Source organism: Thermoplasmatales archaeon, assembly GCA_014361195.1.
GTDB lineage: Archaea > Thermoplasmatota > E2 > UBA202 > JdFR-43 > JACIWB01.
In genome coordinates this window covers 1-57,671 of sequence record JACIWA010000005.1, presented here as the reverse complement: position 1 = coordinate 57,671, position 57,671 = coordinate 1, and the positions used below count along the sequence as shown (strand labels likewise).

The window sequence follows — 57,671 nt, the reverse complement described above, 5'->3', positions numbered from 1 at the left end:
CGTAGAAAATTTAACAAAAAAATTTGGCGAACTTGTGGCGGTAAATAATGTTTCATTTAAAGTAAAAAGTGGAGAAATCTTCTCCTTTCTCGGCCCAAACGGCGCAGGAAAAACAACCACAATTCACATTCTTGTCACCCTTTTAAAGCCAACCTCTGGCTCCGCTTTTGTGGCGGGGCATGATGTTCTGAAGGAGGCGAAAGAGGTGAGGAAGAAGATAGGGATAGTTTTTCAGGAGCCAAGTTTGGATGTAAATTTAACCGCATATGAAAATCTTTACATTCATGGAGGGATATATGGCTATTCAAGTAGTGAGTTGAAAAATAAAATAGATGAGTTGCTTAGATTTGTTGAGCTGGAAAATTTTAGGAATAAGGTTGTTAAGACATTTAGTGGAGGGATGGCAAGAAGGCTTGAGGTAGCAAAATCTCTTATTCATGAGCCAGAAATACTTTTCTTAGACGAGCCAACAATTGGGCTTGATCCTCAAACAAGGGTTAGGGTATGGGAATATATAGAGAGGTTGAGAGAGGAAAAAGATATAACTATATTTCTAACGACGCATTATATGGATGAGGCGGAGCAATTGTCAGATAGAATAGCAATAATAGACAATGGAAAATTAATTGCTTATGACACCCCTGAAAATCTTAAGAGCATGTTAGGAGAAGATATTATTTACATAAAAGCGGAAAATCCAGAATGTTTTGATGAAGATTTTACAAAAAATTGTAAAATTTTAGAAGATGGAAGAATTGAGATTAATGTTGATAATGCTAGCACCGCAATTCCAAAAATTTTTGAAATAGCCCAGAAAAAGGGTATAAAAATAAATGATATAACATATCACAAACCAACCCTTAATGATGTTTTTATTCATCTCACAGGAAAAGATTTGAGAGATAAAGAAAATTCTGAGCCAAAAATGAGGAGGAGATTTGCATGAGGGCTTTCCTAACCATGGTTTATAGACAAATAAAAAGGTTTTGGCGGGGAAAATCAAGAGTTGCGAGTGCAATAATAAACCCCATAATATGGCTTGTTTTCTTTGGGTTAGGATGGAGCAAAGTTTTTGATTCACCAATGGCAAAGCAGATTTTTGGAGGAATTGATTATATTTCCTTTCTTGCCCCAGGCCTTATGACAATGGGCCTATTCACTGCTTCATTTATCAGTGGTGTTACTGTTATATGGGATAAGCAATTTGGATTTCTTAAGGAAACGATGGTTGCTCCCGCATCAAGAAAAAGTATAATTGCGGGAAGAATATTTGGAGATGCAATAATTTCTTCAATTCAGGGATTTATAATACTCCTTTTTACATTTCCACTGGCAAAAGCATTAAAAATTAATGGCTTCATTCCCGCTTTGCTTGTCGGCTTTATTCTTTCAATCGCAATTTCATCAATGGGAGTCAGTTTGTCTCTTAAAATGGCCAGCATGGAAGGATTTCAGATGATAATGATGGTAATAATGATGCCCTTGATTTTTTTGAGCGGAGCAATATATCCAATAAATACAATGCCAAAGTGGATGCAATATATCGCTTATGTAAATCCATTGACTTATGCGGTTGATGCGTCTCGTGGCCTTTTGCTCGGGATTTCAAAATTCTCATTACTCACTGATTTCTCAGTTCTTTCAATAATAGCGATAATTTTCCTATCTTCAGCTATGCTTCTTTTTGAAAGGGCAACAATTGAATAGCGCTGGGAGCAGGATTCGAACCTGCGATGGCTTTCGCCAAGCGGCTCTCGAGGCCGCCGCCTTTCCGCTAGGCTATCCCAGCATAATTTTAATATTTGTGATTTTTATTAACCTTACTATGGAAATAGAGGTTGAAACGAGAGAAGGTACAAGGAAGGTTGAGATAAGCAAAAATGCTACGGGTGAGGAATTGCTAAATTTGCTGGGCATGGCAGTAGATTCATCTCTCATAATAGCGGATGGGAAACCAATGCCCTATAACGAAAAGTTGAGAGGGAAAAAGATAAAAATAATAAATGTTGCTACTGGCGGATAGCTCCCGTGGTGTAGCGGCCAATCATATCGGCCTCTCGAGCCGAAGACCCGGGTTCAAATCCCGGCGGGAGCATTTCGCAAATATTATTAATCTTTAATCAATTAATGATATGCAAGCAGAAAATTATTAGTTTTATTGATTTTCCCTCTCTTTATTCCATCAAATTATGGAATTTCAGATGAAATGCCTGAATGGGCGGATGGCTATTTTTCTGGAAAAGTCACGATAATGAATGATACAATTGGAGAAGTTAATGGCTATGTGCGCCTTGGCAGGAATGATTTTTCTGGAAATATCTCAGGAATATTTAAAGGAAACAAGGAGATTAAATTTGAAGGATTTTTTTATAGAAGCATTGTTTTTTGTAAGCCATTTTTTGGAATTTTGAAGAGAGATGAGAAAAGTTTTCGCGCCATTTTTCTTACATTTAAAGGAATTGCAATTGTAGAAGGAAGTTATCATGCATCCTTTTTGCCAAAGCCGAGGGGGAATTATAGTATAGGAGTTAGAGAAATTCATCTTGTAGATTATGAAAGAGAGGAGAAGCTCACTGAAGAAAATGATAGCAGGGAAATGATGCTTTATCTGTGGTATCCTACTGAAGCAACTGAAGGAAAAATATATGAATATATGGGCGCTGAAACATTTAGATGGCTTTTAAAGCAATCAAATCTTTTCTGGATCCCAAAAAATGGTTATGAATATGTAAAAACCCATTCTTTTGTTGGCGCAGAAATTGCAAATGGAGTTTTCCCTCTTGTAATATTTTCTCATGGATATAGAGGATATCCATCAATGTATACATCAATGATTGAAGAAGTTGTAAGTCATGGCTTTGTAGTTGCAGGCATATGCCATTCATATGTAGCGGGTATAACCGTTTTTCCAGATGGGCGGGTAATAGAGGTGGAGGATTTATCCCAATATAATCAGAGTTATATAAGTTGGTATATTGAAACCGCTTTCGATGAAGTAATTGGGGATATAAATTTTGTAATAAATTATCTTCTTCAAAAATTCCCAGAAAAAATAGATAAGGAAAAAAATAGGGATATACGGCCACTCATTTGGAGGAGGAGCAGCATTAAGCATGTGCAAAGATGGGTGCATAAAGGCGGGGCTTGCGCTTGATGGCTATTTTAGAGGTGCAATTAAGGCGGAGAAGCCATTTTTTATGTTTTTTGTTGAGGGGAGATATGAGAAAGATGAGAGCTTGCAAGGGTTATGGGAAAATTCAAGTGTGGCATATATGGCTATTGTAAATGGCTCAGCTCATTATGATTATACTGATTTGCCTATTTTGCCTCCTCATTTTGCTCCAAATATTCCAAAAAATTTGATACCTGGATTTGGAAAAATAAGCGGAAAAAGATTGGTCGATATTGTCAATAAATTTACAGTCGCATTTTTCAATGTATATCTGAAAGGGGAGAATATTGAGGAATTGCTTTCGCTAGGAGATGATTTTGAAGAGGTTTTATTTTACTACAAATTTTAATCTTGGAAATATGTTAAGCTTAAAGTTCCCCAGTCATCAAAATCATTCATTCCATGGCTTCCATCTGAATAATCAACGAGAATGTAGGTATAGCGATAATTCATGCAACTCTTATAGGGAGTATATTTCCAATAAGCCCACTTCCATGGATACATAGTATCTGGATTATCTACCCCCGGATTCCATATGGCTAGTGAATGACCTGTTTCATGCATAAAAACACTTGCATACACTATATTCCTATCTATAAAAAATAGTTGCCTGCATTTTTCATCTATATATTTTGTTGAAATCTGCCACATATCTCTCTTTACCGCATAACCATTGAATCCCGCATCATAAACAATCACTGCATAATGAAATATACCTTTCCTCCAATAACTTTGATTATCGTGCAAGAAATATTTGTTGTAATAGTTGTCTAAATCTTTTCCTGTTACATATAGCTTAAAAGGCAATTTTTCTCCTCCTCCCATACAACCATCATCTAAATGATAAACTATATTGTGCTTATCATAAGCGGTTTTAAGCAATTCTTTTGCCCCATCTGGTAAAAGGCTTTCCTTTATTCCGTTTCCTCCTTCCATTTGGTCAATTTCAATAAATAAGTCCTTTCTGAAAGGATCAGAGCCCCATTGGTTAGTTAAATATTCTTCATAATTGCTCAGACCATCCTCATCTGGATCAAGATTTTTGTGGTCCTCCCAAACAAGAGGGCTATATTCCCATCTATCTTGCATGCTTCCATTCCACCAATTATAGCGGAAATAGTGCCCCCATTTATATTCCCATTCTATAGGTACGCTATCATTATCCATGTCCTCGCCTCTATTATCTTTAGTTGGATCTGTATGAAATACATTTACCTCCACCCAGTAAGGAATTCCATCCCCATCACAGTCATTTTGATATATTGAAAAACCAATTTCACAATCTCTATTATTTTGATAAATGCTATTGTCATCGCACCCATTCAGGCGCCCGTAGCCACTTAAATCTTTCCTCCAGTAACTTGGGGGAGAATTAAAGTCATCGCCGAACCAGTGGCCAGATTTTATGCTGTATGTTAGATTTACATCCATGCTGTAGGGATAATCATCTATGTTATCGCTTATATCGCAGAGTTTATCGACTACATCTTTATCCCATAGCTGGATCACTATATTAACAAATTCTACATCATCTGGAACATTTGCGGTTGCGGACCATTTTTCATATACATATTTCTGATTTCTCCAAACGGAGCTTGTAAATTCTTCACCATTTATAAAAACCTTCACATAGAAATCTGGATCGCTTAACTCATCTATTTTATCTATTGTTCTCCAAAGATATTTTGTTTCAAGAGAGCGGATATAATTTATTTCAACAGTTACTTCTATATCAACAAGCGGGTCAAAATCCTCAGAAATTTTGGATGTTTTTTCTTTTAATATCGATGTTGCTATTGGAAGTAAAAATATTGCAACTGAAATCAAAACAATTGTTTTTTTCATGCTTTGGAAAATGGAATATATATAAATATTTTATTGAGCAGAGGTTATTATTTAAAAGTTTAAGAAGGATTTGAATTTACAATTTAGTTTTACTTCCTGCAGTTCTATTGTTCAAACCAATAAATGAATAAATTTAAAAGCTTGTAAATAATTTACTTCAATGAGCTTAAAAAAATATGCATATTTGTTTATAGTGTTACTTATATGCATTATTCTCCATAGAGGAGGGGCAACTGATAACACTCCACCAGTAACAATAAAAAGTTATTATGGCCCTTTATACATAAAAGACGGGATGGAATGGATAAGTAATTCAACTATCATATGGCTAAATTCAACAGATGTTGGTACAGGAGTTAGATATCTTTATTACGAAATATGGAGGGATATAGACAATGATGGAGCAGTGGATATAATAATAGAAAACAGAACGATTAACGATAACTCACCTCAAGACATGAACAATGAATCTAAAAAAATATCTGTAAGAATAACAATAAATAGGGAATGTCTGCATAAGTTAGAATTCTATGCTGTTGACTGGGCGGGAAATGTTGAGAAACATGGCCATTACCTGTATAAGGAGTGGAATTATAGCTTTATGCCGAATGTTGTTCATGCTCCAAATGGTTGTGTGTTTGGCTCATCTCCTGCGATTGCAAATTTATCTGGAGATAGAAAACTTGAAATAGCGTGCGGGAGCGATGAAATAACAAATTTTTATCCAGAAATAAATGCTACTGCGAGAGGGATATGGAGATGCTTTAATTATAATGGAAGCATATTATGGGCTCTTGATACAAAAACTGATGAATCAAGAAGCTCGCCAGCAATTTTTGATGTTAATGGTGATGGAAAATTAGATGTTGCGGGTGGCACAACAAGCGGGTGGCTTCTTGAAGTGATTAATTATAATGGAACATTTAAGTGGACATTCCCTCATGTAACAACAAATGCAACAGGTGGTAATTATGTATGGCATTCTTCCCCAGCAATAGGTGAATTAAATGAAAGTGTTGGTGGCTTAGAAATTGTTATAGGGAATAACCCTTTTAAAAATTTATGGTGCTTTGATGGGGATAATAGTGATGGAATGAATGAGGGATTTACATTGCCTCTCAATGGAGATGGCACTTCTCCTTACTTCCCTGGATATCCAAATCATATAGGTTATGAAGGAACTGATTGGGATGTTTTATGGGTTTTCAATACATCTGGAAATGTTATTTCAACTCCCGCAATTGGTGACATTGATAATGATGGAAGAAATGAAGTAGTTTTTGGCTCCGCTGATGGAAAAGTATATGTATTAAATGGATCAAATGGCCTTCAGGAATGGAATTTTACAACAGGGGGAGCGATTTATTCATCACCTGCAATTGCGGATATTGATGGAGATGGCTATAAAGAAATTTTAATTGGTTCAACAGATGGAAAATTTTATTGCTTGCAGTGGAATGGAGCTGTTGGTTTGCAAGAATGGAATTTCACAACAGGAGGCCCAATTTATTCATCTGCAGCGATTGGTGACATAAATGCGGATGGCTTTTATGAAATAGTTTTTGGTTCTAATGATAGCAAACTTTACTGCCTCAGAAGAAATGGTTCAATGCTCTGGAATTTCACAACAGGAGGCCCAATTTATTCATCACCCGCACTTGCATCACAGACAAGTAGTGCTTTTGCGAGAGAGTGGCCGATGTTTAGGGGAAATGAAAGAAGAACTGGATTATATGAAGGGGTTGGAGGTAAGCTCTCCATATTTGTTGGCTCCGAAGATAGATATCTTTACGAGATTGATTGCAATGGTAAGCTTATCGATAAATTTTTAACAAATGGCAGGGTGAGGACATCGCCAGCGGTCGGAGATGTAGATGGAGATAGTTTGCTTAATATCCTTTTCTATGACTGGGGGAGAGAAAATGGAAGCAATGACACTTTTTGGTGCTTGGAAAGAGGGCTTAGGAATGTTAATTTTTTAAGAGTTGATATTTTTCCACCTCTTACAAATAAAACTGTTGTGAGTGATGATGTTTATAATGTAACATCAGAAACTCCTATTTGGCTGAATGCAACTGATACAGGCAATTGCTCATCAGGTGTTAAATATCTCTATTATGAAATATGGCATGATAGCAACCGGGATGGAATAGTGGATACAATGGTAAAAAATGCGACAATTTATGATAACACTACTTATGATAAAAATCCGGAATTTGGGAAAATATCTGTTCTTATTAATCTTACAAATGCTGGAATAAATGAAATAAGATGGTTCTCTGTAGATAATGTTGAGAATAAGGAGGAAAAGCATACTCAGAAACACTTGGTTATTGAGAAAAAGCCATTGCTAATAATAACAAAGCAAGATAGCAATGATCCAGTTACTCCAGGAAGCTATTTAAATTATACAATAAATGTAACAAATAATGGAAGTGAAAATGCAACAAATGTAACTGTTACTGAATTATATGATAGCAATATCATTTTCATTTCATCAAATCCTTCTCCAAGCTCAGGAAACAATACATGGAATTTAGGAACATTAAATGTAAGTGAGACAAAAACAATAAACATAAGAGTTCAAGTTAAAAGTCCTCTACCAAATGGAACAATTTTGCATAATTATGTAAATGTAACATGTTTGCAAGGAATATTTAATCAAACTTGGGAAAATACAACAGTTATATCAGCTCCATTGCTAATAATAACAAAGCAAGATAGCAATGATCCAGTTACTCCAGGAAGCTATTTAAATTATACAATAAATGTAACAAATAATGGAAGTGAAAATGCAACAAATGTAACTGTTACTGAATTATATGATAGCAATATCATTTTCATTTCATCAAATCCTTCTCCAAGCTCAGGAAACAATACATGGAATTTAGGAACATTAAATGTAAGTGAGACAAAAACAATAAACATAAGAGTTCAAGTTAAAAGTCCTCTACCAAATGGAACAATTTTGCATAATTATGTAAATGTAACATGTTTGCAAGGAATATTTAATCAAACTTGGGAAAATACAACTGTTGCATCTCCTTCACTTCTTGTAACAAAAGAAAGCACACCAGAATTTGCTGAGGCTGGGACAAATATTTCTTATAGAATAAAAATAAAGAATAATGGTTTGGCGAGTGCAACAAATGTGGTTGTAAAGGAAGTATATGATAGTAGGGTAACAGTAGTATACACTTTCCCAATGCCTTCTTCAGGCGTTGATACATGGGTAATACCCACTCTTGTGCCATCTGCATCCTATGAAATTTTGGTGAAGGTAAAAGTTGGGAGCAATGTAAGTGATGGCTCTATTATTAGAAATTATGTAAATGCGACATGCAATGAAGGGGCATATGGGGAAGCTTATGTATATACACCTGTGATATCTGAGCCACCTTACACTTATAAGAGATTTAATGGAGAAGTTGTTAATATTTCAAGTTTTGGTGGCTACGTTGTGCATTATATTCTCAGAAATACAACAATAGATTTGGTGGCAATTGATAATGGCTCAGGAGTTAATAAAACATTTTACAGAATATTTAAATTTGAAAATGGTTGGAAATTGCTATTTGACTGGAGAGAATATTCTGGCACGCTTCCATATCGTCCAATAAATCTTGCGGATCTTGGAATTTTATACAATTATTCTCCGTGTGGGAAATATGAAATTGAATTTTATAGCATTGATAATGCTGGAAATGTTGAGCAAATGAAATGGAATGATGTTTTTGTTGATTGCTTTATTCCTTCTTCCATTATTGAGCCAATTCCATATTTAACATATTCTACAAGAATAGAAATAAAAGTTAATGCAACTGATGTGGGTGTTGGGGTTAAAAAAGTAGCCCTTTATTATAGATATAGCAAAGATAATTTTACTTGGACAAACTGGACATTATATGGAGAGAAATATAGCAACTTTACATGGATTTTCTTTGGAGAGAGTGGATATTATCAATTCTACACAGTGGCATATGATTTACTTGGAAATCATGAGCCATTGCCAAATGCAAGCACCGTCCCGAAGGCATATTGCAAGGTTTATGCTCCATGGGATGTGAACTCAGATGGAAGAGTAAATGCAGAAGATATTTTCTTTGTAATCATGCATTGGATGCAAACTCCGAACCATCCAGATTGGGATGAAAGAGCGGATGTAAATAAAGATGGAATAGTTGATGTAAATGATATCATAGAAATAATAAAGCATTGGACCGGTTAAGATGAAGTTTTTACGCTTCCTTTCCTTTTGCTTATTTTAATTCCTTTGGAATGCACCGCCATTAACAAAATAAGAATAGATTCACCAAAGATAATCCAGACTGGCTAAGAATTTTAGGACTATTCACTTATTCTCTGATATTTATAACTCTTTTTCATTTTGAAAAAAATAAATGTCCCTGTTGAGATGTGAGGCTGTTGGAAATGCGAGCAAAAATATTACTATTCGTTGGAAAAAATTACAGAAATGCTTTTTATGGTTGAGAAAATGAAAATAATTAATTCCTTTGGTTTCTTCAATTTTTTACTCAGCAAATATTTTCCATATTATTGAGAAATAATCTGGAAGGAGAGATGAAGGCAGGGCTACGAAAGCGGGCATAACTCTCGAGCTTGCTCATAATTAAGAAAATTTTCCTCGGATTAAACTTATATACAATTAGTTCATTTATGTGTAGAAAGAGGGAAAAAATGGGTGGAGTAATCGCAATAGCGATTATGGCGCTTATAATTATCATAAAAAATTCTTTAAAAAGTATAAAAGATAATGTAATGGCGATTTCCATGTTTATCAGCGGAGGGAAATCAAAGAAATTATTTTTTGTGAAAAGAGAGAAAAAACAACCGAAGAATTTTTTGATAAAATTTTAGCGATGAATAGTGGGGTAGTAAAATGGAAATAAAAAAATTTATTCCATTAATTGTATCATCCATCCTTCTTTCTAATTTAATCTTAGCCCAACAAGGCACACCTTACACAATCTGGACTCATGTTGATTTAAACAACCTGCCGGTAAGTGGAGCAACTGTTATTGTAACTGTGCTTAGAACAAATGAAAGTGGAATAGCAGAGGAATATCCAGATGGATGGTATGGAATCAATTTAGGAAATTTTAAAGAATGGGAGGTTGGAGATGAGGTTCTCATAGAAGTTTTTTATGAGGAATATTATAAAAGCGCTATAATAGTTTTAACTAATGAAGAATTTTCTTTTGTAAATATTTCATTGAGAAGAAACAATCCACCTGTTGCAAATGATGATTATTACACAACAAATGAAGATACAAAATTAACTGTAAATGCACCTGGAGTATTGGGAAATGACAGCGATGCAGATGGAGATACTTTAACCGCTGTTTTAGTAAATGGCCCAACTCATGGTAGCTTAACATTGAATTCAAATGGCTCATTTACTTATACACCTCATGCAAATTATAGTGGCCAGGATAGTTTTACATATAAAGCATATGATGGACAAGATTATAGCAACATTTCAACAGTTTATATCACTATAACACCAGTAAATGATCCTCCGGTTGCAAATAATGATTATTGCACAACAGATGAAGATACACCTGTTATAATAAACATATTGGAAAATGACTATGATATAGATGGAACAATAGATGCAAGCAGTGTAACAATAACCCAAAATGCATCTCATGGAAATGTAACAGTAAATGCAAATGGAACAGTAACCTACACACCTAATGCAAATTATCATGGCTCAGATTCATTCAAATATAAAGTAAAGGATAATAGCAACGCTTGGAGCAATGAAGCAACAGTTTTCATAAATATAACACCGGTAAATGATGTGCCAAATAAGCCTTTGCTAGTGACTCCAGCAAATAACTCTCTAAATTTAAGCACAAATGCAAATCTTACTGTTCATGTTGTTGATATAGATGGAAATTTGATGAATGTTAGTTTCTATGGCCGTAAATTAGGAAATGTAACATGGCAATTAATAGGAACAAAAACAAATGTTGCAAATAATACAGATACTTCAATAACATGGTATAATTTGGCTTATAACACAACATATGAATGGTATGCAATTGCAAATGATAGCATAGCAGAAACTTCATCTGACACATGGATATTTACAACTATTGTATATACTCCACCTTCTCCTCCTTCTCCACCTCCATCTCCTCCTTTTCCACCTCCTCCAGAAAATAAACCACCAAAATGCTCACTTCAAGTAAATATCAGCGAGGGATATGCTCCTCTTGTGGTTAATTTCATAATTAATGCAAGTGATGAAGATGGCTACATAGCTTACTGGGAGCTTGATATAGATAATGATGGAATTACAGAATATAATGGCTCTGGCTCCCCTCCTTCAACAAAGCAGCATTCTTATAATAATACTGGAAATTATACTGCAAAATTGACTGTTACTGATGATAAAGGAGCAAAAAGTAACTCCACAATAGCAATAATTGTTAAATCAAATGTTTATTTTGAATTTTCTCCAGCGAGGCCTGCGCCTGGCGTGAATGTATATTTTTCAGCGATTGGAGAGGGAGTTAATTATAGCTGGAATTTTGGGGACGGGAGCATTGGGTATGGAAGAAATGTGACGCATGCTTTTGATAGAGAAGGGAAATATAGGGTTAAGCTGAGTGTTTTTGATGGAGCTTATTATCATGAAGTAGATAAATTGATTTATGTTATTATTCCAGATTTTTCTGTTGAAGCAAGCTACTTGCCAGATAAGCCAAAGAAAGGGGATGAAATAACTTTAATTTTGAAGATAAAAAATGATGGAGGATATTGTGAAAATGTTAAATGCTCTGTTTTTTTAGATGGTAGAGAGAATTATTCTATTTTCAATATTTATGAAGAATATGAAAAAGAGATTCATTTCAAAGGAGTAAGCAAAATAAAAATTATTGTTGACCCGTATAATGAAATAGAGGAAAGAAATGAAAAAAATAATGAGCTGGAAATTTCAATAAAATATGGAAAGAATAATTTTATCTATTTTGTTTTTATTCCACTTTTAGCTATTCCAGCATATCTTCTGCTCAGAAAGAAAAAAGTGTTTATTGAAGAGGAAAAAGTTGAAAAATGCTCGGTTTGCCTTGGTTCATTTAAACAGGAAGCAAATATTTTGAAATGCAATTGTGGTGCCCTTTATCACAGGAGCTGTGCAAAAAGAGTAGGAAATTGTATCAATTGCGGTAAAAAACTTTAAAAATAAATATTTGGATACAAGTAAGGGCCCGTAGCTTAGCCAGGTTGGAGCGCCCGGCTGATAACCGGGAGGTCCGGAGTTCAAATCTCCGCGGGCCCACTAAAACTCTTCTTTTACAACACTAAAACATGTGCATGTAACTGTTTTTCCAACTCCTTCCATTGCCCTTATTTTATCTAAAACCAGTTTTCCTATTTCTTCCATATCTCTTCCTCTTACTTTCAGCAGTAAATCCCACTCACCAGATATTATATACACTTCATATACGTTTTCTATTCTTGAAATTTCTCTTGCAAGTTGCCTCTGGGATATTTTTGGGTTTGGTAAGAATGAAACAAGAACAAAAGATGTTATATTTTTCCCGATTTTTTCATAGTTTACTATTGTGGTAAATTTCTTAATTACTCCTTCTTTTACCATCTTTTTTATTCTTTCCCCTACTGTTGTGCGAGGAAGATTTATTTTGGAAGCTATTTCATTAACAGTTTTTCTTGCATCTTCTTTTAGCTCTTTAAGTATTAAAAAATCTTTCCTGTCCATGTGTCTTAATGACAAAAATATATTTAAATTTTGTTATTTTTACGTAAAAATGACAAATTTTTAGTCAAAATGTTTATAAAATAAAAATTTTTTATAGACATGTTGCAAGAAACTCTTGAGTTAAAAAGCTTTCTAAAAGATGAAAAATTAAAATTTGGAGTGAAAGTTGGGAGCATAATTCGCTATAAATTATCTGAATTTTTAAATAATAGAGGATTTTTAGAGATTCCACCTGTAATTATCTCACCATTTACAGATCCTTTATCTTATTCAACTTTTGATGCATCAATAGAGTGTTATGGAAATAAATATTATTTGACAAAAAGCATGATTTTTCATAAGCAAATTGCAATAATTTCATTTGATAAAATATTCTGTTTTTCTCCAAATGTGAGGCTTGAAAATGAGGAGAAGGCAAAAAGCATGAGACATTTATTTGAATTTACACAGCTTGATATAGAAGTAAGAAATGGTGAAAGGGAAGAGATGATTAAATTTGCGGAAGAGATGCTTATATATATCTTAAAAGAAGTTAAAAAGATATGCAAGGATGAAATTGAAAAATTTGGAAGAGAAATAAAAATTCCATCTATTCCATTTAAGAGGATAAGTTTTGAGGAAGCATATTCCAAATATGGCAAAAATTATGAAGAAATTTTATCAAAAGAAACAAAATCACCTCTCTGGATTTTTGATTTTCCAAAATCAATGAGAGAATTTTATTATAAGGAAAATGAGGAAAGAGAGGGATGGCTTGTTGATATGGATTTGATATATCCTGAAGGATTTGGAGAGGCATTATCTGGAGGTGAGAGGGAATATGAATATGAAAAAATAATTAAAAGAATAAGGGAAGTTGGGAGCGAAAAAGATTATCTTTATTATCTTTCAATTGCCAAGGAAGGGCTTTATCCATCCGCTGGATTTGGTATAGGAATTGAGAGGCTAACAAGATATATTTGCGGGCTTAAAGATATAGGATATACAACTCCATTTCCAAAAATTCCTGGAAAATATTGTATATAAAAAAACTATTACAAATATGAAAATAAAAAATCCTAGCGATGAATTCTTCAAAGAATTCCTTAAGCCATATTATGCTTTAACTTCAGATGGGCAATATCTTTTTGCATCTCGCCAGAAGGGGCGCATACCCGACAGGGTTTTTTATATGGCGGAGAAGCTAGGAAAAGGGCAGAGAAGGTTTGATGAGGAAGAGGGGAAAGAAATATTCAAGATTGTTGAGAGATATATTAAAGAAGCGAGTTCGATTGAGATTGATGGTTGCTATGGAGAGGAGTGGAAAACTGGAGTAAAGGTTTTTGTAAGCATTGAAAATCCTCATTCAGCATATATTGCTTGGATGGGTAAGCATATGCTTTTTCCTTTTGAAGGGGTTTCGAAATGCTTCAATATTATAATTCCTGAAGGATTGCCAGAAGAATATAAAAGAGAAGCAAAGGAGATAAGTAAAAATTATGAGGAACCAATCTCTCTTTTTGATTTCACTGAAGCTAAAGAAGATTTGAGAAGAGTTGTTAATGTTGGAATTGATTACTTTGGAGGAGCATTTAAAAAGCCAAATTTGACAATGGTATGGAATAGAGCGGAAATGCAGGGAATGATCTCGTATCATGCGGGATGCTTTGATGGAACAATTATTAAAGGGCTAAGCGGGACAGGAAAAACAACTCTTACAATAGGAAAGGATATTGAGCAGGATGATGCTTTGGTTGGCATACCAATTTATAAAAATAGGAAAGTTGATAGAATAAAACTTATAGGACTTGAAGCAAGCAGTTTTGCTAAATCTGAAGGAATAGATGAGAGCTCGCCAGAATGGGCCGGATTGATTTCATCAAGGGAAAATGAAATTGTTATTGCTCTTAATATTGATTGCGAAGGTGTTGATTTTGTTTTGAAAAAAATAGGAGAATATGAAGCTCTTGTTCCACATGGAAAAGCGGGGAAGCTGAAATGCAAATCTTATGAAAAGAGTAAGACAACAAATGGAAGATTTATCTTTAAATTCAGCATTCTTAATAAAAAATGGGGAGCTGAGAAATATCTTAGAGCTGAAGGATTGAGTTTCAGAAGATATGATATACTTGAGCCAATTTTGAGAGTTGTTGAGCCTGAGATGGCTGTTGCATTTGATAGTGCTTGCGAAACAGTTATAACTTCTGCAATAGAAGGAGGAGCGGGGCAGAGGGTGAGGAGGTATGCGGCAACTGATTTTATGGTTGGTGAGCAGGCGGATCAAGCCTGGCTGAAGTTAAAAACTTACTCGGATATTGGATTGCACAAGTTAATATTTTTTGTTGTAAATACTGGATATGTTGGGCAGTGCAATTTGGAAGGGAAAGTGATGGGCGAGGGAGAAAAAATAAGGGTGGAGGAGACAAAGAAGTTGATAGCTCTTGTTGCTGAGAAGAAAATAAGGGAATGGGTTCATCATCCCGTTTTCAATTATTTGATTCCGAAGCCGGGGGAGGTAGATGAATATATTGATGGATTTTCTGAAAGGTTTAATTTATTGCGCTTCTATCCTCCAAAGGAAATAATTGAATTTTTTAAAAGAGATATTGAGGAAAGGAGCAATTTTTTGAAGGAAATTTTTGAGGGGCAGGAAAAGGAAGAAGAGTTAAGAGGAGTAATAAATTTCTGGAAAAAATTTGAATTGCCAGGCGAAGAAAAAATAAAAGAATTTTATGAAAAAAATTATAGATAAAATATAAAAAGATTGAGATGGCTATCTCAAGCTAAAATGATTTCTCTAATTAGCACAAAAGCTTTTAAAGGTTTTTTATACGCTAAAAGGATATGATTTTTAAATTATTGAAACAAGAGAAAATAATTCTATTTGACTCTTTTGCAAGAGTTGATTTTGGTGATTTGAATTTATTTGCCAGCTGAAGCAATCCGCTATAAAAAAATGAATTTGAAAAATGAAAAATGAAAATTCAAAAACTGCAAAAAAATTTATATATCGTTTTTAAATTTACTTTTTACCAGGGGGATAAAAATGAAAAGAAAATATGCAATATATGGGCTGATTTTGTTTGGGTTAGTAGCGATTTTAGCGATTTCTATGCCCTCAGATGCTGCGGAAATTAAAGTGCCAGATGATTATCCAACTATCCAGCAAGCAATAGATAATGCAAGCAATGGAGATATAATAAAAGTTAACACAACAGCAGAGCCTTATAGAGAAAACATTGTTGTAAATAAAGAAATAAGTTTAGTTGGTGATCCTGTTATAGATGCTATGGGAGGAATAGGAATAAAAATTGAAGCAAATAACACTCTTGTTGAAAACTTCACTATATTCAATGGAAGCATTGGGATACAAGTATATAATGCTTCCTTCACCATTGTAAATGTTACTATTAATAATTGCACAATATACAACTGTGAATATGGAATCGAATTTTATGAAGTAAATGAAAGCCTTATCAACAACACACAACTCAACAACACCAGCTGTGGCATCGGGCTTTCCTCTTCCAACTATAACACCATCACCAATAACAATGTTTCGAATAACAGCGATGGCATCTCCCTCAGCTCTTCCTGGGATAACAACATAACCAACAACATTGTTTCGAATAACAGCTGGTATGGCATCTACCTCGTTTTCTCCGACTATAACAACATCACCAACAACAATGTTGTTTCGAATAATGACGATGGCATCTCCCTCAGCTCTTCCAACTATAACACCATCACCAATAACATTGTTTCGGATAATAGGTGGTATGGCATCCGGCTTTCCTCTTCCAACAATAACAACATCACCAACAACAATGTTGTTTCGAATAATGACGATGGCATCTCCCTCAGCTCTTCCAACTATAACACCATCACCAATAACATTGTTTCGGATAATAGGTGGTATGGCATCCGGCTTTCCTCTTCCAACAATAACAACATCACCAACAACAATGTTGTTTCGAATAATGACGATGGCATCTCCCTCGCTTCTTCCAACAATAACAATATCACCAACAACAATGTTGTTTCGAATAATGACGATGGCATCTCCCTCGCTTCTTCCAACAATAACAATATCACCAACAACACTGCTTCAGCTAACAGCTATGGCATCTACCTCGAGTATTCCTGGGATAACAACATCACCAATAACATTGCCTCGGATAATAGCTGGGACGGTATCTACCTCTCCCACTCCAACTATAACAACATCACCAACAACATTGTTTCGAATAACAAGGACTATGGTATCTACCTCTCCCACTCCAACAATAACAACATCACCAACAACATTGTTTCGAATAATAGCAATGGCATCCGGCTCTATTCTTCCGACTATAACAACATCATCAACAACAATGTTTGGAATAATGATAATTATGGGATCCACTTATTATCTTACTCAAACCATAACAACATTTCCTATTGCAATTTTTCATCTAATGGGGAGTGGGATCTATATGTTTCTGGAACTGATAATGAAATATTCTTCTGCCAATTTTCATCTTACCCAACAAATGTAACAGTTCTTGGTTATAATGGAGCTTTCGGGCTCAAAGGAGTAGTAACTCCTCCCGCTGATCCTTCAGGCTGGCGAAACATCAGTAAATATATTAATGCAACTGGCACATCTTGGCTTAATCTATCAATTTATTATGAAAATGAAGAAGGGGATTATTCAGAAATGTGGAAATATAATGTGAACTGGTATAAGGAAAACTGGTATGAAAGCAAGGGAATAAACACAGATGAAAATTATGTATGGGCAAACATTACTTCATTTAGCATATTTGCTCCATTACTTGACCTCCCACCAGGAACAACAAAAGAAATAGGAGAGCCAAAATATGGTACAAATGATGAATGGGTTACAAGCCTTACACCTATATGGCTAAATGCAACAGATGGTGAAAGTGGAAGTGGAGTTAATGCAACATATTATAGAATTTACTTTAATGGGCAATGGCATCCAGCAAATGCAAATGATGAATATTGTGGAAATAGCAATATAACTGAAATTGATGGAACATACTGGTATATTTACTTCCTGAATGGTTCAATAAACTTTGGACCAATTCATTTCCATGAAGAATGTGAGCATATAATAGAGTATTACAGCGTTGACAATGCAACCAACAAGGAGACACTACATAATCAAACACATTATGTTGATAATACTCCACCAACAACTACAAAGACATATGGAACTCCATATTATACAGATGGAACAAATGAATGGATAACATCATCAACATTAATAACACTAAGTGCAAATGATGGAGGAACATGTACATGTGGAGTAAAAGCAACATATTATAGAATATGGCATAATGGCTCATGGAGCAATTGGAATACATATACCTCACCATTTACTCTATCTGAAGAATGCTTGCATTATATTGAATATTATTCTGAGGATAACTTAGGAAATGTCGAAAATGTGCATAATCAAACAGTATATGTTGATAATACTCCACCAGTAACAACAAAAGAATTTGAAGGACCAAAATATAGTGACCACATCACTTCTCAAACAACAATATGGGTAAATTCAACAGATGATGGATTATGCCCAGTTGGCTCAGTTCATCTAAATGTTAAAGTATATAATGCAACTGGAGAAATTCCACAGCTTATCTATAATCTATGGGATAATGTAACAAGTGGAACAGCAAGCATTAACTTTACAATTCCAGAAGAATGTGAGCACTGGATTAATATAACTGCAATAGATAATTTAGGAAATACTGCATGGCATAATGAAACTGTATATGTTGATAATAGCTCACCAAATGCTACTGTTGATGAAATTACTCCATATTGCCAGATTGTAAATGAAGAAAATCCAATCACTATCAATGTAACTGTAATTGATTCACCAGGTTGTGCGGTTGGAGTAGCAAATGTTACACTCTATTACAGATTTTCAAGATACAATTCTTCATTTAGTCCATGGATAGAGCTGGAAACATTAAACAATTCACCATGGCAATGGAGCTTCAATGCTTCAAATGGCTCTGGATATTATCAATTCTATGCAGTGGCATATGATTTACTTGGAAATCATGAGCCATTGCCAAATGAAACCACATTACCAGAAGCAATATTATGCGTAAAATATGTGCATACCTATACTTTGTATCCAAAGTGGAATATGCTTACAATTCCAGTTAAAAATGAAAGCATAACAAATGCAAAGGAATTAGGTAATTTCCTAAATAGCCAAGGATGCAATGTTACAGTTATTGTTAGATTTAATGCGTCTATCCAGAGATACGAATCATGGGTTGCGGAAATTCCAGATAAAAACAACTTTGAAATAGTTTCTGGCATGGGCTACTGGATATTTACACAATTAACAGAGCAAAAGAATTTTTCAATTGAAGGTCGTTTGATAGAAGAGATAGATGTATCGTTATATGTTGGCTACAATTTGATAGGATGGGCAAACATTGAAAATACAAATGCAAGCACACTTGGAAGCAATATAAGCAATTGTACAAAAGTAGGAAGATGGAGGGCATGGAATCAAACATGGGCACCTGAACACATAGTTGGCCACCCACCTGGTGACTTCGACATTTCCATTGGTGATGCAGTGTTTATATTCAGAAACAAAGGTGGTGTGATAGCATGGGATGGCGGAAGAAGCTTCTTGCAACCGCCTTACTAACCCTTTTTCCTTCTTTTGTTTTTGCTTCTAATCCTTTAGTGATATATGGGTATGTATATTATGAAGGAAATTTTCTTCCAGACATAGAAATTGAGGCAATAAATGAAAGGAGCGGTGAAAAATTAAATGCAATTAGTGATGAAAATGGTGCGTATGTTTTAACTTTCGGCTCACCTCCCTATAATTGGGAGATAGGGGATAAAATAATTTTTAGGGCAAGAGGAAAAAATTGCTCATGCCTCTATGGTTACAAAGAAATAATAATTTCATCAGATGAGCCATTAAAATTAGATATACCCTTAAATGTTGATTTAAATCCAAACTTTATCTTCACTCCTTCTCAGCCAAAAATAGATGAAAATATTTCATTTATAGATAATTCAATTGGTTCAATCTCAAATTATACATGGAATTTTGGAGATGGAAATTTTAGTTATGAAAAAAATCCAAAGCATGCCTATGAAAAAGAAGGAAAATATAATGTAAAATTAACAGTTTCATGCAATAGTTTCAGCAGAAGCATTTCAAAAGAAATAGTTGTTTATGAAAAGAAAGAAAAAACACCCGGGTTTGAGATTTTTGTCATAATTTTAGCAATACTCATTGCGATGAGAAAATGGAAATAAGAGATTATTTCATCAGTTTTCCTTGCAAATTTAATTTCTTTTCCTAAGCATGCATTCAATCTTGAGTTATTCTTCCTTATTCTATGATGACTTTGGGAAAATAAGAAGATAAGCTTGTTTTTGAAATCTGGCATAAGGGATGATGGCTAAAAAAATAGAAATTTATATAAATAGCGAATATATTTCTCCTAACGATGCAATCTATTAGGGGGATAAAAATGAAAGAAAAAAATGCGATAGGTAGTTTGGTGTTGAGAAGGGGTATAGTGACCGCAGTAGCAATCCTGTTGCTTGGAACAGGATTAATGATGCTTCTTGAAACAAAAGCGAAGACGGATCCATTTACTATAACTGGATATGTATATGATGAAAATGGCTATACTTTGGAGGGAGCAACTGTAAGAATAAGAGATGAACATACAGGAGCATGGGGAGAAAATATAACAGATGTAGATGGCAGGTATAGCATAACTCTTGGAGGAGGGACATCAGCTCCGCCATGGATGGAATGGTACGATGGCGATCCACTGCTTGCAATTGCTACTTATGATGGAAGGGAAGGAAGAAGCTTTACATATATTGATGAAAGTGAAATTGATAACCAGGGATATATGTGGCTGAACATAACTCTTGGAACACCAAAGACAACAAAAACAGTTGGTGAGCCAGAATTCAAAAAATATGATTTTGACAATGGCTCTGCAAATCATGGCTATCTCGTTTCTCCTATAATAAATGTTACCCAAGATGTTGCTTGGCTATCTTTCTGGACATGGTGGCAAATTGAAGGAGTGGAGCCATCAAGCTGTGATTTAATGAATGTATATATTTCAACTGATGGAGGATACAATTGGAATTTATTAAAAACTTTAAATCCAGATAGTAATCCGACTGAGCCAGAGGATAGGGATTACTTATATTATGGATCAGGAGGATTTAACACCCCGCCCGCATGGGTGTATGAAAGCATAGATATATCCGCATATGTCCCAGATGAAATTGTAATAATATTTGAATTTAATACAGTTAATGAGTCATATAATTACTGGGAAGGATGGTATATAGATGACATAAGGATAACTGAATTTGGAGGAAATGTTCCATTTAGCGATGATGTTGAAAATGGAGTGCAGAATTGGACATATAATGGATTATGGCATATAACCAATCATAGAAGAAAATCAGCAAGCCATTCATGGTATTATGGAATTGAAAAGAGCTATGTAACAAATGAAACATCATTTACTCTTGAAGCAGAAGGAGATTATGATAGAATACTATATAGAATAAATGGTGGAGATTGGACTGAATATGAAGGTCCATTCAATCTTCCTGAGGAATGTGAGCATATAATTGAGTTCTATGCAGGAAATGGAACAAATAGTGAGCCAGTTAATAGGCAAATTCATTATGTTGATAATAGCCCATCACCAAGAGAAGAGGAATATGAATTTGGTGAGCCAAATTCAATTTTGAATTATGGAGGAGATATTTATACCGCAATCAAGAAATGTACTCCAATGATAATATATGCCTATGATTTGCCAGAAGGATGTGCTTCTGGAGTAGAGTGGCTCAATTATTCAATATGGTGGAATCCAAATGAGCCAAATAATTATCAAAAGATTAAGGAAGTTAAAGTTCATGACAATGATGCAAATGATACTGATAAGAGAGTTGGATTTATTACAGTTGAATTGTGCTTCAATGAGGAATGCTTCCATGAAATAAAATGGGATATAGTTGATTATCTCGGGCATGAGCATCAACAATATTCAGTTGATATTGCGGTTGATGCAACACCTCCAACAATAAATAAAACAATAGGAGAGCCAAAATATATTGATGAGCGGGGATGGCTATGGGTGAATTGCTCAACTCCTATATGGTTTAATGTTACAGATGATGGATGCGGAGGAGGAGTAGGAGTATGGATGTTTGGAATGAATATATATTGGAATGAGACAAGAGTTCCAGGAGGGCAACAGCAACTCCTTACACCTGTTGATCAGATTGTTGTTGTTGATAACCTTGCTGAAATAACAATGACGCTTTATGATGAAAGCCAAAATGCAACAATTATTGTTAATACAACAACAACAGAATTAGGAAAATTGCTCTCAAACCCAGTTAATACAACATGGTACTATGAAGGGGATGAATATAATATTACCAACTGGACTGATAATGGAAATGGTACTTTGGATTATTGCGATTATATAAGATTTTATAATATGCCTCAAACATGGCATGTTGAAAATATAACAATTGTAGTAAAGGACTTAAATCCAGAATATGGAAAGATATCTTATCTATTCCACTTTGGAGATTTGCCAGAAAGATATAGAGAATGCTTCCATGAGCCAGAAATATGGGCAATTGACTATGTTGGCAATAATTATACATTTAAAGAAAAAGATATGGTTGATTGCACACCTCCAGCAATAAGAAAAGATATAGAAAAAATAACCGCTCTTCAGCAAATAGAGAGGAATAACAGTTCAGATACAAGTACAACTGATTATCAGAGCTTCAAGGCACCATGGAGCTATATAGATGCGGTAAGTGTTTATGTAAATGGAACATTTAACAGCGCATATCCAATATGGATAGAAATTTATGGAGACGATGAGGGCGAACCAGGCGATTTGCTTGCAGAAACTGAACCGCTATATAGAGATGGAGATTATACTGGATGGCTACAATTCCACCTGCCAGAGAGGTTATATGTTGAGCATGGCGCTACTTACTGGATTGGATTGAATTACTATGGCCAACCACCAATCAAATGGGAGGCAAAGAGCAATTATCCGAATCCAGGGCCATATGCGGATGGAGTTGCAATGGTAGATGGAGAAATAAAAAATTCATGGGACTTCACATTCAAGATTGAATATTATGCAATTTATCCATATAATTATCCATATATGTATTCACTGTACAATGAAACACTTGTTGACCATCTCAACAATACATGGCTAACAAGTCAGGCAATTCTTGATTTGTCTTCATGGGATGAGGGATGCATGGGTGGAGTTGGATTGAAGAGCCTGATGTATAGAATATATTTCAATGAAACATGGCATCCAATTGATTTAACTGATGCATATTGTGGAAATAGCAATATAACTCTAATTGATGGAAAATACTGGTATGTTGCAATAGGTGATGAGATAGAATTTACAAGAATTAAATTCCATGAGGAATGCACTCATTATATTGAGATAAGAGCTGAAGACCTTGTTGGAAATGTTCGAATTGTAAATCAAACCCATTATGTTGACAACAGCCCGCCAAAGCTTAAAGTTGAATATCCAGATGAACATGGCTTCTACTTTGATGAGCAGACAGGAAAGATGTTTGTAAGGGCATGCAAGGAATTTTATCTCAACTTAACTGATGAGCCAGAATGCTGGGTAGGATGGCGCGATTTCATATTCTATTTCAGATATGAATATACAAACTTCACAACTCCTTACATAGAGAAACATCCTATGAATGAAAATGATACTCAATATGGAGAAGTTGTGAATATAGGTGGTGAGCTATGGTGGGAGATTACCCCACAAACACCTTCAATAACATTGCACTTTGAGGAAGAATGCTATCATAAGATTTATTACTTCTATAATGCAAGTGATTGGCTAGATAATTCAATAGTCAGCGATGTTTTAATAGAAGAAATTTATGTTGATAAATTTGAGCCAGAAGTAAGCAAAGAGCATCCATGGTGCTACAAGGAAGAGGAATCAATATACTTGCATCCTCTTGTTGATGTTGATGATGGTGGGATAGTTTATGAAGAGCTTTATCCAGAATATGGCAGAGGGTATTATCTGATAGATGGTTTTGAAAAATATGGAAACTTGTACTGGATTATGCATGATGAAAAATATAATGTAGATAGGTTATATCAAGTTGAACCAATAGCATATACATTGTATTTATACACTACAACAAATAATGAATACATATATCTCGTATATCATGGAGGAGAAGAGCCATTTGAAATTGGCTCGCTATGGCATGAAGTTTATCCAGATTACTGCAACATTTATGAAATTGTAGGATATAACAATGATGTAATACTTAAGAATCAAACAGGAGAAGAATCAGAATGGAGCATTGAATATGATTTTAGCGACTATCAAACATTTACAGCATATCTATACAATGAAACAAATGAGGAATATATGTATATTGAATATGTTGGAGGAGAAGATCCATTTGCAGATGGCTCGCTATGGCATGAAGTTTATCCAGAATTCAGCACATATTATGTAGTTATAAATTACAATGTAACTCATTTCATCCTTTACAATACAAAGACAGGAAAGGAATCAGAATGGTTGGTTGAAGAGATAAGCGAGGGAGATATTAAACTCAAGCCAGTTTCATATATAAGGGCATGTGATAGAATTAATCTAACAGCAAAGGATATGCCCGACATACTTAAACTTGTTGACCAGTTCCAGAATCTGGGTGACAGAGAAGATGAACTTCAATTAAGGCAGAGCATTCCAAACTGGCCTTGGGATGCCCAGACCTTCCAGGTAAGTGAGAACATTTCCGCAATAAATGAGGTGTGGCTGTGGCTTGACTGGACAGGAGATGCAAATGTTACACTATACCTCCATAATGATGTTCCATTCCTTCCTGGAAATGAGCTCGGCAGTAAAACAGTTCATCTCACAGGTTCCAGCACGGGCGAGTGGGTGAAATTTGTCTTTGATGAACCAGTCAGTGTTGAATCAGGGCATACCTATATAATTGATGCATTCCGTGAAAATGGCTCACTTGTGCACTGGTATCATGCAGATGTTGATGTATATTCAGCGGGAGCACCGTATATAAGCAGTGAGCAGTCAGAAGGCGACTGGAAGTTTGCAATTGTTGCATATCGTGAAAATCCATGTGCAAGTGGAATAGAGGGAATATATTATGCCTATGAAATTGGCTGGGATGAGCAAATTCGTCATCCAGCAAATGAAACAGATGCCCCGCATGGAGAAAAGATTGTTGATATAACTCAATATTACAGCGAGGAAGAAATTGATTATTATTTCAATGGTTATAATTTATGGTATGAATATGATGAAAGCATAGGTGTGCATTTCTATGAGGAGTGCGTGCACTGGTTGTATTACTGGGCAAAGGACAATGTATGCCATCACACGCCAGTATATATGCAGGTTTATGAAGTTGATGAGTTTGAACCAGTAGTAAGCAAGGAACATCCAGAGCATGGCTACTACACACCTGTTGAAATAGATGTTGATGATACTTTTGAAAATGAAACAGATTGGCTTGAAGGAACATTCCATGTAAGAGATGCATGGTATTGGAGCTATGCAGATGGATGGATACCAAATCCAGAAGGGCAATATAGAGATAAGATACAATATATTAACTTCACAATATACAATAACGATATGACACATGATTTAATATTGCGTTTGCATGTTGAGGAAATCTTTGGTGATAGTGGAATAACTCTTGAAAACGGAAGCGATGTAAATTACAAGGTTTATACAGTAAATGTTCCAGCGGGCTCATCCTTGGTTTATACAATCAATGTTTATGATAATCTTGAATTCTTAAGAATGGGAGTATGGCAATGGTGGGCTGAAGTGGAGAATGTAACTCAATATCTGAGAGCCGGAGTAAGAATCAATTTATCTGCTTATGACCCAGGAGACCATCCATCGGGCATAGAAAACATTTATTACAGGTATGAATGGAATGGAAACTATTATCCAGTGCCAGGGCATCCAGCAGCAAGGAATGGAAGCGAAATTCAGCCGGATGTTCCAGAAATAGCAAACTACTGGTGGTTCATATATGATGATAGCAGAGGAATAGTATTCAATGAGGAATGCCAGCATGATTTGTATTACTTTGCAAAGGATAGGGCATGCCATAATAGCACATTGCATCATCAGATTTATTATGTAGATGCAAGTTCGCCAGAAGTAGAGGAAATACTTCCAGAGCATGGAGCAATTGGAAACACAACCACAAGCTTATATGAAAGCTTTGAGGCACCATTTGGAAATGGATGGGCAGTTGTGGATGGAGATGGAAGCACATGGAGCATAAAATCAGAAGAGCCATTGTTCCTGTGGCAAGATAATATTGCTCATTCTGGAAGATATGCGGCAATGGCATGGACTTATAGCTCACCATGTGCATGGTTAATAACTCCAAAGATAACAATTCCAGAAGATGGAAATCTAACATTCTGGTATAAGGTATATTATGGTGGCTCTGCTGGCTTAAAGGTTGGAGTAAATAACATAACCACACAGACAGATACAAGTGCATTTGTTGAGGTATGGGATTCTGGCATATTCAGCGACACATCTTACAGGCATGTGGAAATTGATTTATCAGAATATGCTGGGCAGGAAGTATATATTGGCTTCCACTGCTATTATTTAAGCAATGTATTCCCATACAACGGTCTGCTGGTAGATGATGTATGGGTTGGCTCAATTCATAGAATTGCAACATTGCTTGATGATGATGTTGAAAATAGCATAATATGGAGCATAGATGATTTAACTGTTAAGCAGACAAGCTACTGGCAGCTTGTAAATAGGTTACCAGTTGCTTCTCCGCCCTCTCCAGGATGGAGCGAAAATCTTCCAAATAAGCCAGCAGCATGGTGCGGAGATTTAAGCCTTGGAAATGCTCAAAATGGAGGCGGGCTATATGCATGCAACTGGGATGATACCTTAACAATTAAAAATCCAATTGATTTATCAGGTGCAACAGGTACAGTTAGTTTGTCATTCAATATATGGTACTATTTGCAAACCGATGATAATTTATACATTGAAGCAAGCAATGACAGCATTAACTGGACAGTTCTTGAAACAATCAGCGGGCAGAGTGGATGGATAACAAAGACAATAGATATGTCTCAATATATTGGAAATTCAACGGTATGGATAAGATTCAGGTTTGTAAGCGATGATAGTTATAACGGCCAGTATAATGGAGTATTCATAGATAATGTTACTGTAAAAAATGAAACAGAATTTTATTTCACTCCCGATTTCTTCAATACACTTGCAAACTGGAATGCGGAGATGCTTGAAACAAGCAAATGGCATGTAACAGATTATGATTCTCATTCTGAAAATCATTCATGGTATTGTGGAGTTGAGCCAGCTTATCAATATCTAAATTGCATGAATGATGCACTTATAAGCGGGGATATTGATTTAACTACTGGCTATGCTGGAAAGAAAGCAATGCTAATTTTCTGGCATAAATATGATATGGACAATGATTATGGTGATGCAGCATATGTTGAAGTATATGCAGATGGAACATGGCAACAACTTGCAAGTTATTCTGGAAGCAGGGACTGGGTGCAGGAATTCATTGATTTAAGCAACTATATAGGAAAGATAATTAAGATAAGATTCAGGTTCTATAGCAATTACTATACAACAGATGAGGGATGGTTCGTGGATGATATAAAGGTTGAAATAAGAGAAGTCGAAGAAGCGATATTTGAGGATAAATTTGATATGTACAAGCATACAGTTGATGCAGTAGCTGTTCCAAGATTCCCGCCAACAGATGGCTTAACTGAATATGGAGACTGGAGAAGAGAAGGAAATTATGCCGGCAACTGCTATTATGGATGGGAGCAATATGTCAGCCCATGGTTTGATGGAAGTATAGCGGATGCTGCTGTTGTGCATGGCTATTATTATGGTGAGCAGGAAGAATATCTATATTCACCTGTAATTTATGATTTGCCAAAATTCAGCAATTTAACCTTCAGGCACTATTTCGAGAGCGATTATGCTTCTGCATATGTATATCTAATAGATGAAAGCGGAACATGGCATCTGTTGAAATCATTTAGCAGTGATGTGCATGATGATATTGAGGACATTCCTCTCTGGGACTATTATGGACAGGACATACAGATAGTATTCTACTTCCATACTCCAAATGGATATGGAAATCATAATACTGATTACTGGGCAATCTTCTGGGTTGATATAACTTCACATGGCTTCCTCAGAGCATGTGCTCCGATAACAATAAATGCTTCTGACCTGCCAGAAAATGAATGCGCTGTTGGAATAGATGCAATATACTGGAGATATGAAGTGAATGGCGAGGAAGGAGAAGGATATGGAGATGAATATCTATGTGGATGTGAAATTCCAGGAATAAGCGAGGAAGATGAGGAAATTTATGACTACTATTGGTGGGCAATTTATGATAATGACGAATATGATAATGATTCAAGAGTTGGATATATTTCATTTGAAGCCCATCTACCAGAGAATTGCACACATGATTTATACTACTTTGCAAAGGATAAATTATGCCATAGCAGCGAACTTAAGCACGAGCGCTGGTATGTAGATGGTACACCACCAGAAACATGGCTTGGCATCAGCTGGGGAGAGCATCCATGGATACCGAAGAATAATGAGAGTGGTAACAAAACCTATTATACACCACAAGAGGTTAAGCCAGAAGTAATATGTATAAATGATGATGTGCACTTCTATGCAAATCATTCTGGCGAGGCATGCATTTATCCATATAACTGGCAGAACAATACATATTATAGATGGGTATGGTATAATGAGAGCAGTGGCTTATATGAATTCTATCCAACTCCAGACACTCCAGGAGCAATAAATGGAAGCAGCATAGTTGTTTCACAGCATGCTGACTTAATACAGTTTAACGATGACGAAGATTTCTGGTTTGGACAGAATCCGCCATTTGGTGGCTACATATACTGGATGCATTATGAAGAGCCATTCTATTTCACTGAGGGATGCGAGCACTGGTTATATTACTTCAGCAAGGATGATTTATGCAATACAGAAGAGCCAGTTGTATGGCATGTGGGCGTAGATGATAAGGCGCCAGAAAGCAAATTAGATTTTGAAATAACAAATGGCAACCTATATTACAATGAAACTTCAAATGTATATTACTTCCAGAATTGCTCATGGGTTGTAATAAATACAACGGATCTGCCAAGAAATCCAGATTGTCAGACAGGAATATGGTATATCGAGTACACAGTATGGAGATGGATGGGCGAGAGCGTAGATGTGTATTTAGCCACAAATCAGATACTTCCGGCAAATACGCCTGTCTATATGGATGGTGACTTGGTTGGCTGGATTATTTCAGGTATAGACAGTAATAATAATAAGGTATGGGACTATGGCGATTATGTAACTATTAGTTGGCTTACAACCAGTCCGTATCATCCTGGTGAGACACTATTCTATCTCATTAAAGAGATAAGTGGTACACCGGGCTCATATAAGGTTACATTAGGCGATCCATATGCATCTGGCTGGAAAGAACCACTCAAATCCTGGACAAGAGTATATACAAGTGATATACCATCGGTAGGCGATGGAATCAAATGCGACAAATGGTACGATGAAGAGGGAAGAGAATACATACGAATATGGATACACCTTGGCGAGTTGGCGAACTCTTTCGCATGTGGCAAATATGAAATACACTGGATAGTGTATGATTACAATAATATGACAGAAGGAGAGAAGAAGCAGGATGTTATTATAGATTGCACACCTCCAAGAACAAAGAAAGAATTTGAAATGCCATATGTTGAGGAAACAATTGCTGGAGATGAAGTAATTCACTGGGTAAGACCGGATACAAAGATATGGCTGAATGCAAGTGAAGATTTCGCATGGGATAGTGGAGTAAATGAAATATGGTATCAGTTCTGGAATGAACAGCCAATATTGCTATGGAAATTAAATGATGCAAACCATAGCAAACATTACTTTACTGTTGAGGAAGCAGTGAAGATAATATTAAATGATCCAGATGCAACTGTTGAGGATTACTTCAATGCCCGCCCAAGCTTGAACAAGACAATAATTGAAATATATCACTGGGCTGTTGATAATGTTGGACATGTTGAAGATAAGCAGAAGAGCAAACAGCATATCTACATTGATTATATGCCACCTACTTCAAGAGTGGATGAAATAATTCCATATGAGAGAGATGAAATTCCATTCGACATAGATGTTGTTGATATTGTTGACCATGGAAGCGAAGTAAGTGGACCAGTAGGAGTATGCAAGGTAGAGGTTTATTACTCATACAGCGAAAACAATATAACATGGAGCGACTGGATGCTTTATACAACATTCAACATTCCATATGAGCAGCGCCTTGATGTTCCAAATCAAACATTCAGCTTCAATGCTCCAGAAGGTGGAGGATGGTATCGCTTCATAAGCATTGCCTATGATTGCCTGGGCAATGAAGAAGTGCCACCATATGAGCATGGAACATATGATGCTGAATGCTTCGTTGCTCTTGATAGAGAGCCACCAGTGATAGCAAAGGAATATGGACAGCCATCAATTGAAATAGAACTCGATGGAGAAACTGGTCATGCAATTACAAGCAATACAATGATATACTTAAATGCAACAGATATGCCAGAAGAAAACTATGTTGGACTTGATAAGATATACTGGAGCTTTGATGGAACAATGTGGTATGAAACACCGAGCTTCTCTGGAGCAAGATATGGAAGTGTAAGCTTCGCCCCAGAGGATTTCGGATTGAGCGAAGGCATAGTATATCATCTGTTCTTCAAGGCAAGTGATATGCGCGGACAGATGAGCGATGAAATGAAGCAGAAATTCATAATTGATAATAGCCCACCAGAAACAAGCATAGTTATAGGAAACAATAGCACAATGCCATTTGATATCACAATAAATGCAAATGATGAAATTGCTGGAGTTAAATTGATAAAACTATACTTCAGATATAGCAGCGATGGCTCAACATGGACAGAATGGCAGGAATATGGAAGCTATAATGGAAGCAGTTATACATTCAGCTTCATATACAAGCCAAGCGAATTCTGCTACTACAAGCCAGGATACTATGAATTCTATGCCTATGCAGAAGATAATCTTGGAAATGCAAAGGGTGAGCCAGTTGCAGAAGCAAGCTGCTATGTGCCTCCAATCAAAGAAGATTTCAATGGAGATGGAAGAGTAAATGTGATTGATTTATACTACATAATTTCAAACTGGTTCAAAGATACAAGCAGCCCAGATTGGGAGACAGTGCAGATATATGACCTGGATAACAGCGGAAAAATAGATGCAGGAGACATATACATGCTAATACTGAAATGGACAGGTTAAAAGGGGTGAAAACAAATGATGAAGAAAGACACTAGGAAAGGACTAATCTTCTTCCTTTCTTTTATTCTTTTATTTTCTTCTTTGCCCACCCTTGCTCAGGTTCCGCATGTTGGTAGCGGAGAAATTGCAACAAAAGAAGTATATGTTTATGACAGCGAAGAAAATCCAATAGAAGATGCATATGTAGAAATATACAATGAAGACTATTCATATCATGTAGGGGATTGGACAGATGAAAACGGATATGCAAGCTTCACAATGCCTCCAGGAGAATATACAATTAAAGTAGATGACATCTATTCAGACAGCTCTTATGTTGTATATAAAGAAACCTTTACAATAGAAGCAGGGCAAACATTACCAAATAATGTAGTTGTTGAAATTGCAACAAAAGAAGTATATGTTTATGATAGCGAAGGAAATCCAATAGAAGATGCATATGTAGAAATATACAATGAAGACTATTCATATCATGTAGGGGATTGGACAGATGAAAATGGATATGCAAGCTTTACAATGCCTCCAGGAGAATATACAATTAAAGTAGATGACATCTATTCAGACAGCTCTTATGTTGTATATAAAGAAACCTTTACAATAGAAGCAGGGCAAACATTACCAAATAATGTAGTTGTTGAAATTGCAACAAAAGAAGTATATGTTTATGATAGCGAAGGAAATCCAATAGAAGATGCATATGTAGAAATATACAATGAAGACTATTCATATCATGTAGGGGATTGGACAGATGAAAATGGATATGCAAGCTTTACAATGCCTCCAGGAGAATATACAATTGAGGTAGAAAAAGAAGGTTATCCATCACATTCAGAGAACTTCACAATAAAAGCAGGAGAAATATTAGTAAATGAAATTCATCTTGGTTTAATAATAAACACTCCACCTGTTGCAGTTGATGACAGCTATGAAACAGATGAAGATACAACATTAACCATAGATGCTTCAACAGGAGTGCTGGCAAATGATTATGATGCAGATGAAGATACTTTAACAGCTGTTCTTGTTGATGCTCCAGCTCATGGAACTTTAACATTAAATCCAGATGGTTCATTTACATATACTCCAGATGCAGATTATAACGGCGAGGATACATTTACATATCAGGCATATGATGGACAAGATTATTCAAACATTGCAACAGTTACAATAACAATAAATCCAGTAAATGAGGCACCTGTTGCAGTTGATGATGAAGTAAAAACACCTCAAAACTTTCCTGTTTTGATAAATGTAACGGAAAATGACTATGATACAGATGGAAGCATAAATTTAGCAAGCATAGAAATTACTCAAGCTCCAGCCCATGGAAGTGTATCAGTAAATGCAGATGGAACAGTATTATATACACCAGATGCGGGCTTTACAGGCATTGATGAGTTCAAATATAAAGTTAAGGACAATGAAGGAGCATGGAGCAATGAAGCAACAGTTAGGGTAGAAGTTTATATTCCAAAAATGAGCATATCGCCATCATTCCAGGCAGTTGAGAAAGGAGAAGAATTTACAGTTGATATTGTTGTGGAGGCAGAAAATATCTATGCAGTGGAGTGTTTCATTGAATTTAATTCAACCCTTCTTGAGGCAATAAAAGTTGAAAATGGAGATATGTTTGAAAGTTTAAACAGTAGTGGGATAATAAACAATACAGCTGGTAGAATAGATAATATTATGGGCTTCACCTTCCTAGATCAGCCTGCTTCCGGCGGCGTTTTTGCAACAATTACATTTAAAGCAAAAGAAGCAGGAAATGCATCTATAAACTTTGATCCTGAAACTGAGAATGGTGAACCACTATGTATGGTTGTAGATGTAGAAAACCATCCCTATCCTCTTGTTTTTGAAAATGCAACAGTTGAAATAAGAAATCCACCTGTGTATTTGCTGATTGAGCCGGCATATCAAATAACAAAGGATAAGGCAACATTCAATATCAGTTTAAATCCAAATGGAAATGAAATTAGCGCTATTGGCTTTGAAATAATTTTTGATCCAGATAATTTCAGTGTAACAAATGTTATCGACGGCGGATTATTCAATTTTATTTACCCAATTATAAATAATACGAAAGGATCCGTCATAGTAAGTGTAACACAACTTCCGCCAGCTCCACCCGTAACAGAAGAAGGGTTGCTTGCAACAATAGAATTTGAGGCAAAACAGACAGGAATAAGTGAAATTAATATAATAAATGTTGATACTTATCCACCTCTCTATGTCATAACTCAGAATGCAACTCTTGAAGCTGATTTAACTCCACCAGAAACAACATTAACATTTGGCTTACCTTATTATTTTGATGGAACAAATCACTGGATTACTTCAGCCACGCAAATAACATTAACAGCAGTTGATATAGGGGTAGGAGTAGAAGCAATTTACTATTCATTCGATGGAGCAACATGGATTGAATATACTTCTCCATTTACAATAGATGATGAAGGCACTCATACAATAGAATACTATGCAGTTGATTATCTTGGAAATGAAGAAGAAATAAAGAGCATAGAAGTAAAAGTTGATAATAGCGAGCCAACAATAACAAAAGAATTTGAAGGAGCAATATACAATGAGCATATAACATCTCAAACAACAATTTATCTAAATTCAACAGATACTGGCCTATGTGCTGTTGGCTCAGTTCATCTAAATGTAAAAGTATATAATGCATCAACTGGACAATTAATTTATGATGAATGGAATAATGTAACAAGCGGAACAGCAACACTCAGCTTTACAATTGATGAAGAATGCACTCACTGGATTAACATAACTTCAATTGATGACTTAGGAAATACTGCATGGCATAATCAAACAGTTTATGTTGATAATACTCCACCAGAAACAACTCACTTGCAGGGAACAATCGGAGATAATAACTGGTATAAGAGCAATGTAATTTTGAATTTAACAGCAACCGACGAAAAAAGTGGAGTAAATAAAATATATTATAAGATTGATGCTGGTGCTTGGAATGAATATACATCAAATGTTACAATCTCAAGCGAGGGACAGCATACAATTTATTATTACAGCATAGACAATTTAGGAAACACGGAAGCAGAAAAGAACATATCAATTAAAATAGATAAAACAGCTCCAACCGCAAGCCATAGCCTAGCTGGTACGCTTGTTGATGGAAAATACACAACAGATGTAACAATTTCATTCTCTGCCTCAGATACTGTTTCAGGAGTAAGCAGAATAATTTATAAGATAGATGGAACAAGCTACACTATTAGTGACTCCTATGGAAGCCATACAGTTTCATCAGAAGGAAGCCATACTGTAGAATATTATGCCGTTGATAATGCAGGAAATACTGGCTCAATCAATTCATTCTCATTTACAATTCAGAAGAACAAGCCACCTGTTGCAAACTTCACATACAGTCCATTGCAACCATATGATACAGATACAATAACCTTTGCAGATAGAAGCTATGATCCAGATGGAAGCATAGTAAATTGGACATGGGACTTTGGAGATGGAAACATAAGTTATGCCCAAAATCCAACTCATAAATACGCAGATAATGGCACATATGTGGTTAAATTAACAGTAAAAGATGATAAGGGAGCAAATGCCTCAACTTCACAGATAATAGAAGTAAGAAACAAGCCACCGACAGCATTGATAACATATTCTCCGGATAAACCAAAACCAAAGGAAGATATCAACTTCACTTCCCTTTCAACGGATGAGGATGGAAGCATTGTCAATTGGACATGGAACTTTGGAGATGGAAATATAAGCTATGAGCAGAATCCAAAGCATGCATACGAAAAAGAAGGAACATATAATGTAACATTGATTGTAAAAGACAACGATGGCGCAACCGCAGAAAAAGTCATACAGATAGAGATAAAAGCTGAAAAAGTGAATATATGGCTATATCTGATAATAATAGTAATACTCATCATAATAGCAATAGCAGTCTTTGCAATCTGGAGGAGAAGAAGCAAGGGAGAAAAAAAGGAAACAGAGGAAAAGAAGGAAGAAAAGAAGCCAAAGAAATAATCCCCTCCTTCTCTTTTTATTTTGTGAAAATTTAAATAGAGTTTTATATTACATAATAAAAGGTGAAAAAAATGAAGAAGGAAATTATAATCTGTTTAATGCTTGTTCTGGCTTCCTTAAATTTAGCAGTTGCGGATAGCAAGCACACCATATCAATAGTGCCATCATCGCAAACAGTAAATTTGAATTCTTCATTTTCTGTAAGAATAAATATTACCCCCGCCTCACCTGTTTCATCCGCCGCCTGCAACATCTCATTCAATCCCTCGATTTTAAGGGCAAATAGCGTGACAAATGGCGGGATGTTCGAAACCTGGCTCGGAAACTTAACTATAGTAATAGACAATACCGCTGGCAAAATAAGCTACATAATGGCGGTCTCCAGCACATCGAAGACGCAGGAAGGCACCTTTGCAATAATAAATTTCACCGCCATAGGAACTGGCTCATCCTATATAAATATTGAAAATCCGATAGTTCATGGAACAACAGATTTAATTGTTGTAAATGGGAGTGTAAATGTTCAAACTGACTTGATCCCATTTCTCTCCTACTATCCTGCATATTTTGACTTCAATTTATTGCAAAATACAACCGCAGAATCAACATTTGAGATATGGAATAGTGGAAGTGGTATTCTTTACTATAATTTAAGTGAAACATGTACATGGCTTTCTTTAAATGTAACAACTGGCTCATCATCAGGAGAGCGTGATGAGATAAAAATAACAGTAAATACAACTGGATTAAGTGCGGGCAACTATGTATGCAACATATCAATAAATTCAAATGGAGGAAGTGGAAAAATAAGAGTAAATTTGACAGTAATTCCAATTGATACTACTCCTCCAGTTGTGCAAGTTATTTATCCAAATGGAGGAGAAATATTATATGTTGGAACAACTGAAAATATAAGATGGATTGCAACAGATGATTATGGTGTTCAATCAATAGCTATCTATTACTCAACAAATGGTGGAGTAACATATAATCCAATATTTATAGGAACAGAAAATGATGGAATATATGAATGGCTTATTCCAGATACACCTTCAACAAATTGCAAAATTAAAGTAGTTGCATATGATTATGCAAGCAATTCCGGATATGATGAAAGCAATTCAACATTTGAAATAAGAAGATTTGCTCCAGTTCTCTCCTACTATCCTGCATATTTTGACTTCAATTTATTGCAAAATACAACCGCAGAATCAACATTTGAGATATGGAATAGTGGAAGTGGTATTCTTTACTATAATTTAAGTGAAACATGTACATGGCTTTCTTTAAATGTAACAACTGGCTCATCATCAGGAGAGCGTGATGAGATAAAAATAACAGTAAATACAACTGGATTAAGTGCGGGCAACTATGTATGCAACATATCAATAAATTCAAATGGAGGAAGTGGAAAAATAAGAGTAAATTTGACGGTATTATGGCAAGATAATATTCCACCCTCAATAAGTGATGTTGTAGCAACCCCACCAGTTCAAGATGCTGGGAAATATGTAAGAATATCATGCATTGTCACGGATAATGTGAATGTAAGTGATGTATTTTTGAATATAACATATCCTAACTTAACTCATGAAAACTTCAGCATATTCAGCAATAGAACAGGAAATACTTTCTTCTGCAATAGAACATATAGCTTGATAGGAAACTACTCCTTTTTCATATATGCAATTGATTCATCAAATAACTCCGTAAATTCATCCCTCTATAATTTTGAGATAAAGGATTTAAGTCCTCCTGAGATAAAAAATATTTCATATCCATCCATAGCAAGCTTTGGAATAAATATGAATATATCATGCATTGTCACGGATAATGTGAATGTAAGTGATGTATTTTTGAATATAACATATCCTAACTTAACTCATGAAAACTTCAGCATATTCAGCAATAGAACAGGAAATACTTTCTTCTGCAATAGAACATATAGCTTGATAGGAAACTACTCCTTTTTCATATATGCAATTGATTCATCAAATAACTCCAATATTTCCGCATTTCAAAATTTTGAGATAAGAGATATTACACCTCCATCAATTGAGATAATAGCTCCAGCGGGTGGAGAATTTTTATCTGGAAATGTTACGATAAGATGGAGCGCAAATGATAATTATGACGGCACAAATGTTAAAATAACAATAAAATACAGCCCAAACGGCGGGGGCATATGGATAAATGTTGCGGTTGATGAGGCGAATGATGGCTCACATACATGGAACATCGCTGGCTTGGAAGATGGAAGCAATTATGTTATAATGATAATTGCCACGGATAGCTCTCATAATTCTGGCAGTGAGATTTCTCAGAACTTTACAATTGATAATACAAAACCAAAGGTTAAAATAGATAAGCCAGAGAAAGGAAAAATGTATATATTTGATAGGGGGGTCATTCCAATCATAGGAAAACCGGTAATAATAGGAAAAATAACGGTTGAAGTTACCGCAAATGATACATATGGAATACAAAAAGTGGAATTTTACATAGATGATGTTAAGAAGGGTGAGGATTTCAGTTTCCCATATTCATGGACATGCGATGAAAAGCTGATTTTAGTCCATAAGATAAAAGCAATAGCTTATGATAAAGCGGGAAATAAAAACGAAGAAGAGATAGAGGCAATATTCTTCAATCCTCTTTAATAACCGTTACTAATAGACAAGATAAAAAGCAAAACTAAGTTGCAGAAATGATTAAGAGAAGAAAGTATTGAATTTGAGCTAATTAAAATCCAGATTAGAGAAGGTAAAAGAATAAAAATCGCAGATTCTCAGTTGAAAAAATTCTCAATTATTGTAGATTTAGAAAGTTTAATTCCGCTTTTCTTAAAAATTTAAGAAGAATTTAGAAAAAATTTATAAATTTAGAATTTATATATAATAAGAGGCGAGAACTTGAAAAAGATGCTATTAATTGTAATAGTGGCAATTATTATCAGTTATGGAGTCTATGGTTTAATTTCCCAAATATTAGGTCAGCCACCATCTGGATGGCCAAGTCAATGGACTTTGATTGATACCGATGGAAATGAAGGTGGGGCGCAGGATGATTATAGAGATGTTCAATATGCTTATATAGCGATGGATGAAAACTATTTATATCTTAGGCTATGCTGTTATGGATATCCAAATTTTACTCAACACGAAGATACGAGATATAAATGGTTTATAGATTTGAACGGAGACGGGCGAGTTCAGGGAGGGACCATAACGGGCGGAGAATATTTGTTTTTTGTTGAGGACACAAATGATGATGGGATTGGAGATGTTTATCTTTTAAAGGATTTAGATGGGGATGGTATGTTTAGCGAGTGGGAAGGAAATTATAGTGGTGGATTAATAACTAATAGCTCCATAGGCGGATATGAAATAATTGGTAAATGTGTGCTTATGTACATAAGCTGGGAGGCTATAGAAAATCCATATCCTTTTTATATACTTGTTTGGGCAACAGATCAAGAAAATCCAAATCTTGAGCAAATGCCAACAACAGATGGTCCTGATTTAAGTGATATCCCGTTCGGGCCATTTTTTCCACCTTATGTTTATTTAAGTATAGAAAAAAGCGATAAACCTGACCCTGTTTATGCGGGAGGAATATTGAATTATACTATATGGGTTAATAATACTGTTGGAATAAACCTTACAAATGTAACATTGGTAGAAATCTATGATTCAAATGTAAGCTTTATCTCTTCAACTCCATCACCAACACAAGGAAATAATACATGGATTTTCAATCTCTCCGTTAATTCTTCATGGAGTGTAAATATAAGTGTTTTTGTTAATTCGTCTTTAGAAAATAATACGATTTTGCATAATTATGCAAATGTAACATATGGAAATCTATCAAATTTGACTGGTATATATAATGAAACATGGGAAAATACAACAGTTATATCTGCTCCTCTAAATCCAAACATAACAGCAAGTAAAACTGTATGGAATAATTCATATTGGGGTGAATCTGTTACTGTTCATTCTGGAGATATAGTTACTTTTAATATAACAGTGATCAGCACAGGGACAGAGAATTTATCCTATATAAATATTACAGATATATTACCAAATTCATTTATTTATATAAATGGATCTGCTAAAAAGAATGATACAAACTTAAGTGATCCAATTCAGTGGGGAAATAATATTTCATGGAATTTGACAGGGCCATTTTCGAATTCAACATGGTTTTATATTACTTTTAATGTTACTGTTAGCGGAAATGGAAATTTTACAAATTTAGCAAATGTAACCGCTGAAGGAAATATAAGCTATATTATTGTTTATGATGAAGATAGTGCATATGTTAAAGTAATAAATCCATCAATAAGAATAACAAAAGAAGCATATCCAAAAACAATTCACAGTGGAGAAGAAGTAACATATTGGTTAAATATAACAAATAGTGGAGATTGTAATTTAACAATTAAATCAATAATTGATAGTCAAGGCTTAACATTCATCTATTTATCTGGAGATGATGGAGATGGAATTCTTGAACCAGGAGAAACATGGATATATATAAATATAACATCAATAACATCAGATACATTTAATGAAGTAAATGTAACAGCTGAAGATGAGTTAGGATATGAATTATATGATATAGATACAGAATTTGTAAATGTAATAAATCCAAGCATAAGCATAACAAAAGAAGCATATCCAAAAACAATTCACATTGGAGAAGAAGTAACATATTGGTTAAATATAACAAATAGTGGAGATTGTAATTTAACAATTAAATCAATAATTGATAGCCAAGGCTTAACATTCATCTATTTATCTGGAGATGATGGAGATGGAATTCTTGAACCAGGAGAAACATGGATATATATAAATATAACATCAATAACATCAGATACATTTAATGAAGTAAATGTAACAGCTGAAGATGAGTTAGGATATGAATTATATGATATAGATACAGAATTTGTAAATGTAATAGAGGATATGCCAAACATCTATGATCCAAAAATAGCAGAGGATTTAAATGGCCCACCTCTAAAACCAGGAGATATAATAAGATATACAATATGGATCAACAATACAGGCAATGCTCCTTCAAATGATAATCCAGGAAATGAGTTTGAAGATAAAATTCCTGCATGCACTACTTATGTTGCTAATTCACTCGAAATAAATGATGTGCCAAATGATGATGATATTTCAGATGGAATTGGATACGATGCAATAAATGACAAAATAATATGGAATGGTGTTATACCTCCAAATAGCTCAATAAAAATAAGTTTCATGGTTAGAGTAAATCTCGATGCAACCTGTAGAACTATTTCCAATCAAGGTAATGTGTATTATGATACAGATGGAGATGGGATAAATGATGCTACTCAGCCCACAGATGATCCAAATACCACACCACAAAATGACCCAACTAATTTAAAGCTTGATATTTCACCTCCATGGTCATGGATTGTTGTAAGAGAAGACCCAGCCCAATTTGTGCCAAGAGTTTGCACAGTTAATATTTATGCGGATGATGATGTCGGCCCGTGGAAGATTTTCTATATTATATATGGAAAGGAAAACAATAGGGAAGTGAGGGAAGGAGGATGGAATGAGATTATAACTTTTGTTTGGCTATTTACTGAAGAAGGAAAATATACTATAGAGTATTGGGCAATTGATTTGGCTGGAAATGAAGAAACTCCTCACAATTTTGAAACTTATATTGTTGATATCACTCCTCCATCTGTTGAAATTCATTTTGAAGGATTATTCGAATTATCCAGGGGTATATACTATATTTCACACTCTACACAGATATCCCTATACGCGCACGACGAAGGAAGTGGAATTAAGAAAATAGATTATAAAGTAGATGATGGCAACTGGAGGAGATTTGAATCACCTTTCACACTTTCAAATGGAACCCATGAAATATATTTAAATGCATATGATAATGTAGGCAATAGAAAATTTGAAAAATTTGTGGTGCATGTAGGAGAATGCAGACCAACGACTTCATGCATTCTTGATCCTTCCGTGCCAGATGGAGATAATGGGTGGTATAATAGGCCAGTTAAAGTTAGATTGGAGGCGGTGGATAATGGGAGTGGAGTTGCAAAAACATTTTATAGGCTGGATAATGAAGAGTGGAGAGAATATAGAGAATCATTTGTTATAGGCGATGGTAAGCACGTGTTGTATTTCTACAGTATAGATAATGCGGGTTTGCGGGAAGAAGTAAAAGAAATTAGCTTAAATGTTGATTCATCTCCACCAGAAATATTAATTGATAAACCAAAACCAGGAATTTATATAGCAAATCATCGAGTAATACCTCTAATTGGCAATAAAGTTATTGCAATAAGTGAAATAACTTTTATTGTAAATGCAAAAGATAGTGGGTCAGGTGTTTCAGACATGACCCTTTACATTGGCGAGAAACTAGTAGCGGAAGGCACAACAGGAATAATTTATACAATAAACGCATATAAATTAAATGAAAAGTTTTGGGGCAAGTATGAAATAAAAATTATTTCAAAAGACCTTGCAGGTAATTTGGCGGAAAAGGAAATTAATATCTTTATATTAAGTTTAGTGAGAAAAGCTACTAGTGAGAGAACATAGTTCACTAGATGAATTTAATCCAATCAATCCTCTTTAAATAAGTGGTCAAATTCGCCCGCATCTATTCTTTTTATTATTTCTTTAGCATTTACTCCTTCAACAGTTATTTTCATTGATACACATGTTCCAACTATTTCCTTTGCCTTTTTCTTAAGAGTTTTTCCAAGAACATCGCTCTTTTTCATCTTTGCGATTTCAATCACATCTTTCATCGTTATATTCCCAGCGATTGCATCTCCACCTCCTTTCTCAAGATTTGCCTTTTTAAGAATAAGGGCGGATGCGGGTGGTGTGCCTACTTTCAGCTCATACTTCCTTGTCTTCGGATCAACTATTACTTTCACCGGTACCTTCATTCCCTTGAAATCCTTGGTCAGCTCATTTATCTTATTAACCACTTCCACAACATTCACTCCCAGCGGGCCAAGCGCAGGCCCAATAGGAGGACCAGGTGTTGCCTTTCCTCCTTCAACGAGAACTTCTACTTCATCCATATTCATTCCTCCTTTTTCTTGAGCACTCTAACCTGCTCACCCCTAACAGTTATTGGAATCGGGACAATTGCATCTAAAAGCTCGACTGTTATTTCCTCTTTTGTATCATCAACTCTTATTACTTTTGCTTTCTCTCCCTTAAAAGGACCGCTTACAAGCTCCACAATCATTCCTTCATCAATTTTTGCAACCGCAGATGGTGGGAAAAGGAAATGCTCTATTTCCTCAATATTTATCTCCTTTTCAAGCACTTCTCTTGCATATCTCATATTTCTTACTATCCTCTTTATAACATCTATATCTTCACTTTCAACAAATATATAACCACGCAACTCTTTCGGGGCAACAAGTGCATATATTTTTCCGCATCTTTTACTCGCTTTTTCAAGCAGATTTAGCACATTCTCTTCCTGCCCAACCTGAGTTTTTACTGCGAAAATCGGCATGTTACAACCCTATTCTTTTAGCAATCCATGGAGCAAAAACTGTTGCAAGTATCATTATTATAAAGCCAATTAATCCAATCAAAAATATTCCTATGGCGGTTAATTGAGATGTTTTCATGTAATCATCTTCATCTGGATGTGATGCAAGTTGTAGAACTCTTCCATATTTTCCCTTGCCAAGCCTGCTCAGCTTCTCTTCTATTTTCTTTTGTTTTTCAATAGATTTTTCTATTAGGCTCATCTTATCATATCTATTCCAAATGGTTTTTCTTCTTCTCTCTGAGGACCATATATTTGCTTTGATTTTACTCCTGTTAAAACAACCATTACTTTCACTGTGCCCTTAAGATTTGGATCTATTCCCGCCCCCCATATTATTACCGCATCAGGATTTATTCTTGAATAAACCTCTTCCACCACTCCCTCCGCCTCTTTTATTGTCATATCTTCTCCACCTATAACATTTATAAGGGCACCTGTTGCATCGCTTATATCTACTTCAAGAAGAGGCGAAGACAATGCCTCATTTACCGCATCTATGCATCTGTTATCGCTATCAGATTCACCTAGCCCAATCATAGCAACTCCTCCGCGCTTCATTATTGTCTTCAAGTCCGCAAAATCAACATTTACAAGGCCGGGTTTTGTAATCATTTCTGTAATTCCCTTTATACTCCTCATCAATATTTCATCCGCCACCTTAAACGCTTTATTCAACGGCAATCTTGGAACAAGCTCAAGCAGTTTATCATTCGGTATAACAATTACGGTATCAGAAACCTCCTTAAGGCGTGCAAGTCCCATTTCCGCATTCTCTCTCCTTATCCTTCCTTCAACACTGAAAGGCATCGTAACTATGCACAGCGTTAATGCCCCCAGCTCCTTGGCAATCCTCGCCACCACCGGGGCGGAGCCCGTGCCAGTGCCCCCGCCGAGCCCGCATGTGACAAATACTATGTCCGCTCCTTCAAGAATTTTTCTTATGTCGCTCTCGCTTTCCATGGCAGCTTCTCTTCCTCTCTCTGGCAGAGCTCCCGCTCCGAATCCTTTTGTTATATGCCTTCCTATCAACATTTTGTAAGGAACTTTTGCATGGAGCAAGTGCTGGGCATCGGTGTTTAATGCTATAAGGTGTGCTCCATATATTTTTGCCTCGTAACATCTTTCTATTGTGTTTGTTCCCGCTCCTCCGCATCCAACAACTTTTATGTTTGTTTTCAGTCCAGCGAGGATTTCTTCCAGCTCCTTATTTTTCTCCTGAAGTAACTTCTCTTCTTCTGCATTTAATTCAGGATTTACCACATCATCCCTTGCAAGCACATCTTCTATGAATTTTTTCATGAGATTCACCCTTTAAATAGAATACAAAGGCTTATTAAAAAGTTTTGATGTTTTCAGGCTTTATTTCAATTTCCCTGTCACCTTTAAATATTGCTTTTATTTCATTACTCTTATATAAATTTACCTTGCAACCTGTTGCAATTTTTATTCCAAATGCTATATCTTCATTTCCATATAAATCAACCTCGCTTATTTTCATCTCTTTTTTAGCTTTTTCTCCCATTTCAATACCGATTTTTACGTATTCATTGAAAACCTCTTTAAAGCGTGAAATATTATATAATTCAAGGAATATATCTGAAGTTGTATCTCTGAGTATAGGACGTGAAATTCTTGCCTCCTTTAATTCATTCATATCAATTTCACATAATATGCTTTCTTCCTTGAAATATTCTGTTTTATTTATCATTTCTCCATTAGGCTTATATACTCTGCTTCCTCCCCAGAAAGATAAGCCATTTTCCTCTCCAACAAGATTTGAATAACAGATAAATACGGTATTTTCTATTGCTCTTGCGGGGAGAACATTTTCAAATTGCTTTCTTGTAGTGGAGGGTGATGCGGATATACATACAATCAAGTCTGCTCCTTTTAATGCCATTCCCTTCACTAGCTCAGGGAAGAAAATATCATAACATATAACAATTCCTATCTTCCATCCCTTGAAATTGAAAACAGGCAGGGTTTTGCCAGGAGAAAAATAGAATTTTTCCTCAAATGGTCCGAAATTTGCAAGAAAATTTTTATTATATATATCCACACTATCTGGCTTAACAAAAACAGCGGAATTATATATAATTCCTTTTCTTTCCTCAATAGGCATTCCAAAAATTACTCCTTTTTCCTCGCATATTTCCTGAATTCTTTCTATTGATTTCCCGTCTTTCCCCTCCGCAAGGGAAAAAATTTCCTCCCTGCATAAATAGCCGGTTAAAGACATTTCCCCAAAAACATATAGCTCTGCTTCATTCTTTTTTATAAATTTCTCCATTTTTTCTATATTCTTCTTCTTATCCATCAATTTTGGATTCATGCTAACTGCGCAAATTTTCATAGGAAGAAATAAATTCTTTTTTAATATATCTTTTTATGCTAAATATAAATGAAGAAGAAGTCCTCAATGTTATATTGAACTTCATAAGGGAATATAAGGAAAAGAGTATGAGAGATAAAATTGTTATTGGTCTATCTGGTGGTGTAGATTCATCTCTTGTTGCAAAATTAGCTACAATGGCAATAGGAAAAGAAAATGTTCATGCTATTTTCCTTCCAGATATTTCAACTCCTCTTGAAGATTTTGAGCACGCCCGCTTTATGGCAAAAAGTTTGAAGATATCCTATAAAGTTATTGATTTATCTCCAATGATTCATTCAATAACAAATGCATGCGGTGAAATGGATGAAATTACTTTAGGAAACATAAAAGCAAGACTCAGGATGATATTTCTTTATCAATTTGCAAATTCAAAAAATGCCCTTGTCTGCGGGGCATCAAATAAAACAGAGCTTATGGTTGGATATTTTACCAAATATGGGGATGGGGCAAGCGACATCCTTCCAATAGGTGATTTATATAAAACACAGGTATATCAACTTGCTAGATATGTTGGGATACCAGAAGAAATATTGAAAAAACCACCCACCGCAGGCCTATGGAAGGGCCAGACAGATGAAAAAGAGCTTGGTATATCTTATGAAAAACTGGATAAAATATTATATGGATTAGAAAGACAGAAAAGCTTTGATGAAATAGCAAAGATAGCAGGCGTGGCCATTGAGGAAGTTAAAAGGATATATGAAATGGTAAAAAGAACAGAGCACAAAAGAAGACTACCAGTTATTCCAAAAATATCATTTCGCACAATAGGCATTGATTGGAGATTTCCTTTATAAAATTTTCTCAAGTTCTTCGTATTTTTCTCTCAATATTTTTAATGTCTCTTTCAATGCTTCTTTTGCAGATATTGAACCATCTGTTTCATATTGCATTATTATCCTTTTTTCGTCTCCTTCCACTTTTATAGCCCCTATCTTGCACACTTCTTCGCAACTTTTGCAAAGAGTGCAATCTATTTCATTTTTGACTATAATTTTGTCGCCTTTAATTTCAAGTATATTCCTTGGGCATGCTTTAATGCATTCACCGCATAAATTGCATTTCTCCCCTATATCAATTATTGGATAATATTTGTATCCTATTCCACATATCGCCTGCCATTTTGCGTGCTCCTTTCCTGTGCCGAGTATTGCTTCCGCCTCAAGTATGAGGCGCTGATTTTTTATCAGTCTTACAATTGGAATATTTTTATCAATAACCTCCCACATCGGGTCCTCCGCTCTTAAGTCACCAGAATAAACAGTTCCTCCTCCTTCTTTGCTAAGAGTATAATGAACAGTGCATGAGGGACATCCTTTACCATCGCATGTGCACTCGCTTCTAGGAACAAGTAAATCAAGTTTTGTTGGGAGAGGTATCATAGCAAGGCGGTGGGCAATTATTTCATCAAAAAGGGCAGAGGTATTGTCATAAATTTTCACATTTTCTATCGCAAGCTTCGGAATGTCTGAAATAAGAGTCCTTCTTATAGCATTTACAAAGTGAGGTGTTGTGTCCTCAAATAAAATTTTTGCATAATTATCTTGTAGCTCGAGAAATGAAAGCTTCATACTCTTCTCCCGCGCTTTCCTCCCTTTTCCCTACATCCATCATGTGGCAAAGGCGTGACATCTTCTATTCTCCCTATCTTAAAGCCCGCCCTCGCCAGCGCCCTGATTGCTGCCTGCGCCCCTGGGCCAGGGCTCTTGCTCCTTCCTCTTCCTATTCCTCTTACCTTTATATGTAATGAATCTATTCCCTTTTCTTTTAGCTCTTCTGCAACTCTCTGGGCAGCGACCATTGCTGCATATGGTGATGGCTCGTCTTTATCTGATTTTACAACCATTCCTCCAGAGCATTTTGCAAGTGTCTCCGCTCCTGTTATATCTGTAACTGTAATTATTGTGTTATTATGCGATGAAAAAATGTGTGCGATTCCCCATTTTCCCATTTTACACCTCCTTTGGAGCTTCTTTTGCTAATTTTTTTGCCACTAAAATCTCTTCTTTCTTAGGACGAGCGGGATGCAGTTCATTATTTAAAGGAGATTTTTGCGAATATGAAATTTTATCTTCCTCACTCCTTCTAACTAAATAAGAGGGGATTGTTACCTTCTTTTCATCAATTGCTATGTGGCCATGAACAATTAACTGGCGAGCTTGTTTTGGGTTTCTTGCCAGTCCATGGAGATATACAAGTGTTTGCAATCTCCTCCCCAGTATATGCTCTACATTTAAGGCCAGAACATCTTCAAGTGTTGCATTTTCTGGAAGAATGCCAAGATTATATAATTTTTTCAGCAAAGCCTCTTTTTCTTTTTCCGCCTGCCTCTCACCCGCCCTCGCCCTGAGCCTTCTTGCCTGCTCTCTTACTTTCCTCAATATTGTTTCCGCTCGCCATATTTCCCTTTTTTTCATCAGTCCATATTTTTGCACGATTTCCTTTTCTCTTTCTATTCTTTCCGCCTGCCAGGGATGGGAAGGTGTTTCATATTTTTTTCTTGGAAATTTAGGGTCTCCCATTTTCTCACTTCTTTTCCTCTTTTCCTTCTTCCCTCTTCTTAGCCAATTCCTTCTTCCTTATAACTCCAACAGTTAAACCAGTCCTTTTATGACTCCTTGTTCTTTGTCCTCTTACAGGCAAACCTCTTTCATGTCTGATTCCACGATAAGCCCTTATCTTCTTAAGCAAGTTTATATCTTCTCTCTTAATCAAATCTATTTCAGAGCCAATTAAGTGCAAATCCTCTCCAGAATATAAATCCTTTCTCCTGTTTTTCATCCAAGGAGGTAGCCATTCATTTATTTTTCCTATTGCATTGCTTATTTCTTCTATCTCTTTATCTGAAAGATATCCAATTCTTTTTCTTCTATCTATTCCTGTATATGAAAGGATTGCATTTGCCACCATATAGTTTATTCCCTTTATTTTTGTGAGTCCATACATTACTGGTTTGTTTCCGTCTATATCTGTCGCTGCTATCCTAACTATATATTTAAATTCCTTTTCTTCAGCCATGGCGGATAAAAATAGCAAATGTATATTTAATATTTGCTCTTAAATCAGTTTTCTATTCTTTTTCAACAGCTTTTTCCAATGAAACACAAAAAATATTAAAAGCGGAATATTTTTATTTTTGTGGAATTGATAAAAATTTCTCGCTATCCATTTCTTTCAGAAGCAAGAGAATGGGTTAAAAATAGAGAAGTAAGCATAGAAGAAATAATTGAAGATATGATATATGAAAGAGCAAGGAGAAGGGGCATGGAAAGAGTAAAGCAAGCAATAATTGAAGGAATTGTTAAAGATGCTCCATTGGTGAATGAAATAGATTTTGAAATGGAAATTTATTCATATGCAATTGCAAGGATGATAGTGGTTGCTTTTGAAAACGATTATGCTTTGAGAAGATATGCGCTTGCAGAAGCGAAAGGAGCATATGAAAAAATGAAAGAAGAGGATGAGGAAATAATATATGAAATTTTAAAAGAATTTAAAATAGAACATATGGATGGAAAAATACATTTCTCAGATTACTTGAAATATGCTCCCACTTGGGATTCAAAATGGAAACTGGTTAACAGGGAGATGAGCAAAGGATATGTAAAGCTTACAAAACAGGAAATTGCAAGAATTTTGCAGGAGGCAATAAGCAAGAAAATTTATCATGAACTGGCATATATGTATGCCCCACCAGAAATAAAGAAAATTTTCGGTGAAGAAATAAATTTGCTAAAAAATAAAATATCCTTCAAAAAAGAATTTAAAAAAGAGAAAAGCATATCAGATTTTCCTCCATGCATATCAAGTGTTATTTCTTCAATAAACTCTGGCAAGAATGTTCCTCATGTTGCAAGATTTACACTTGTTGCATTTTTAAATGAGATTGGAATGAGTGAAAAGGAAATACTCGCCCTTTTTTCAAAATCCCCTGATTTCAATGAAGAGAAAGCTCTGTATCAGATACACCATATAACAGGGAAAATATCAAGCACGGTTTATGCGGTGCCAAAATGCTCTACTATAAGAACATGGGGATTCTGTTTCCCGGATGAAAAATGTAAAGGAATATTTCATCCTCTAGTATATTATAGGAGGAAAAAATGAATTTTCTGAAGAGAAAATTTTTTTCATATTACATCCATCCAAAAATAATTTTTCCGAGCAGAATTGAGAGAAGGGAATATGCTTTTATTCCTTTTGGCGGGGAGATGCACCGCCATCTTGCTTTTTCTTCAAGGGAAAAAATTCTTGATTATTTGAAAAGTGAAATTCCAGCACATGCCTATTATTCATCCGCATACTATTCAAATCCATCTGCGGAAAGAATGGATGAGAAAAAATGGATGGGAGCGGATTTGATTTTTGATTTAGATGCGGATCATCTCCCGAATTCGGATAAGATGAGTTATGAGGAGTCGCTTGAGGAAGTAAAAAAAGAAGCAATTAAGCTTTTATCTTTTCTGACAGATGACTTTGGTTTTTCAGAGAATGAAATAGAAATATATTTCAGCGGGAGCAGGGGATACCATTTTCATGTAAAAAATAGCAGAATTTTATCGTTAGGTGCTCAGGAAAGGCGGGAAATTGTGGATTATGTTACTGGAAGGGGATTAATAATTGAAAATTTTTTGAAGGAAAAAGTTATTCCAAGAGGAAAATTTACTGATAAAACAATTGAAATTGATATAAAAGAAGGATGGAAAAAGAGGTTTGCAAATGCCCTGGCGAATTTTTTTAAAGAAATAAAAACAAAGGAAAAGAAGGAAGCAATAAATGAATTGGTTAATATAGGGGCGAGCAAAAAAACCGCCGAAGAAATATATGATTTGCTAACAGATGAAAGAATTAAGAGGATAGAAGAAGGAAAAATTGACCAGGCAACTCCTTTCAAGAGAATAATCAAGCCATTAATAGAAAAAATCTTCATTTCATTGCAAAGCGGGGCGGATGAGCCAGTTACTTCTGATATAAAAAGATTGATACGCCTGCCCGGCTCCCTTCATGGAAAAAGCGGGCTGAGGGTGGCGAAAGTTGAATCAATTGAAGATTTTGAACCATTGAGGGATGCGGTTGTTTTTGGTGAAGAAGAAGTGGAGGTAAATGTTTTTAAGCCATTTAAAATAAGGATGATGGAGAATAATTTTGATATTAAAGAGGGGAAAGAAAAATTGCCGGAATATCTTGCGGTTTTTTTAATTGCTAGAGGGTTTGCAACTATTTAATTTGACTATTTGATCTTCTTCATTTTTTCTCTTGCATAAATTGCTCCAGCAACAATAACTATTGCCATGAATATTAATACATAAATTCCATATTTACCTTCTATTATTTCATTTGGATAAGATTTTACTCCAAATAAGAAATGCCCTTCAACATTTTCTCCATCAAAAGTTTGAGGCTTTTCCCATCTATATTGTGGGGACCATATTTTTAATTTTGGATCTCCAAAGTAGCACAAATTCTCCTTTATATCCCACCACCATTGCTTTGTTAAATATCCTATTCCAGTATGAAGGATGCTGTTTGAAAAAGCTTCCCCGACAGTTTTGCCGAGAGCTATATCTCTTGAAAACATCTCAACCGCAAAAGCGGAATACCAGGAAGTTTCCCAGGGATCAATAACCTGGAATACAGAACCATGTCTTACAATAGCTAAATGAAGATATGTATTTGAAATCAAGCATGAGCCAGCATTAAATCCGCATGAATGAATATTCTTTAAAGCATTATCTATATCATATCCAGTATAATCACAAGTCCTAAGTCTCCCAAAAATAACGGTTATAATAACTCCATCATATCCCGCTCCTCTCCCAAAAAATGTATTTTTTATTAAAGGTATGTCACTCAATCTTGCTGGAACAATATCAATTCCAAATAGTTTGCTCTGACTCAGCACATCTGGCTCTTCCGTCGAGCCATCTAGGTAGCCAGGTAAATAAATTTCATATCCCCGCCATGGATTTTCTTCTATTGTTGGGAGAGATATATTCACTCCTGCAAAGCCAGGCATGCCATACGGATTCCAGAAAGCTAAGGCTCCTCCATCCGCATGCCACCCATGCGTGCATTCAATCCACATTATCACCCCGCGATTTAAATTTTCCATTGTTGCGGAGAAATTTGTTGTAAAGGCAATGCTGTAACCCGCTTTTTCCAAATAAAATGGAACAACCTCACTTTCAGTTAAATCAGGCCAATATGAGCCATATTTTCCATATTTTGCGAGAACATTGTTGTCTATAGGATGTGTGGATGGTTCATAATAAGGAGTTATCCCACTTGCGCATGTATAATTGGATCCCCAGTACTGGCTAGCTCTTTCATTGAATCTATGCGCATAGGTTATCCATGAATTTAATACAGGATAAACAAATTTTTCTTCCTGGCTTGGTTTTATTATTTCGAGTAAACCAGTTGCTTTTCTTCTGCTCACACTCCCATTTATCAGCATAATTCCCTCGCTATTCAAAGCGGGATTTGCAAATATAACCGCTGGATAGAAAACACTTCTGGCTATCCAATAACTTGTATCAGCTGGCGAACCAAATATTCTTCCAGGATATGCAGCCCCAACAAATGCCCTATCCCATGGTGTGCCAATATCAAATTGATCCGCCACTGTTAGCATATATTCTATCTCTCCTGGCTTATCAAATCCCATTTTTTCAAAAAATTCATATGCTTGCTTTGCGGTTAAATACATTGCAGCAACATTTGGCTCATCATCTCTTATAGAATGCTTCTTCCACCATTCATTGTGCCATACCACCGCCATTGAAAGTTCTTCATGCATCTCAACAATTAATAGAGGACACCCATGGTGGGCGGATGCATAGCTCGCTGGCCCTATGAAAAGAGCGCTTTCCATTTCTCCACTTGGCTTTAATTCATCTGTTGCCATATAGCTCCATGGATCAAGAGTGGAAATGACTATATCATTGGATTTTGTCCTATTTCTTATTTCATTATAAATGCTCTGCAAGCTATTATATTCATAAATATTTGCAAATCTTAATTTTGTTTTTACACCAGCAATTTCATTTCCCGTATTTACAATATATATATTCCTTGCGCCTAATCTTTTAATTGCATTTTCAACACAGGGTGGCAATTCATTTGCTTTTGTATATAGCAATGGCGCGTTCATCAGAGATGCAAGGATTGCGCCTTCTGCGGCATTCGCCATGTAGCTTGCGGTGCTTTTATTCATTTTGCTTTCCCATGAGTATTTAAGGGTATAGCTTATTTCCTTGCCCGATTCATTCATTTGAACAATAATTGCCTTGTATTTTCCTTCTCCAAGTTGGTCAAGTTTTAAGGTTTGCTTTGTCTCATTTTCTGGCGTAGAATATGCAATTGCCACATTATTTTCATCAACTATTATCAGGCCAAGCTTGCTGTTCCCGCTTAATTCAAAAGTTACATTTCTCGCCATAAAGGGTGAGGAAGGTAATTCAACTTCATAGCCAGGGTAGAGAGTGATATCAACATAATATGGAACTTTTCCTGTAATTGAAGCAACTAATCTCTGTAAAAATGTTCCATAGGTGTCTCTTAAAATTTTTTTTGTTGGTATGTCTGTTATTGCGCATTTCCACATTCCACTTGAATATATATATGTAGATGTGCCTTCATTGGGCCCCCACATAACATTCCATGTCTCGGAAGCTGCAACCTGCATGAAATCGCCATCATAGTAGCAATATAACTGCAAATCAGGGTCAGCGGAAGGAATTGTCATTCCACCCTGAAGCAAGCCAAGTGTCGCTATCGCCATAAAATTTGGGAGCCAGCTCGCGCATGGCCACCATAAACTGGCTTCAAGATATTTATATCCCTCTGGAACATAAAAGCTGTTGTATTGAGGGGCTAGGCTATCCTGCTTTATTCCTTGCACTGTTATCTTTTTTATTTCTTTTGGAGAGAATTTACCGTTTATTTGCCCGTTTGTTTTATTATTGCTCTGGTAGCTATACTCTCCAACTATTGCAAGCACCACATCATTGCTATAACTCCATTCATGAAGTGCTATTTTACTTGATATATCATATATATCTTCGCCATTTATGTGATATGTATTTTCTCCTTTCCACGGCTCCTGTTCAACATTTATGTAGTTAATAGCTATCAGGTTTCCGCAGTATTTTATCCAGTCTTCCATGAAATAATCTATTCCCTGCCTGGAATTTAGATATTTCTCCTTATTATAATCTTCATAAAATAGCAATGGGTAAGAATAAATTTTATTTGTTTCTTTATCATAGAAAACACTGGCAGGAATTGAAGCAATATATGAAAAGTCATCTAAAAAGCTATTTCCTTCAAATTTAACAAAAGTTGCTTTTTTAACTGGAACAACTTTATTCCAGCTAATTCCATCAAATCCGGAAATTATATTTCTTTCTTGGGCAAAAACGGGCATTATCATCATTATTGAGATTATAAGAATAACCGCATGTTTCATGAAGAGCTTCATGAAGATAAATGAATAATTAATATATAAGGATTTTACTTACAATTATGCTCACTTACGAAAAACTTCGCAACATAGATGAAATGGAAAGAAATAGTTCTTCATTAACAAAAATTGATATTGATTTTTATTCTCAGGCAATTAGCTATATAGAAGAAATTGAAAGGAGGATAGAAAAGGAGAAGGAAAACCCTTCTCAGAAATTAATGATTTTATCAGATGAGTTAAGAAATACAAAAAGATTGTTGCAGAGCATATTTGAGAGGAGAGAAAAGAAAATAGTTAGCTTTGCCCTTCATTCCGCAAGAACTGGGAAGGATATACCAGAAAATATGACAAACGAGGAAAAAATTTTTTATGAAGAGCTTCTGAATGTGATAACTAATTATAGGAAAAAAATTTTTGAGAGAAAAAAAGATTTTGCGATTGTAAGAATAAAAAAAGAAATCCCTCCTTTTGTTGGAAATGACATGAAAAAATATGCATTAAGCAAGGAAGATGTTGTATGTTTGCCATATAACATAGCTAAATTACTATTAGAGAGGGATGCAGTAGAAGAAATCAATGCAAATTTTTAATTTCCTCAAAAATTTTTGAAATTATCTCTCCACATTTACCCCTCAAAACATAATCCGCTAAATGGGTTATTTCAGTCTCTTCTTTATTTATTTCTACAATTTTAGCCCCGTTTCTTTTTGCAATAATTGGGATATAACCAGCGGGATAAACACTGCAGCTTGTTCCAACTACAAGAATTAAATCGCATTTTTCCGCAAGCTCAAAGGATTTTTCTATTGCATCTTTAGGAATTTCCTCACCAAACATTATAATATTTGGTTTAACCAATCCACCGCATTCACAAATTCTTACCATTTTTTCTAATTCGTATTTTTTCCCGCATTTAATACATTTCAAAATTGAAAAATTTCCATGAAATTCAATAATGTTTTTGCTTCCAGCTTTTGCATGCAAATTATCTACATTTTGGGTTATTATTGCCTTTATTATTCCTTCCCTTTCCATTTCAGCAAGAGAGAGGTGGGCTTTATTTGGCTTTGCTTCAGAAAAGCTTTTAATCATTTCTTCAAAAAGCCTCCATACCTTAGAAGGATTTCTGATAAAACTTTCTATTGTTCCATACTCATTTATATCATATCTACTCCATATCCCATCTTTGCTTCTAAAATCAGGTATTCCAGATTCAGTTGAGATACCTGCTCCGGTAAGAGCTATGCAGAATTTTGATTTTTTTATTTCATTCGCCACTTCCTTCATGTGCCTTCTTTCCAGCTTGCGAGGTATTTCTTTTGTTCTTCTGTAAGTTTGTCTATTTTTATTCCCATTGTCTTCAGCTTCCTTCTTGCAACATCTCTATCAATTTCTTCTGGTAGCCTATAAACTTTATTCTCAAGCTTTCCCTTATTTTCAACTAACCATTTGACCGCCATTGCCTGATTTGAGAATGACATGTCCATCACTTCGGGAGGATGCCCTTCTGCGCCTGCAAGATTTATAAGTCTTCCTTCCGCCAGCAAATAAATTTTCTTCCCGTTTTTCAGGGTATATGCATCGAGATTTTCCCTCACTTTCTCTTTCTTTACTTTTTCCCTTTCAAGCCATTCAACATCTATTTCATTGTCAAAATGCCCTGAATTTGCGAGAATTGCCCCATCCTTCATCTTCATAATTTCCTTCCCGCTGATAACATGCTTATTCCCAGTAACAGTTACAAATATATCTCCTATGGAAGCAGCTTCCTTCATCTGCATAACTTCAAACCCGTCCATAACCGCTTCAAGCGCCCTTATCTCATCCACCTCGCAGACAATTACCTTAGCTCCCATCCCCCTCGCCCTCATCGCCAGCCCCCTCCCGCACCACCCATAGCCCGCAACAACAAATTTTTTTCCTGCGAGCAGAAGAGAGGTTGTCCTTAAGATGCCATCTATTGTACTCTGCCCAGTTCCATATCTGTTATCAAATAAATATTTAGTGAAAGAATCATTTACCGCCACAAGAGGATAGGAAAGCACTCCTTCTTTTTCCATTGCAATTTGCCTCTTCACTCCTGTTGTTGTTTCTTCTGTTCCTCCTATAACATTTTTAATAAGTTCTCTTCTTTTAGTATGTATTGTTGTTATTAAATCCCCTCCATCATCCATTGTTATATTAGGCTTTATTTCGAGAGCTTTCTCTATGCACCAATAATATTCTTCATGATTTCCACGCCATGCAAAAACATTTATTCCTTTTTTTGCAAGATATGCTGCTATTGCATCATTTGTTGAAAGAGGATTTGAACCGCAGAGTGAAATCTCTGCCCCTCCTTCTCGCAATGCCATTATAAGCACCGCGGTTTCTTTTGTAACATGCAAGCAAGCGGAAATTTTTATCCCTTTCAGAGGTTTTTCTCTTTTAAAATCTTCCTTTATGCTACTTAAAACAGGCATATTCTGCTGAGCCCATTCAAAAATTTTCTCTCCTTCCTTTGCTAAACTTATGTCCTTCACTTTATATTTCATGCAGATAAAGATTTTTAAATTTATATTTTTATTGGCTAAATTTTGGCTAAATTATGGAAGCATTTTTTTTAAACTCACCCTCTAAAAATTTTTATTGAAAGATGAATAGGAGTAAAATTTCCTTCCAAATAGTAGGAGCGAAAGTTTTATAAAAAAAAATTTTACATATTGGTGAAAAAATGAAAGGGAAAATAGTGTTGGTAGGATTAGTAATTCTTATAACAACAATTTCAACAATAAAAGGAGAAAATCTATCAACTTCATATGTTGAACCAGGAGACATTATAATTGCAGATGAAATGCCTATGAAACCTATCATAAGCGGATGGGAGCATGCTGCTTTATACAGGGGAGCAGGATATATAATAGAAGCAGACCCTCATATGGAAAATTCTATAAACTCTTTTAATTCAGCAAAAAAAGAAAATAATGAAGAATGGAATAAAGAATTTGGAGCTGAAGGAACAATTTCTACCTTTGTTGATGGAATTGTAACAGATGATGGAATAGTTTTGCTGGGGAGAATATATGAAAAAGTATGGGTTGTTAAAATAGATAAAGAAGGAAATGAAATATGGAATAGAACTTTTAGAAGAAATTTGCGAGTGGAGGAATGGGGAGAAAGCATTGCTGAAACTGAAGATGGATTTGTTATTGGAGGATATAGTGGAGCTAATTACTGGATAATTAAAATAGATAAAGAAGGAAATGAAATATGGAATAAAACATATGTAAGACCAACTGAGGATTATGGAAAAAAAATTATAGCAACAAAAGATGGAGGATATGCGATGGTTGGAAAAGCTTATAGTGATAATCCTGATATTTTAGTGATAAAAACAGATAAAGATGGGAATCTAGAATGGGAAAAAACTTTTGGTGGGGGAGATATAGAGCATGGAAATTCAATTCTGGAAACTGAAGATGGATATCTTATTTCTGGAATAACTGGATCTTATTCACCACTAGGAGATTTGGATTCATGGGTGATTAAAATAGATAAAAGAGGAAATGAAATATGGAATAGAACATATGGATGGCCGTTGTTTGAGTTTAGGACTTTTATAACAGAAGGTGAAGATGGATATATAATATATGGAGGAACTGAATATGCACCTGGGGGAACTGCATATGTTATAAAAATAGATAAGGAAGGAAATGAAATATGGAAGAAAGGATATGGAGGACCATTTGCCCACCTATTGGATGGTAAAAAAATCAAGGATGGATATATTTTAGCAGGTGTTACAGATCTATTTGCAGTAGGAAGAAAGGATATGTGGGTTTTAAAAATAGATGAGAAAGGAAAAGAAATATGGAATAAAAGCTTTGGAACAAGATCACATGATAGAGCTTTTGCAATTGAAATTT

The 57,671-nt window shown here is 35.4% G+C and carries 34 protein-coding genes and 3 tRNA genes (1 of these 37 running past the window's edge); 22 read left to right on the top strand and 15 right to left on the bottom strand.

Annotation, left to right across the window (positions count from 1 at the left end):
- On the top strand, positions 1 to 946 hold the 3' portion of the coding sequence (locus H5T44_04290; protein MBC7081442.1) for an ATP-binding cassette domain-containing protein. The gene continues 14 nt to the left of window position 1, outside the view; 946 of the gene's 960 nt are visible here — the last part of the coding sequence; its start codon lies beyond the left edge, outside the window; its stop codon occupies positions 944 to 946.
- Complete coding sequence (locus H5T44_04285) at positions 943 to 1,707, top strand: ABC transporter permease (GenBank protein MBC7081441.1); 765 nt, start codon at positions 943 to 945, stop codon at positions 1,705 to 1,707. The genes H5T44_04290 and H5T44_04285 overlap by 4 nt, the downstream gene beginning before the upstream one ends.
- Here H5T44_04285 and H5T44_04280 read toward each other — a convergent pair.
- Positions 1,708 to 1,789: transfer RNA gene (locus H5T44_04280), tRNA-Ser, on the bottom strand.
- A gap of 36 nt (positions 1,790 to 1,825) precedes the next feature.
- Between H5T44_04280 and H5T44_04275 the strand changes: the two genes are divergently transcribed.
- The 4 genes from H5T44_04275 to H5T44_04260 all read left to right on the top strand — a co-directional run bounded on the left by H5T44_04275 (position 1,826) and on the right by H5T44_04260 (position 3,521).
- Positions 1,826 to 2,023 (top strand): hypothetical protein, encoded by a 198-nt coding sequence (locus tag H5T44_04275; protein MBC7081440.1) that lies wholly within the window; start codon positions 1,826 to 1,828, stop codon positions 2,021 to 2,023.
- Positions 2,023 to 2,095, top strand: a tRNA-Glu gene (locus tag H5T44_04270). The genes H5T44_04275 and H5T44_04270 overlap by 1 nt, the downstream gene beginning before the upstream one ends.
- 63 nt (positions 2,096 to 2,158) lie before the next feature.
- Positions 2,159 to 3,154 carry a hypothetical protein gene (locus H5T44_04265; protein ID MBC7081439.1) on the top strand — a complete coding sequence of 332 codons (996 nt, stop codon included), beginning with the start codon at positions 2,159 to 2,161 and terminating at the stop codon, positions 3,152 to 3,154.
- A complete protein-coding gene (locus tag H5T44_04260; GenBank protein MBC7081438.1) occupies positions 3,057 to 3,521 on the top strand; it encodes a hypothetical protein in 465 nt (154 codons plus the stop codon). Before H5T44_04265 ends, H5T44_04260 begins: the two co-directional genes overlap by 98 nt.
- Here the strand turns inward: H5T44_04260 and H5T44_04255 are convergent.
- Positions 3,518 to 5,017, bottom strand: a complete 1,500-nt coding sequence (locus tag H5T44_04255) for a hypothetical protein (GenBank protein MBC7081437.1) — start codon at positions 5,015 to 5,017, stop codon at positions 3,518 to 3,520. The two genes, H5T44_04260 and H5T44_04255, sit on opposite strands and share 4 nt — an antisense overlap.
- Before the next feature lie 160 nt (positions 5,018 to 5,177).
- On the opposite strand from H5T44_04255, the gene H5T44_04250 reads away from it, so the two are divergent.
- The 3 genes from H5T44_04250 to H5T44_04240 all read left to right on the top strand — a co-directional run bounded on the left by H5T44_04250 (position 5,178) and on the right by H5T44_04240 (position 12,329).
- On the top strand, positions 5,178 to 9,245 hold the full coding sequence (locus H5T44_04250) for a DUF11 domain-containing protein (protein MBC7081436.1): 4,068 nt from the start codon (positions 5,178 to 5,180) through the stop codon (positions 9,243 to 9,245).
- A gap of 672 nt (positions 9,246 to 9,917) precedes the next feature.
- Positions 9,918 to 12,230 carry a tandem-95 repeat protein gene (locus tag H5T44_04245; GenBank protein ID MBC7081435.1) on the top strand — a complete coding sequence of 771 codons (2,313 nt, stop codon included), beginning with the start codon at positions 9,918 to 9,920 and terminating at the stop codon, positions 12,228 to 12,230.
- Positions 12,231 to 12,254: 24 nt separating this feature from the next.
- Positions 12,255 to 12,329, top strand: a tRNA-Ile gene (locus H5T44_04240).
- Here H5T44_04240 and H5T44_04235 read toward each other — a convergent pair.
- Entirely contained in the window at positions 12,330 to 12,770 is a 441-nt protein-coding gene (locus H5T44_04235; protein ID MBC7081434.1) for an Lrp/AsnC family transcriptional regulator, read from the bottom strand.
- A gap of 99 nt (positions 12,771 to 12,869) precedes the next feature.
- Here H5T44_04235 and H5T44_04230 point away from each other — a divergent pair, with 99 nt between their 5' ends.
- The 8 genes from H5T44_04230 to H5T44_04195 all read left to right on the top strand — a co-directional run bounded on the left by H5T44_04230 (position 12,870) and on the right by H5T44_04195 (position 41,922).
- Positions 12,870 to 13,796: an asparagine synthetase gene (locus tag H5T44_04230; protein MBC7081433.1), complete on the top strand. Its 927-nt coding sequence runs from the start codon at positions 12,870 to 12,872 to the stop codon at positions 13,794 to 13,796.
- Positions 13,797 to 13,812: 16 nt separating this feature from the next.
- Positions 13,813 to 15,501, top strand: coding sequence for a phosphoenolpyruvate carboxykinase (ATP) (locus H5T44_04225; GenBank protein ID MBC7081432.1), 1,689 nt, complete (start codon positions 13,813 to 13,815; stop codon positions 15,499 to 15,501).
- 294 nt (positions 15,502 to 15,795) lie between these two features.
- Positions 15,796 to 19,437: a right-handed parallel beta-helix repeat-containing protein gene (locus tag H5T44_04220; GenBank protein MBC7081431.1), complete on the top strand. Its 3,642-nt coding sequence runs from the start codon at positions 15,796 to 15,798 to the stop codon at positions 19,435 to 19,437.
- Complete coding sequence (locus H5T44_04215; GenBank protein ID MBC7081430.1) at positions 19,398 to 20,063, top strand: PKD domain-containing protein; 666 nt, start codon at positions 19,398 to 19,400, stop codon at positions 20,061 to 20,063. Before H5T44_04220 ends, H5T44_04215 begins: the two co-directional genes overlap by 40 nt.
- 218 nt (positions 20,064 to 20,281) lie before the next feature.
- Entirely contained in the window at positions 20,282 to 31,273 is a 10,992-nt protein-coding gene (locus H5T44_04210) for a choice-of-anchor J domain-containing protein (protein MBC7081429.1), read from the top strand.
- Between the two features lie 18 nt (positions 31,274 to 31,291).
- Complete coding sequence (locus H5T44_04205; GenBank protein MBC7081428.1) at positions 31,292 to 35,311, top strand: tandem-95 repeat protein; 4,020 nt, start codon at positions 31,292 to 31,294, stop codon at positions 35,309 to 35,311.
- Between the two features lie 71 nt (positions 35,312 to 35,382).
- Entirely contained in the window at positions 35,383 to 37,971 is a 2,589-nt protein-coding gene (locus tag H5T44_04200) for a hypothetical protein (protein ID MBC7081427.1), read from the top strand.
- A 252-nt stretch (positions 37,972 to 38,223) separates the two neighbouring features.
- Positions 38,224 to 41,922 (top strand): DUF11 domain-containing protein, encoded by a 3,699-nt coding sequence (locus tag H5T44_04195; GenBank protein ID MBC7081426.1) that lies wholly within the window; start codon positions 38,224 to 38,226, stop codon positions 41,920 to 41,922.
- Between the two features lie 23 nt (positions 41,923 to 41,945).
- Here H5T44_04195 and H5T44_04190 read toward each other — a convergent pair whose 3' ends face one another.
- From H5T44_04190 to H5T44_04170, 5 genes are read right to left on the bottom strand one after another with little or no spacing between them, the layout of a single operon-like run.
- Positions 41,946 to 42,422: a 50S ribosomal protein L11 gene (locus H5T44_04190; protein ID MBC7081425.1), complete on the bottom strand. Its 477-nt coding sequence runs from the start codon at positions 42,420 to 42,422 to the stop codon at positions 41,946 to 41,948.
- Positions 42,419 to 42,862 carry a transcription elongation factor Spt5 gene (locus H5T44_04185; GenBank protein ID MBC7081424.1) on the bottom strand — a complete coding sequence of 148 codons (444 nt, stop codon included), beginning with the start codon at positions 42,860 to 42,862 and terminating at the stop codon, positions 42,419 to 42,421. Before H5T44_04185 ends, H5T44_04190 begins: the two co-directional genes overlap by 4 nt.
- A gap of 1 nt (position 42,863) precedes the next feature.
- The gene (locus H5T44_04180) at positions 42,864 to 43,103 is read right to left on the bottom strand and encodes a protein translocase SEC61 complex subunit gamma (protein ID MBC7081423.1); all 240 of its coding nucleotides are present in this window, start codon (positions 43,101 to 43,103) and stop codon (positions 42,864 to 42,866) included.
- Entirely contained in the window at positions 43,100 to 44,203 is a 1,104-nt protein-coding gene (ftsZ, locus tag H5T44_04175; GenBank protein ID MBC7081422.1) for a cell division protein FtsZ, read from the bottom strand. Before ftsZ ends, H5T44_04180 begins: the two co-directional genes overlap by 4 nt.
- Before the next feature lie 34 nt (positions 44,204 to 44,237).
- The gene (locus H5T44_04170) at positions 44,238 to 45,257 is read right to left on the bottom strand and encodes a carbon-nitrogen hydrolase family protein (protein MBC7081421.1); all 1,020 of its coding nucleotides are present in this window, start codon (positions 45,255 to 45,257) and stop codon (positions 44,238 to 44,240) included.
- 35 nt (positions 45,258 to 45,292) lie between these two features.
- On the opposite strand from H5T44_04170, the gene H5T44_04165 reads away from it, so the two are divergent.
- Complete coding sequence (locus H5T44_04165; protein ID MBC7081420.1) at positions 45,293 to 46,096, top strand: NAD+ synthase; 804 nt, start codon at positions 45,293 to 45,295, stop codon at positions 46,094 to 46,096.
- Here H5T44_04165 and H5T44_04160 read toward each other — a convergent pair.
- The 4 genes from H5T44_04160 to H5T44_04145 are packed head-to-tail and all read right to left on the bottom strand — an operon-like array spanning position 46,091 to position 48,317.
- Entirely contained in the window at positions 46,091 to 46,870 is a 780-nt protein-coding gene (locus H5T44_04160) for a DNA-directed RNA polymerase subunit D (protein ID MBC7081419.1), read from the bottom strand. The two genes, H5T44_04165 and H5T44_04160, sit on opposite strands and share 6 nt — an antisense overlap.
- Positions 46,867 to 47,250, bottom strand: coding sequence for a 30S ribosomal protein S11 (locus H5T44_04155; protein ID MBC7081418.1), 384 nt, complete (start codon positions 47,248 to 47,250; stop codon positions 46,867 to 46,869). The genes H5T44_04160 and H5T44_04155 overlap by 4 nt, the downstream gene beginning before the upstream one ends.
- Position 47,251: 1 nt before the next feature.
- A complete protein-coding gene (locus H5T44_04150; protein ID MBC7081417.1) occupies positions 47,252 to 47,821 on the bottom strand; it encodes a 30S ribosomal protein S4 in 570 nt (189 codons plus the stop codon).
- Between the two features lie 4 nt (positions 47,822 to 47,825).
- The gene (locus H5T44_04145; protein MBC7081416.1) at positions 47,826 to 48,317 is read right to left on the bottom strand and encodes a 30S ribosomal protein S13; all 492 of its coding nucleotides are present in this window, start codon (positions 48,315 to 48,317) and stop codon (positions 47,826 to 47,828) included.
- Positions 48,318 to 48,437: 120 nt separating this feature from the next.
- On the opposite strand from H5T44_04145, the gene H5T44_04140 reads away from it, so the two are divergent.
- On the top strand, positions 48,438 to 49,406 hold the full coding sequence (locus tag H5T44_04140) for a DNA primase large subunit PriL (GenBank protein ID MBC7081415.1): 969 nt from the start codon (positions 48,438 to 48,440) through the stop codon (positions 49,404 to 49,406).
- Positions 49,403 to 50,524 carry a DNA primase catalytic subunit PriS gene (priS, locus tag H5T44_04135; GenBank protein MBC7081414.1) on the top strand — a complete coding sequence of 374 codons (1,122 nt, stop codon included), beginning with the start codon at positions 49,403 to 49,405 and terminating at the stop codon, positions 50,522 to 50,524. Before H5T44_04140 ends, priS begins: the two co-directional genes overlap by 4 nt.
- 5 nt (positions 50,525 to 50,529) lie before the next feature.
- Here the strand turns inward: priS and H5T44_04130 are convergent, their stop codons facing one another.
- Positions 50,530 to 53,781, bottom strand: coding sequence for a hypothetical protein (locus tag H5T44_04130; GenBank protein ID MBC7081413.1), 3,252 nt, complete (start codon positions 53,779 to 53,781; stop codon positions 50,530 to 50,532).
- Positions 53,782 to 53,825: 44 nt separating this feature from the next.
- Here H5T44_04130 and H5T44_04125 point away from each other — a divergent pair, with 44 nt between their 5' ends.
- Positions 53,826 to 54,356: a DNA replication complex GINS family protein gene (locus H5T44_04125; protein ID MBC7081412.1), complete on the top strand. Its 531-nt coding sequence runs from the start codon at positions 53,826 to 53,828 to the stop codon at positions 54,354 to 54,356.
- Here H5T44_04125 and H5T44_04120 read toward each other — a convergent pair.
- Together H5T44_04120 and H5T44_04115 are read right to left on the bottom strand one after the other, a co-directional pair.
- Entirely contained in the window at positions 54,340 to 55,053 is a 714-nt protein-coding gene (locus H5T44_04120; GenBank protein MBC7081411.1) for an NAD-dependent deacylase, read from the bottom strand. The genes H5T44_04125 and H5T44_04120 overlap by 17 nt on opposite strands.
- Positions 55,050 to 56,300 carry an adenosylhomocysteinase gene (locus tag H5T44_04115; protein ID MBC7081410.1) on the bottom strand — a complete coding sequence of 417 codons (1,251 nt, stop codon included), beginning with the start codon at positions 56,298 to 56,300 and terminating at the stop codon, positions 55,050 to 55,052. Before H5T44_04115 ends, H5T44_04120 begins: the two co-directional genes overlap by 4 nt.
- A 179-nt stretch (positions 56,301 to 56,479) precedes the next feature.
- On the opposite strand from H5T44_04115, the gene H5T44_04110 reads away from it, so the two are divergent.
- On the top strand, positions 56,480 to 57,671 hold a 1,192-nt coding region (locus tag H5T44_04110), incomplete at its 3' end, for a hypothetical protein (GenBank protein MBC7081409.1).

Coding starts and splice junctions, on each gene's coding strand:
- H5T44_04250 (MBC7081436.1), top strand. CDS start 5,178: ATGAGCTTAAAAAAATATGCATATTTGTTTATAGTGTTACTTATATGC.
- H5T44_04120 (MBC7081411.1), bottom strand. CDS start 55,053: ATGAAGGAAGTGGCGAATGAAATAAAAAAATCAAAATTCTGCATAGCT.
- ftsZ (MBC7081422.1), bottom strand. CDS start 44,203: ATGAAAAAATTCATAGAAGATGTGCTTGCAAGGGATGATGTGGTAAAT.
- H5T44_04165 (MBC7081420.1), top strand. CDS start 45,293: ATGCTAAATATAAATGAAGAAGAAGTCCTCAATGTTATATTGAACTTC.
- H5T44_04170 (MBC7081421.1), bottom strand. CDS start 45,257: ATGAAAATTTGCGCAGTTAGCATGAATCCAAAATTGATGGATAAGAAG.
- H5T44_04185 (MBC7081424.1), bottom strand. CDS start 42,862: ATGCCGATTTTCGCAGTAAAAACTCAGGTTGGGCAGGAAGAGAATGTG.
- H5T44_04275 (MBC7081440.1), top strand. CDS start 1,826: ATGGAAATAGAGGTTGAAACGAGAGAAGGTACAAGGAAGGTTGAGATA.
- H5T44_04190 (MBC7081425.1), bottom strand. CDS start 42,422: ATGAATATGGATGAAGTAGAAGTTCTCGTTGAAGGAGGAAAGGCAACA.
- H5T44_04130 (MBC7081413.1), bottom strand. CDS start 53,781: ATGAAGCTCTTCATGAAACATGCGGTTATTCTTATAATCTCAATAATG.
- H5T44_04125 (MBC7081412.1), top strand. CDS start 53,826: ATGCTCACTTACGAAAAACTTCGCAACATAGATGAAATGGAAAGAAAT.
- H5T44_04255 (MBC7081437.1), bottom strand. CDS start 5,017: ATGAAAAAAACAATTGTTTTGATTTCAGTTGCAATATTTTTACTTCCA.
- H5T44_04285 (MBC7081441.1), top strand. CDS start 943: ATGAGGGCTTTCCTAACCATGGTTTATAGACAAATAAAAAGGTTTTGG.
- H5T44_04215 (MBC7081430.1), top strand. CDS start 19,398: ATGGGATGGCGGAAGAAGCTTCTTGCAACCGCCTTACTAACCCTTTTT.
- H5T44_04200 (MBC7081427.1), top strand. CDS start 35,383: ATGAAGAAGGAAATTATAATCTGTTTAATGCTTGTTCTGGCTTCCTTA.
- priS (MBC7081414.1), top strand. CDS start 49,403: ATGAATTTTCTGAAGAGAAAATTTTTTTCATATTACATCCATCCAAAA.
- H5T44_04220 (MBC7081431.1), top strand. CDS start 15,796: ATGAAAAGAAAATATGCAATATATGGGCTGATTTTGTTTGGGTTAGTA.
- H5T44_04155 (MBC7081418.1), bottom strand. CDS start 47,250: ATGGGAAAATGGGGAATCGCACACATTTTTTCATCGCATAATAACACA.
- H5T44_04160 (MBC7081419.1), bottom strand. CDS start 46,870: ATGAAGCTTTCATTTCTCGAGCTACAAGATAATTATGCAAAAATTTTA.
- H5T44_04235 (MBC7081434.1), bottom strand. CDS start 12,770: ATGGACAGGAAAGATTTTTTAATACTTAAAGAGCTAAAAGAAGATGCA.
- H5T44_04180 (MBC7081423.1), bottom strand. CDS start 43,103: ATGAGCCTAATAGAAAAATCTATTGAAAAACAAAAGAAAATAGAAGAG.
- H5T44_04205 (MBC7081428.1), top strand. CDS start 31,292: ATGAAGAAAGACACTAGGAAAGGACTAATCTTCTTCCTTTCTTTTATT.
- H5T44_04245 (MBC7081435.1), top strand. CDS start 9,918: ATGGAAATAAAAAAATTTATTCCATTAATTGTATCATCCATCCTTCTT.
- H5T44_04115 (MBC7081410.1), bottom strand. CDS start 56,300: ATGAAATATAAAGTGAAGGACATAAGTTTAGCAAAGGAAGGAGAGAAA.
- H5T44_04210 (MBC7081429.1), top strand. CDS start 20,282: ATGAAAGAAAAAAATGCGATAGGTAGTTTGGTGTTGAGAAGGGGTATA.
- H5T44_04230 (MBC7081433.1), top strand. CDS start 12,870: ATGTTGCAAGAAACTCTTGAGTTAAAAAGCTTTCTAAAAGATGAAAAA.
- H5T44_04145 (MBC7081416.1), bottom strand. CDS start 48,317: ATGGCTGAAGAAAAGGAATTTAAATATATAGTTAGGATAGCAGCGACA.
- H5T44_04225 (MBC7081432.1), top strand. CDS start 13,813: ATGAAAATAAAAAATCCTAGCGATGAATTCTTCAAAGAATTCCTTAAG.
- H5T44_04150 (MBC7081417.1), bottom strand. CDS start 47,821: ATGGGAGACCCTAAATTTCCAAGAAAAAAATATGAAACACCTTCCCAT.